The sequence below is a fragment of the Rathayibacter sp. AY1D5 genome (assembly GCF_002932515.1).
GTDB lineage: Bacteria > Actinomycetota > Actinomycetes > Actinomycetales > Microbacteriaceae > Rathayibacter.
This window is the reverse complement of record NZ_PSVU01000004.1, coordinates 56703-101464: the sequence shown is the minus strand read 5'-3', so window position 1 is coordinate 101464 and position 44762 is coordinate 56703. Positions and strand designations below refer to the sequence as shown.

Genomic DNA, 44762 nt, shown 5'->3' with positions numbered 1-44762 from the left:
GGCCACGGGGGCGAGGTCCTCCGCCGTCAGAGTCGCCCCGGCCGCCTCGGCGTCCGCGGCCCGACCGGCGAGGAGTGCGCCGAGCACGCCGCCGAGGACGTCGCCGCTGCCCGCGGTCGCCAGCCAGGGCGTGGATCCGGAGACCTCGAGCTCGACGCCGCCCGCGACGACGTGGGTGGTGCCGCCCTTGAGGAGCACGCAGACTCCGAGGCGGTCCGCCGCCCGGCGCGCCCACTCCCCCGGGGCCTCGGCGATCGTCGCGGCGTCCGCGTCCAGACCCGCTCGGCCGAGCACTCCGGCGAGCTCGCGGTAGTGCGGCGTGATGACGACCGGGCCTGCGGCCTCGTCGATCAGGTCGAGCGCGCCCGCGTCGAGCACCACCGGGACTTCCGAGTGCAGCTGCTCGATCAGGGTGCGCCGCTCCTCGTCGCTGCGGTCCTCGGCGCTGGTGCCGGAGCCGACGAGCCAGGCCTGCACGCGTCCCACCGCGGTTACGACCTCCGGCCGCCGGGCGAGCACCAGTCCCGCGGGCCGCTCCGGTCCGAGGTAGCGGACCATGCCGACTCCCGTCCGCACCGCCGCCTCGACGCCGAGCACCGCCGCTCCCGGGTACCGCTCCGACCCGGTCGCGATCCCCAGCACCCCGCGCGTGTACTTGTCGTCGTCCTCCCGCGGCACCCTGATGCTCCGCGCCGCCTCCGCCGTCCCGACCCGCTCACCCATCCCGCCACCCTACGTCGCCCTGCGACCGAGCCGCCCGGTGCCGGCGCAGCCGCACTGATGCCGGCGCGGCGCACTGGTGCCGGCGCAGCCGCACCCCTCTCCCCTTTCTCCAGGGGGGCGCGTGTGCTGGAGGGGGCAGTCGCAAGGCGAAGGAGGAAGCGGTACCGGCGGTACCGCGCCCGACGACAACGCCGCGAACGCCCCCTCCAGCACCCGCGGGCGCGGGCCGAGGAGGGGTCGGATGCAAGGCGGAGGAGGAAGCGATACCGGCGGTATCGCGCCCGACGACAACGCCGCAGACGGCCCCTCCGCGGCCCGCGCCTAGCGGCGGGTGGCGTCGTCGACTTCGCCGACGAGCTCCTCGATGATGTCCTCGAGGAACAGCACTCCGGTGGCGCGGCCCTGCTCGTCGAACGCCCGGGCGAGGTGGGCGCCGGTGCGCCGCATGATCGCGAGGGCGTCCTCGAGGTCGGTGGCCTCGAAGATCGAGGCGAGCTGGCGGATGCGCTTGGCGGGGACGGGGAGGCGGAACTTGGCGCCCTCCGTGTCGCCGTCGAGGTCGAGGACGTCCTTGAGGTGGATGTAGCCCTCGGGGGTGCCGTCCTCCCCGAGGATCACGTAGCGCGAGAAGCCGTGCTTGGCGACGGCGCGCTCGACGTCGGCGGGGGTCGCTCCGCTGGGGAGGCTGACGATCCCGTCGAGGGGCAGGGCGACGTCGTGGACCTTCTTCTCGGTGAACTCGAACGCGGCGAGGAGGGTCCCGGTCGAGTCGCGGAGCGTGCCCTCGCGGGTGGACTGGTCGACGATCGTCTGCACCTCCTCGAGCGTGAAGGTGCTGTTCGCCTCGTCCTTGGGCTCCACCTTGAAGAGGCGGAGCACTCCGTTCGAGACCGCGTTGAGGGCGACGATGATCGGGCGGAGGACCCGGGCGATGGCGACGAGCGGCGGCGCCAGGAGGAGCACGGCGCGGTCGGGCATCGAGAACGAGATGTTCTTGGGGACCATCTCGCCGAGCACCACGTGCAGGAACGACACGATCAGCAGCGTGATGACGAAGGCGACGGTGCCGGAGAGCTCGTCGGGGATGCCGACGGCGTGCAGCGGCACCTCGAGCAGGTGGTGGATCGCCGGCTCACTCACGTTGAGGATCAGCAGCGAGCAGACGGTGATGCCCAGCTGCGTGGTCGCGAGCATCAGTGTGGCGTGCTCCATCGCGGCGAGCGCGGTGATCGCGCTGCGGCGTCCGCTCTCCGCGAGGGGCTCGATCTGGGAGCGGCGCGCGGAGATGACCGCGAACTCCGCTCCGACGAAGAAGGCGTTCGCGGCGAGGAGCACCACGAGCCAGGCGATTCCGGCCCAGTCACTCATCGTCGGACTCCTTCCGTCCGCGGTGTCCGCGGGCGACGTCGGCGAGCGGGTCGGGGATCCCGTCGGGATCCGCGTCGGGGTCGGGCGTGAAGCGGAGGCGGTCGATGCGGCGGCCGTCCAGGCGCTCGACGCGCAGCGAGCCGCCCTCGACGTCGACCCGGTCGCCGACGGCGGGGAGGCGGCCGAGCTCGCTCATCACGAATCCGGCGACCGTCTCGTAGGGCCCCTCCTCGGGGATGTGCACGCCGGCGCGGTCGAGGACCTCGTCGGGGCGGAGCATGCCGGGGAAGGTGGTGGAGCCGGGGAGCTTGACCACGTCGGCCCGGGAGCGGTCGTGCTCGTCGGCGACCTCGCCGACCAGCTCCTCGACCAGGTCCTCGAGCGTGGCGACGCCCGCCGTCCCGCCGTACTCGTCGACGACGACCGCGAGCTGGAAGCCGCGTCCGCGCAGCTCCGTGAGCAGCACATCGAGCTTCATGGTCTCGGGGACGCGGAGCGGCTCGGAGCGCAGCGCCGTGACCGGCACGTCGGACCTCTTGCCGCGGGGCACGGCGACGGCCTGCTTGACGTGCACGACTCCGACGATGTCGTCGATGTCGTCGTCCGTGATCGGGAAGCGCGAGAACCCGGTGGTGCGGGCGAGGTCGAGCACGTCCTGCGCGGTGCTCGCGCGCTCGACCGTCGACAGGCGCAGGCGCGGCGTCATCACGTCGCCCGCGGTGAGGGCGGAGAAGCGGAGGGTGCGCCCGAGCAGGTCGGCCGTGTCCTCCTCGAGCAGTCCGGCGCTGGCGGAGTGGCGCACGAGGCTCGAGAGCTCCTCGGCGCTGCGGGCGCCCGAGAGCTCCTCCTTCGGCTCGATGCCGACCAGGCGCAGCAGGGCGTTCGCGCTGCCGTTCAGCAGGGCGACGGCCGGGCGGAACACCGTCGTGAACGCGGTCTGCAGCGGCACGACGAGCTTCGCGGTCGCCCGCGGCAGAGCGAGGGCGAAGTTCTTGGGGACCAGCTCGCCGAGGATCATCGACAGCAGGGTCGCGATGACGATGGCGACCACCGTCATGACCGGCGCGAGCGCCTCCTCCGGGATGCCGAGTCCGCTGAACGGCTCCTGGAGCAGCGTCGAGAGGGCGGGCTCCATCGTGTAGCCGGTGAGCAGCGTCGTGAGAGTGATGCCCAGCTGCGCGCTCGAGAGGTGCGTGGAGGTGACGCGCAGGGCCGCGATGGTCATGCCCAGGCGCGTCTCGCCGCGGTCGCGACGGGCCTCGAGGTCGGCCCGGTCGAGGTTCACCAGCGCGAACTCGCTGGCGACGAAGACGCCGGTGCCCAGGGTCAGGAGCAGGCCGACGCCGAGGAGGAGCCACTCAGTTCCCACGGTGGTCGCCCCCGGTCACGAGAGGGAGGTGCGAGGAGGGCCGGACGGTGCGGGCCGGCGGAGCGGCGGCACCGGAGCGTCGAGCGGGAGTCCGAGGAGCACGGCAGTGAGCGGAACAGGCCGGATGCGCAGAGGGAGGGTCGTCCATTGTGGCGCCGAGTCTACCCGCCGCGGAGCGCCGCCGGGCGTGCTCCGACGCGGCGGCTCAGAGCCACTTCTTCCGCTTGAACACCGCGTAGAGCGCGAAGCCGAACAGCACCATCAGGCCCAGCGCCCAGGGGTAGCCGAGCCGCCAGTGCAGCTCCGGCATGTCGTCGAAGTTCATCCCGTAGATGCCGGCCACGAGCGTCGGGGCGAAGAGGATCGCCGCCCACGAGGAGATCTTGCGGACCACGTCGTTCTGGGCGAGCCCGGTCTCGGTCTGCCGGCGCGAGACGAGCGTCGAGTGCACCGTGAGCGCCTTGTCGAGGATCGCGCGCAGGGAGTCGACCGCCTCCGTCACGCGGATGGTGTGGTCGAGCACGTCGCGGAGGGAGCGGCGCAGCTCGATCCGCTCCGGCGAGGGCGAGGGCTCCCCCTCCACGGGCGTCGACTCCTGCAGCAGCTCGTGCAGCAGGGCGGTCAGCGGCTGCACCGAGCGCTGGAAGTGGATGACCTCGCGCGAGAGCCGGTAGATGCGCTCCGAGAGCCCGTCGTCCGAGCCGTCGCCGAAGAGCTGGTCCTCGATCTCGTCCACGTCGCCCTGGACGCCGAACACCACCGGCGCGTACTCGTCGACGACCTGGTCGAGGATCGCGTAGAGCACCGCTTCGGGCCCGCGGGCGAGGAGGGCCGGATCCTCCTCCAGGCGGCGGCGCACGCGGGCGAGGTCCGGGGAGTCGGCGTGCCGGATGGTGACCACGAAGTCGGGGCCGACGAAGACGTGCAGCTCGCCGAAGACGACCGTCTCGGCGGCGTCCGCGTAGCGCGCCGGCCGCAGCACGACGAAGAGCCCGTCGTCGTAGCGCTCGAGCTTGGCCCGCTGGTGCCCGCTGAGCGCGTCCTCGACAGCGAGCGGATGCAGCCCGAACTCCTCGGCGACCGCCTCGACCTCCTCGCGCGTCGGGCGGTAGAGGCCGATCCAGGCCATGCCGTGCTCGTCGCGCATCAGCTCGAAGGTGTCCTCGAGCGAGTCGGGGTTCCGGATGCGGCGGCCGTCGACGTACACGGCGTTGTCGACGATGGTCATGGGCTCGGTTCTAGCACGCGGCGCCCGCTCACCAGCTGACCGGCAGCGCCTTGCCCTCCTCGTAGCCCGCGGCCGACTGCAGGCCCACGTGCGCCCGCTCGTGGAAGTCGGCCACGCTCCGGGCGCCGGCGTAGGTGAAGGACGAGCGGACCCCCGAGGTGATCATGTCGAGCAGGTCCTCGACCGAGGGCCGCAACGGGTCGAGGTAGATGGTGGAGGAGGAGATGCCCTCGGCGAAGAGGCGCTTGCGGGCGAGCTCGTAGGCGTCGAGGCGGTCGAAGCGCTCCTGCACCGCCTTGGCCGAGGCCATGCCCCAGCTCTCCTTGTAGACCCGGCCGACCGCGTCGCTGCGCAGCTCCCCCGGCGCCTCGATCGTGCCGGCGAACCAGGAGCCGATCATCACGGAGGCGGCGCCCGCGGCCAGCGCGAGGGCGACGTCGCGCGGGTAGCGCACCCCGCCGTCCGCCCAGACGTGGGCGCCCAGCTCGTGCGCGCGCTCGGCCGTCTCGAGGACGGCCGAGAACTGCGGTCGGCCGACCGCGGTCATCATCCGCGTGGTGCACATCGCGCCGGGGCCGACGCCGACCTTGAGGATGTCCGCTCCCGCGTCGACGAGGTCGTGCACCGCGTCGGCCGTGACGACGTTGCCCGCCGCGATCGGCACTCCGAGATCGAGCGCGGAGACCGTCCGGAGCGCCCGGAGCATCCCCTCCTGGTGGCCGTGCGCGGTGTCGAGGACGAGGACGTCGACGCCCGCGGAGACGAGCGCGCGCGCCTTCGCCTCGACGTCGCCGTTGATGCCGATCGCCGCCGCGACGCGCAGACGCCCGTCCGCGTCGAGCGCCGGGTCGTAGACGGTGGAGCGGAGGGCGCCGGTGCGCGACAGCGTGCCGACCAGGGCGCCGTGGTGCAGCACGGGGGCGAAGTCGAGGTCGGCGGCCACCATGAGGTCGAAGGCGGCCCGCGCGGTGGGCACGTCGTCGGCGTCGATCGAGGGGGTGGCGGAGTGCACCAGGTCGCCCAGGCGCGCGTCCGGCAGCGCGGTCGCCAGGCGCGCGGCCGGGACGCAGCCGAGGATCGCGCCGCCCTCCTCCTGCACCACGAAGCCGTGGCCGGCGACGGCCGGCAGGATGCGCAGCGCCTCCTCCACGGTCGTCGCCGGCGAGGCGGTGAGGGCGCCGGAGAAGGCGACCGGCTGGCGCTTCACCCAGCGGATCGCGGCGTCCAGCGCCTGCAGGGGCATGTCCTGCGGGAGGACGCCGAGCCCGCCCCGGCGCGCGAGCGTCGCTGCGAGGCGCTGACCGGTGACCGAGTTCATGTTGGAGGAGACGACGGGGATCGTCGCCCCGGTGCCGTCGCCCGGGGCGAGCGAGACGTCGAGGCGGCTCGTCACCGACGAGCGGCCGGGGACGAGGAAGACGTCCGAGTAGGTGAGGTCGCCTGAGGGTCTTCCGCCGGAGAAACGCATGGGGGAAACGCTACTCCGGCGCGGCCCCGGGTCGGCCGTGCAGGGAACGGGGCTAGGCTTGGCGACCGGGACGGGACCAGGCGACGGCACCGGTTCCCGCTGGTGCGAGGACGACCTCCTCCGCCGCGGTGGCAGGCGCCGAGGGATGCGACGGGCCCGTCCGGATGATCGAGGACGAATCAACGGAGAGAGTGGGCGATCGGCTGTGTCGAGCCAGTTGACCGGAGCAGGAACAGAGCAGGGCGCGGAGGACTTCGGAGCCAACGAGTGGCTCGTGGAGGAGCTGTACGAGCAGTACAGCGCCGACCGCGCCTCGGTGGACGAGTCCTGGTGGCCCATCCTGGAGCGCTACGGCGCCCAGCTCGCGAACTCCGGCAAGGACGCTCCGGCTCCGGCTCCCGCCGCGGCCCCCGCGCCCGCCGCCTCGAAGCCCGCCGCTGCCGCCGAACGCGTCTCGTCGAGCGGCGGAGGCGCCGTGACCCATCCCGCCGCGGCCTCCTCCTCCGAGTCGACCCCCGCCTCCCGCACCACGTCGAAGCAGCCGAAGGCGCAGCCGATCCCGGCCGACGCTCCGGTGAGCAAGCCCTCCGCCGAGGACTCGACGCCGGACGAGGACGTCGTCACCCCGCTCCGCGGCATGGCGAAGAGCCTCGCGACCAACATGGACGCCAGCCTCAGCATCCCCACCGCGACGAGCGTCCGCACGATCCCGGCGAAGCTGATGATCGACAACCGCATCGTCATCAACAACCACCTGCGCCGCACCCGCGGCGGCAAGGTCTCGTTCACGCACCTGATCGGCTGGGCGCTCATCCGCGCGCTCAAGGACTTCCCGAGCCAGAACGTGTTCTACGACGAGGTCGACGGCAAGCCCGCGGTCGTCGCCCCGGCGCACGTCAACCTCGGCATCGCGATCGACATGCCCAAGCCCGACGGCACGCGCGCCCTGCTCGTGCCGAGCATCAAGCGCGCCGACACGCTGAGCTTCACGGCCTACCTCTCGGCCTACGAGGACCTGGTCAAGCGCGCGCGCGGCAACAAGCTCGTCGCCGGCGACTTCGCGGGCACCACGCTCTCGCTGACGAACCCCGGCGGCATCGGCACGGTCCACTCCGTCCCCCGCCTGATGAAGGGCCAGGGCTGCATCATCGGAGCCGGCGCCCTCGAGTACCCGGCGGAGTTCCAGGGCGCGTCCGAGAAGACGCTGGTCGAGCTGGGCATCGGCAAGACCATCACCCTGACCTCGACCTACGACCACCGCGTCATCCAGGGCGCCGGCTCGGGCGAGTTCCTCAAGATCGTGCACGAGCTCCTGCTCGGCGGCCGCGGCTTCTACGAGGACATCTTCGCCGCGCTGCGCATCCCCTACGACCCGATCCACTGGTCCACGGACATCGCCGTCGACCTCGCCGAGCGCGTCTCCAAGACCGCCCGCGTGCAGGAGCTCATCAACTCGTTCCGCGTCCGCGGGCACCTGATGGCCGACGTCGACCCGCTGGAGTACGTGCAGCGCTCGCACCCCGACCTCGCCATCGAGAGCCACGGCCTCACCTTCTGGGACCTCGACCGCGAGTTCGTCACGGACGGCTTCGGCGGCAAGCGCCAGCTCAAGCTGCGCGACATCCTCGGGATCCTCCGCGACTCGTACTGCCGCACCGTCGGCGTCGAGTACATGCACATCCAGGACCCGGAGCAGCGCGCCTGGATGCAGCAGAAGCTCGAGCGCGGCTACGAGAAGCCGGGCCACGACGAGCAGCTGCGCATCCTGGGCAAGCTCAACGAGGCCGAGGCCTTCGAGACCTTCCTGCAGACCAAGTACGTGGGCCAGAAGCGCTTCTCGCTCGAGGGCGGGGAGTCGCTCATCGCGCTGCTCGACGCCGTCCTGCAGGGCGCGGCCGACGAGCACCTCGACGAGGTCGCGATCGGCATGGCCCACCGCGGCCGCCTGAACGTGCTGACCAACATCGCCGGCAAGACCTACGGCCAGATCTTCCGCGAGTTCGAGGGCACCCAGGATCCGCGCACGGTCCAGGGCTCCGGAGACGTGAAGTACCATCTCGGCACCGAGGGCACCTTCCGCGGCGCGGCGGGCGAGGAGATCCCGGTCTACCTGGCAGCGAACCCCTCGCACCTCGAGGCCGTGAACGGCGTGCTCGAGGGCATCGTCCGCGCCAAGCAGGACCGCAAGCCCATCGGCACCTTCACCACGCTGCCGATCCTCGTGCACGGCGACGCCGCGATGGCGGGCCAGGGCGTGGTGGTCGAGACCCTGCAGATGTCGCAGCTGCGCGCGTACCGCACCGGCGGCACGATCCACATCAACATCAACAACCAGGTCGGGTTCACGACTCCCCCTCACGAGGCCCGCACCTCGATCTACTCGACCGACGGCGCGAAGACGATCCAGGCGCCGATCTTCCACGTGAACGGCGACGACCCCGAGGCGGTCGTCCACGTCGGGCAGCTCGCGTTCGAGTACCGCCAGCGGTTCCACCGCGACGTGGTCATCGACCTGATCTGCTACCGCCGGCGCGGGCACAACGAGGGCGACGACCCCTCGATGACCCAGCCGCTGATGTACAGCCTGATCGAGGCCAAGCGCTCTGTCCGCAAGCTCTACACCGAGGCGCTCGTCGGCCGCGGCGACATCACCGAGGAGGAGTACGACCGCGCCCACCAGGACTTCCAGGACCGCCTGGAGCGTGCGTTCGCCGAGACCCACGCCGCGCAGACCGGCGCGATCCCCGTGATCACCGCCGACGGCGACTCCGTGGCCGACCTCGAGCTGCCCGACGCGCAGCAGGGCGAGGACTACCCGGGCGAGCCCGAGGTGACCGGCGTGAAGACCGAGGTCGTGACCCGCATCGGCGACGCGTTCACGACGCCGCCCGAGGGCTTCACCGTGCACCCCAAGCTCCAGCAGCTGCTGGCGAAGCGCCAGGAGATGAGCCGCTCCGGCTCCATCGACTGGGCCTTCGGCGAGCTGCTCGCGCTCGGCTCCCTGCTCCTCGAGGACACCCCGGTGCGCCTCGTCGGCCAGGACACGCGCCGCGGGACCTTCGTCCAGCGCCACGCGGTCCTCCACGACCGCGAGAACGGCCAGGAGTGGCTGCCGCTGATGAACCTGTCCGAGCAGCAGGCCCGGCTCTGGATCTACGACTCGCTGCTCTCGGAGTACGCGGCGATGGCGTTCGAGTACGGCTACTCGGTGGAGCGGCCCGACTCGCTCGTGCTGTGGGAGGCGCAGTTCGGTGACTTCGCGAACGGCGCCCAGATCGTGATCGACGAGTTCATCTCCTCCGCCGAGCAGAAGTGGGGCCAGCGCTCGTCGCTCGTGCTCCTGCTCCCGCACGGCTACGAGGGCCAGGGCCCCGACCACTCGTCGGCGCGGATCGAGCGCTACCTGCAGATGTGCGCGGAGCGGAACATGACCGTCGCGCGACCGTCGACGCCGGCGTCCTACTTCCACCTGCTGCGCCGCCAGGCCTACTCCCGGCCCCGCCGACCGCTGATCGTCTTCACCCCGAAGGCGATGCTGCGTCTACGCGGAGCCTCGAGCCCGGTCGAGGACTTCACCTCGGGCCGCTTCCAGCCGGTGATCGACGACGCGCGGATCCAGGACGCCTCGGCCGTGAAGCGCGTCCTGCTCCACGCCGGCAAGGTCCACTACGACCTCAAGGCGGAGCTCGAGAAGAAGCCCGACGACGGCATCGCGCTGGTCCGGGTCGAGCAGTACTACCCGGCGCCGATCGAGGAGCTGCGCGGCATCGCCGAGCGCTACCCGGACGCGGAGCTCGTCTGGGTGCAGGACGAGCCCGAGAACCAGGGCGCCTGGCCGTTCATGGCCCTCGAGGTCGCTCCGAAGCTGGGCCGGTCCATGCGCGTGGTCTCGCGGCCGTCCGCGGCCTCCCCCGCGGCCGGCTCGGCCAAGCGGCACGCCTCCGAGCAGGCCGACCTGCTGTCGCGGGCGCTCACCCGCTGATCCGCGGTCCGCACGACGCGGTCGGGCCCGTCGGAACCTCGTGTTCCGGCGGGCCCGTCGCGTTGCGGGCGGACCGTGCCTGACCGCAGGCCCACAGAGACCGGCAGAAGCGCTCGCGACGTGCGGGTGCCGCGGCGACCGGAGGCCGCCGGACACGACGGAGCCCCGGCCCCTCGAGGGCCCGCGGTGCGCGGGAGATCTCGAACGGCCGGGGCTCCCCGGGTCGTGCTGCGCCTAGAGGCGGGCGGGCGCCTGGGAGTGCGCGGCGTGCTCGTCGCGGAGCATGCCGAGCACCTGGGCGCGGAGGTCCTCCGGCGCCGTCTCCTTGCACGCCCGCTGCACGGCGACCGTCAGAACCACGCCGACCTTCGCCTCGTCGGCGCAGTCGCCGCATCCCGCCATGTGCTCGCGGATGTCGGCGGCGTCCTCCTTGCACAGCTCGTTGTGGAGGTACTCCTCGAGCTCGGCCTTCGCCTTCGTGCAGCCGCTGTCGGTCATTTCGTGCTCCCGGAAGTGAATGCGGCGCGGAATCCGCGCTCGCGTGCGTAGTCGGTGAGTCGTTCGCGCAGCATGCGCCGGCCGCGGTGCAGCCGGCTCATGACGGTCCCGACGGGGGTCTTCATGATGTCCGCGATCTCCTGGTAGGAGAAGCCTTCGACATCGGCGAAGTAGACGGCGAGCCGGAAGTCCTCCGGGATCGCCTGGAGCGCCTCCTTCACCGCGGTGTCGGGGAGGTGGTCGATCGCCTCCGCCTCGGCCGAGCGGCTGGAGGTGGCCGTGGTCGACTCGGCGCCGCCCAGCTGCCAGTCCTCGAGCTCGTCGATCGCGCTCTGATAGGGCTCGCGCTGCTTCTTGCGGTACGAGTTGATGAACGTGTTCGTCAGGATGCGGTAGAGCCAGGCCTTCAGGTTGGTGCCCTGCTCGAACTGGCGGAACGCGCCGAAGGCCTTGGCGAACGTCTCCTGCACGAGGTCCTGCGCGTCGGAGGGGTTCTTCGTCATCCGCAGACCGGCCGCGTAGAGCTGGTCGATGAAGGGCAGCGCCTGCTGCTCGAAGAGGGAGCGGAGATCGACGGGAGCCTCGACCGGGGCGTCGTCCAGCGACTCCTCGACGGTCTCCACGATCGTCTGCTCCGCGTCGGCGGGCTCGGGAGCCTCGTCGGCGGGGGTGGTGCGGGGTTCGTCGTCGCGAGTCATCACGAGCGATTCTAGAGCGGCGGCGCGGCGGACGACCGGGGTTGCGGCGCGAGGGCGCCTCCGGGCGACGGGCCTGCTGCTCCGGAGGACCGGGGGTGCTGCCGTCATGCTCCGCCTCCGTCACGCTCCTGACGACGCCCTGCGCGCCGACTATCCTGACAACCGATGGTCTTCTCGCGTTATTCCGCTCCCGAGTTCGATCCGTACGGCGACGCCCGTGCGCTCCCCGGCGACGACGCCTGGCCCGCACCCCTCGCGGCCGGCGCTCTCGACGCCGAGGTCGGCCTGCCCGGCTCCAAGTCGCTGACCAACCGGGAGCTGGTGCTCGCTGCGCTGGCCGACGGGCCCTCCACGCTGCGGGCGCCGTTGCACTCCCGCGACAGCGCCCTGATGATCGAGGCGCTGCGCTCGCTCGGCACCACGATCCGGGAGTCCGGCTCGACCGGCGGCTTCGGCGCCGACCTGGTCGTGGAGCCCGCGGAGGAGCTGCTCGGCTCGACGACGATCGACTGCGGGCTCGCGGGCACCGTGATGCGCTTCGTCCCGCCGCTGGCCGGCCTCGCGCTCGGCCCCACCACCTTCGACGGCGACGCGTACGCGGCGAAGCGGCCGATGGGGGCGACGATCGCCTCCCTCCGCGCGCTCGGCGTCGACGTCGCCGACGACGGCCGCGGCGCGCTCCCCTTCACCGTCCACGGCTCCGGGGCCGTCCGGGGCGGCGACGTCGTCGTCGACGCCTCGCGGTCGAGCCAGTTCGTCTCGGCGCTCCTGCTGGCCGGCGCACGCTTCGAGGAGGGACTGCACCTGCGCCACGAGGGCAGCGCCGTCCCCTCCCGGCCCCACATCGACATGACCGTCGCCGCACTGGCGGCACGGGGCGTCGAGGTCGGCACGCCCGCCGACGGCGAGTGGACCGTCGCGCCGCAGCCCATCGCCGGCGCCGACGTGCTGATCGAGCCCGACCTCTCGAACGCCGCGCCGTTCCTCGCTGCGGCCCTCGTCACGGGCGGCCGCGTCCGGCTGCGCCACTGGCCGACCGTCACCACGCAGGTCGGGGCGCACCTCGAGCGGATCCTGCCGCTGTTCGGCGCCCGGGTCGAGCGGGACGGCGAGGACCTCGTGGTCACCGGCGGCGACGAGATCCTGGGCGTGGACCTCGATCTGTCGGAGGGAGGCGAGCTCGCCCCCGCCCTCGCCGCCCTCGCCGCGCTGGCCTCCACTCCCAGCACCCTGACCGGGATCGGCCACATCCGCCACCACGAGACGGACCGCCTCGCCGCCCTCGCCGCCGAGATCACCGGCCTCGGCGGCCGGGTCACGGAGCTCGAGGACGGTCTGCGCATCGAGCCCGCCGAGCTCCACGGCGGCCGCTGGCGCACCTACTCCGACCACCGCATGGCCCACGCCGGCGCTCTGATCGGCCTCGTGGTCCCCGGCGTGGTGATCGAGGACGTCGCGACGACAGCGAAGACCCTCCCGCAGTTCCCGGAGCTGTGGACGACCCTCGCCGGATCGGTCTGACCCGTGTCGTGGTGGACGGACAGCGGCCTCGACGCCGACGGTGCTCTCGACGACTTCGACGGGTACGACGAGTCGGACGCGCGGGTGCGCCCGAACCCGAAGGGCACGAAGCCCCGGACCAAGAACCGGCCCGCCTACGAGGACGCCGAGATCGCGATGGTGCTCGGCGTCGACCGGGGTCGCTACACGGTGATGATCGGCGACGGGACGCCCGAGGAGCACGAGTTCACGGCGGCCCGGGCCCGCGAGCTGCGGCGCCAGGCGATCGTGGCCGGCGACCGCGTCGACGTGGTCGGGGACTCCAGCGGGGACGAGGGGACGCTCGCCCGCATCGTCCGCATCCGCGAGCGGTCGACCCTCCTCCGCCGCAGCGCCGACGACACCGACGCGATCGAGCGCGTGATCGTCGCCAACGCCGACCAGATGCTCTGCGTGGTGGCCGCCGCCGACCCCGAGCCCCGGACCCGGCTGGTCGACCGCTACCTGGTCGCCGCCTTCGACGCCGGGATCACTCCGATGCTCTGCATCACCAAGACCGACCTCGCGGACCCGGCCCCGTTCCTCCGCAACTTCGAGGGGCTCGACCTCCGCGTGTTCCTCTCGAGCCAGGACGAGCCGCCGGTCGACGAGATCGCCGACGCCCTCCTCGGCCACGAGACCGTGGTCGTCGGGCACTCCGGAGTCGGCAAGTCCACCCTCGTGAACAAGCTCGTCCCGGACGCGCACCGGGCCATCGGGCGCGTCAACACCGTGACGGGCCGCGGTCGGCACACCTCGTCCTCCACCGTCTCGCTCCGCGTGGAGCGCGGCGACCGGCACGGCTGGGTCATCGACACCCCCGGCGTCCGCTCGTTCGGACTCGGCCACGTGAACACCGACAACATCCTCGGCGCGTTCACGACACTCGCCGTGATCGCCCGGGACTGCCCGCGCGGCTGCACGCACCTGCCCGACTCCCCCGACTGCGCCATCATCGAGGCGGTCGAGGGCGGACTGCTGGGCGCCAGCGGACCGGAGCGCCTCGACTCGCTCCAGCGCCTCCTGACCACCTTCGCCACGACCGACGGAAGCAGACGATGACCGACCTCTCCCCCCTCCCCGCCGAGGCGCGCCTCGCCGCCGGCGACTCCGCTCCGGAGTTCACGCTGCCGAACCAGGACGGCGAGCCCGTCTCGCTCGCGGACTACCGCGGACGGCGCGTCATCCTGTTCTTCTACCCCGAGGCCGACACCCCCGGCTGCACCACGGAGGCCTGCGACTTCCGCGACAACGCGGCGTCCCTCCGCGACTCCGGCTACGAGGTCCTCGGGATCTCGCGGGACGCCCCGGAGGCGCTGCGCCGCTGGGCCGACGCCCAGGGCATCGCGTACCCGCTGCTGAGCGACCCCGACATGACCGTGCACCGCGCGTACGCGGTGTGGGGCGAGAAGAGCCTCTACGGCAAGACCGTCGTCGGCGTGCTGCGCTCGACGTTCGTCGTCGGAGCCGAGGGAGCGCTCGAGTTCGCGCAGTACGGCGTCCGGGCGACCGGGCACGTGCAGGCGCTCCGCAAGAAGCTGAAGCTCGTCTGACCCCGGGGCGCGCGGTGCAGGTCATCGTGCGCCACCGGCTCTCGGGGTTCCGCTCATCTGCGAGCATCTCTCATGTCGACGTGAGCGGCACCGCCCGGTGCCCCGTCGGGACGAGGGGTGGTCAGGGTGCGCTCGAATGCTCGCAGGACGACGGCCGCAGCGGCGATCGCGGTCGTGGCCGCTGTACTGGCGGGCTGCACGCCACCGGAGCCGGCGCTCACCGCCGCCAGGGTGCTGCAGGCGGTGTCCGTCGCCGTCTCGTTCGACGGGGGTGTCCGTGCGATCGAGGGGACGGCCCTCGCCGTCGGCGACGACCCGTCCGACACCTCGGCGACCACCACCGTCTACAATCCCCCCGAGGTCGCCGCCGACCTGCCGGTCCGTGTGCGGCCCTCGTGGCGTACCGCCGACGCCTCGGGCACCGATCCGGCCGGCCTCGCCGGGCGCTCGGGTCGGATCGAGATCTCGCTCGCGGTGGAGAACCTGACGGTCCGACCCGAGGAGGTCGCGTTCGACGCGGCCGGTCGGGCAGCCCGCCGCAGTGCACTCGTCGGCGCTCCGCTGACGATCGCAGCCTCCGCGGTCCTGCCGGGCGTCTCGCCGAGTCGCGTCGTCACCGAGAGCGAGTCGGGGGCCGTCACCAACGGCGTGCTCAGCCGTGACGAGCACGGAGACGCCGTCGTGCAGTGGGCCGCTCTCCTCGCTCCCCCGGGCGGTGGCGCGACGGCGACGCTGACCCTCGTCGCCGACGTCGCCGACTTCGCCGTCCCCGCCTTCGACCTGGCGGTCCAGCCCGGCCTGAGCACCGACCCGACCACCGAGGGGGCGCTGGGCGCCGCGTTCGACTCCTCCGACGCCTCGCCGCTCGCCCTCGAGCGCCGCACGATCGAGGTCGTCACCGCGGTGGACGACCTGCTGACCCAGGCCGGCACCACCGTCGCCGAGGTGCGGGCCTCGCTCGACGCGACCTCCGAGACTCTCGGTGTCCGCACGGCCGAGGAGCTGCGGGCCGGCGCCGCCTCGACGGCGGCCTCGATGCAGAGCCTCTCCGGGCAGCTCGGCGCGCTCCGGGCGCAGCTGTCGTCGACGGTCTCGGGCACCGAGTCCGGCCTGCTGGCGCAGCTGTCCGAGGCGATCGACGCGGTGGACGCCCTGCTGGGCGACACATCGGCCGCGGTGCCGCCGCCGACGGTCTCGGGCAGCGGATGCGGAGTCGCCGTCGACGGCGGCCGCTCCGGCTCGATCCACTCCGAGCTGCTGCGGCTCACGGCCGAGCTCGACGCGTACGGGACGGCGGCCGAGTCCTGCCGCGACGAGGTCGTCGCGGCTGTCCGTGCTGCCGCGGGGCCGGCACAGCCCTCCGCCGAGACCTGCACGGCACCCTCGACCACCTGCTCCCTCGCCGCCTCCGGAGCCGCCGTCGACACCGTGCTGCTCGGGATGCTCGATCGCGGGCAGGACCTCGTCGACTCTCTGCAGCCGGAGCTGATGGACGGCGTGCAGGCCGGGTTCGCCGCCCTCGCGAGCAAGGTGGACGCCGCGTCGGCCTCGGTGGACACCCTGGCCGACCCGGAGGGATCCGTCACCCGGGCACTCGCCGCCCTGTCGGCGACGCTGGACGAGCTCGACGCGGACACCGCGGGCCTGGAGACGACGGTCGCCTCGGTCGGCACCGCCGCCACGACCGCCCTGGACGAGCTCGGCACGCCGACCAGCACGGGGTCGCTGTCGGCGCAGAACCAGGAGCTGGCCGATCGGCTCTGCGAGCTGTCGCCGGCGACACAGTCCCCTGCTGCCGCACCCACGCCGACCGGGCGCCCGACGCGCGCACCCGTGGAGGTGACCCGGGGCTCCGTCGAGGAGCTCCGCGCCTACCTGACCGCGACGCCCTGCTCCGGCACGGGCCGCCTCGACGCTCCCGACGGCTATCCGGCCCCCCTGGCCGACCGGCTGAGCGACCAGGTCCACGCGTGGACCGCCGTCGCCTCCACCGTCGGCAGCACCGGCGCTAGTGCCGACCTCGCCGCCCTGCGCGCCGCGCTCGCCACGGTCCGCAGCGGCGTGGCCGAGGCCGGCGCGACGGCCGGCGCGGACGACGCGCGCCTCACCGGCCTACTCGCCTCCCTCCGCACCGGCGTCGACGCGCTGACCGCTCAGCGCGACGCCCTCGGCACCCGCATCGACGCTCTCGGCGCCCAGCAGGACGCTCTCGCACCGGCGATCCAGGAGGCGTTCGCCGAGGCGGACACGGCCGCCGCATCCGCGGTCACCGCACTCCTCGACGAGCAGGTGCGGCGGATCTCGACGCGCTCCGGCGCCGACGCCGACGCGGTCGTCGCGATGTTCGGCCGGTCGGTCTCGAGTCTGCGCACGGCCTCCTCCGGCATCCGCTCCGACGGTGCGGCGACGGTGGACGCCGGGCACCGGGATCTCCGCACCGCGGAGGCCCGGATCGGCGGGGCCGTCTCCGAGCGGACGCGCGCCTCCCTGGCCGGCATCGCGACGACGATCGACGCCTCGACCCGCGACACCGACGCGGCCGCCGCGCTCCTCGCAGCCGATCTGCACAAGGTGCTCCTGGACCTCGGCGACCGGACGGTCGGCGGCTCCGGCCTGCTCGGATCGATGACCACGAGTGCCGCGAAGGTCGGCACCGCCGACGTGCAGCTCGCCCTCGCCTCGCAGAGCGCACGGGGCTACGCCGCGGTGCGGTCCGAGGACGTCTCGGGCATCCTGCTGGCGCAGGCCCAGGAGCGGGCCTCCCTCCGAGCCGGGGATGCGCTTCCCGCGTTCCACCTCGACCTGCCCGAGGGCACGCGGACTCGGACGGTCTACTCCTTCCGGATCGGGGACGAGCGATGACCCGCCCGGGCAGGCGCGCGGCGCAGCACCCCCGCACCGCTCGACGGACCACGATGCTGGTCGGCGGCGCCGTCGCCCTCCTCGGCGTCAGCGGTGCCTTCGTCTCCCTTCTGCCGCCGCAGTCGGCTCCGATGACGGAGGTCGCCGCTCTGCCTGTCGGCTTCTCGTGCGCCCGGGTGCCCGAGCAGCTGACGCTCGGGGTGGTGGTCTCGCTCAGCTCGGCTCCGGGCGAGGGCGCGGAGTGGAAGGACGCGGCGAACGGTGCCGTCGTCGCAGCGCACCGGTCAGCGATGGGCGGCTGCGAGATCGGTCTCGTCGCCGTCGACGACCACGGGACGCCCGAGGGTGCCCGCGCCGCCGTCGAGGAGCTGACGGGGCAGGGCGTGTCCGGCCTCGTCCTCGCGACCCACGGCATCCACACCGCTGCGGCCGTGGACGCCGCTCGGGCAGCGGGGACAGCGGCCGTCCTCCCGTACGGAGGCGGCCCCGCTATGCCCGGCGACGGCGTCTGGTCCCTCGGACCCGACACCGCCTCGGCCGACGCGGCACTCGTGGAGGAGGCCGGCGGAGGCGCCCGGGTACTCCTCGTCGACACCGGTGGAGGCACCCCGACCGGTCTCTCGCCCGCCGCGACGGTGACCGCCGATCCGGGCGCCGCCGCGGACGTGATCATCACCGCCGCCCGCCCGCACCTCGAGGGCGAGCCGGCGGTCGAGCGCGTCGTCGTGTCCGGCCCCGCCGCGGCGCAGGCGACGGCGGTCGCCGCTCTGCAGGCGGCGGGGGCGTCCGTCCCGATCCTGCTCACGCCCGACGCGCTGAGCCCCGCCTTCGCTCCCGCCCTGGCCGCGGCCGGAGGCACCCTCTCGGGAGATCTGACGACGATCGGCACGGATTCCGGCGACGCGGTCGCTCTCCGCGGCGACGAGCGCGGGCGCGCGGCCTCTGCGTTCCTGGGGGCTGTGCGGATGACCGCCGACGATGCCGCGCGGACGACCCTCCTCGGCGACCGCGCGTTCCGCGATCTCGCCGCGGTCGCGGACGCCCCCAGCCACGACGCCGTCGTGGCGCTGGTGCGAGCCGCGGCCGTCGCAGGCAGCAGAGAACCCGCGGCGGTCGCCGCCGCACTCCGGGGATCCACGATCGGACCGGCGGACGGGCTCGCCGGTCCGCCGCTCGACTTCGGCGCCGCGCACGCTCTGGACGTCCCGGCACTCCCCCTCCACTCCTCGCCGCAGCGCCTCGGCCTGCGGCCCGCCGACCCGCCGCTGCTCTGGTTCGCCGGACAGCCCCGACCGTGAGCCCCCGGTGCGACTCCTCCTCGACCTCGACGGCACCCGCTCCGACATCGACCTCGGCCGCCACCGCGACTCCGCGACACTCGGCGAGCTGATCGCCACCGCCACCGGGCACCGCCTCCCGCCCGGGACGGCCCTCGCCGTCGACACCGCCCTGCATCCTGTGGAGACCCGGCTGGCCGATCTGCTGCTGCTCGAGGGAACGCGGATCGCCCGCTCCCCCCTGCCCCGACCTGCCGCGGCCCGCGGGTGGACGGCCGTGCTGTCGGGCGGTCTCGGCGCGGGAGCCGTGGTCGAGATCCCGCGGGCCCGCGCGCTGATCGTGGGCCGCTCCCCGCACGCCGACGTCGTCCTCGACACGGCGAGCGCCTCCTGGGAGCACTTCTCGGTGACCCACGAGGGCGACGGCCTGCGGGTGCACGACGCCGACAGCACCAACGGCACCCTGGTCGACGGCGTCTCCGCGACCGGGGACGGGGTCCTCGTCTCCGACGCCGCGGTCGTGATCGCCGGTGGGGCGGCCCTCCTGCTGCGCCCCGCGCCCCCCGAGCTCCTCGCGCCCGAGCCGGGGAGCGCGGACAACGTCTCCGCGACGGCGACCGTGCCCTTCAACCGGCCGCCGCGACCGGGACGTCCGGCGGCCGGCGAGGCGGTCGTCCCGCCGGCCCGCCTCGAGATCGCCTCCGCCACGACCTTCAGCGTGATCACCGTCGCCGCGCCGCTCGTCCTCGCCTTCGCGATGGTCCTCATCATGGGCGATGCGCGCTACGCCCTCTTCGCCGCGCTCAGCCCCGTGGCCGGAGTGGGCCTGTGGTTCGAGCAGCGGCACCGGCACGCCCGAGCGACCCGGTCCGAGGAGCAGCGCTACGGCGAGGCGCTGCAGACGCTCCGCGACGACATCGCCCGTTCCGCGCGTGTCGAACGGGCCCGCCTCGAGGAGGACGCGCCCGACCCGGCGACGACGATCCGCCGGGCGGCGCTGCCCGCCACGTCGCTGTGGCAGCGGCGCGCGACCTCCGCCGATGTGCTCCGCCTGCACATCGGGGTCGGCGACGTCCCGTGGTCACCCCCGCTCGATCAGCGCGGAGTGCCGCGGCTCGAGGAGGAGGTGCGGGCGATCCTCGCGGTGAGCGTCGTCCCGAGCGCGCCGGTGTCCATCGATCTCGCGGACTCGGGCGTCGTCGGGATCGTCGGCGACCGCGAGGGCGGCCTCGCTCTGGCGAGGAGCCTGCTCTGCCAGGCGGCGGTCCACTGCGGTCCGGCCGACCTGGCGATCGGGGTGTTCTGCGACCGGCGACGCGACTCCGACTGGAGCTGGGCCTCCTGGCTCCCCCACACGCGTCTGCCCGGGGGCGGACGCCGACTCTCCGACCGGCGCGACCGCAGCTCCGAGCTCCTCCGCGCCCTCCGCGAGGAGGACTCGCCGCGCGTGCTCCTGGTGCTCGACTCCGACGTGCTGACCGAGGGACGCGCCGCTCCGGCGCGCGAGCTCCTCGGACTCGGCCGCGGCGAGCGCGAGGCGGCGATCCGGATCTCCGGCCTCGTGCTCGCGGCGTCGGAGGAGCAGCTCCCAGCCTCCTGCACGGTCGTCGTCCGGGTCGGAGCGGACGCCTCAGCGGTCCTCTCCCGGCCCGACGAGCGGATCACCGTCGAGGACGTGGTGCTCGCCGGTCTCGCCTCCTCCACGGCCGAGCGCTGTGCGCGCGACCTGGCGCGCTTCGAGGACCCGGAGCTCGTCACCGCGGGGGCGGCTCTCCCCGCGCTCGTGCGGCTGCCGCCCCTGCTGGGCGCCGATCGTCCGACCGCCGCGGACGTCCGGGGGTGGTGGTCGAGCGCCCGGGGCGTGCGCGCGCCCGTCGGCTCGTCCGAGCACGGTCCGCTCGTGCTCGATCTCGTCGCCGACGGCCCGCACGGCCTCGTCGGCGGCACCACAGGCTCGGGCAAGAGCGAGTTCCTGCGCTCCTTCGTGGCCGGCCTCGCGGCCTGGAACGATCCGACGCGCCTCACCTTCGTGCTCATCGACTTCAAGGGGGGTGCAGCGTTCGCGTCCTGCGAGCGGCTCCCGCACACGATCGGCGCCATCAGCAACCTCGACGCCCAGCTCGCCGACCGCGCGCTGCGCTCGCTCGAGGCCGAGATGCGGCGTCGTCAGCGGCTCTTCGCCGCCGCCGGCGAGGGTGTCGACGACCTCGACGCGTACTGGGCCACCTCGCCGCCGGAGCCGATGCCGCGGCTCCTGCTCATCGTCGACGAGTTCGCCGTTCTCGCGAAGGAGCATCCCGACGTCCTGACGTCCCTCGTGAGCGTCGCCGCGGTCGGCCGGACGCTCGGCGTGCACATGATCCTCGCCACCCAGCGTCCGGCCGGAGTGGTGAACGACGACATCCTCGCCAACACCAACCTCCGCGTCGCCCTCCGGGTGCAGAGCCGGGACGACTCCGCCGACGTGATCGGAGTCGCGAGCGCGGCCGAGATCTCCCGCTCCCAGACCGGCCGGGCGTACGTGAAGCGTGGCCAGAACGACATCTCGCCCGTCCAGACGGCGCTGGTCACCGGTCGCGCGGAGGCGGCGGCCGTCGAGGCGATCGAGGTCCGCCCGGTCGGACACACAGGCGTCCCGGTCGAGGGCCCCTCCCCGGTCGCCGCCGACGAGACCGCCCCGACCGATCTCGACCTCCTGATCGACGCGGTGGTCGAGGCGGACGCCGCTTCGGGCTTCGGCCCTCCCCGCCCGATCTGGCCGGAGCCGCTCGAGGACACCGTGGCCCTCAGCGGTTTCGGCGCGGAGGAGTCCGACCTCGGTCGCGTCGTCGGCGACGTCCTGCACGTCGCACTCTCGGACGACCCCGACCGGCAGCGCCGGACGCCGACCGGCTGGGATCTGGGCGAGGGGAACCTGCTCCTCATCGGCATCCCCGGCAGCGGCACCAGCACGGCGGTCGCGTCGATCGCGCTGACGGCCGCCCGCCACTTCCCCCCGGACGAGCTCGACCTCTACGTCCTCGATGCCGGTTCCCGCGACTCCGCCCCGCTTGCGCGACTCCCGCACACCGTCTCATACGTCGGCGCAGGTGGCGGATCCCACGAGAAGCAGACCCGGTTCCTCCGTCACCTGCGCGACGAGGTGCGCCGGCGCCGAGCATCGCCCGGGGGCCACCGTCGTGCGCTGGTGCTCGTCGACGGTCTCGCGACTCTGAAGGACGAGTTCCAGGACTGGGAGGGCCTGGCTCTGATGGAGGCGTTCACCCGCGCCTACGCCGACGGACCGGAGCTCGGCCTGCACTTCGCGGTGACGAGCACCCGGGCGAGGGCGATCCACTCGGTGATGGAGGAGGTCACGACGCAGAAGTGGCTGTTCCGCCTCGCCGACCCGCAGGACTACGCCGCCGCCGGGGTGAAGCCGGTGCAGGCGCCGGCAGCGGTGCCGGGGCGCTGCGTTCTCACCTCGTCGCTCCTGCAGACGCAGGTCGCGACTCCGAGGGCCGGTCTCGACGACGCGATCGCCGAGCTCGCGGCCGCCTGGCCGGATGCGCGCGGCAGGACGAGCACGGTCGGCACGCTTCCCGACAGGGTCGCCGTGAGCGCACTCGGGATCGAGGCCCGCTTCGATCGCGAGCCGTGGCTGCTCCCGATCGGCCTCGGCGAGTCGGACCTCGCCCCGCTGGCGTTCCAGGTCTTCGAGGGCGAGCACGTCGTCATCGCCGGACCCGCCCGATCGGGCAAGTCGACCGTGCTGCTCGCCCTGGCCGAGGCGGCGCGGGCCGCCGGCTCGGTCGCCGTCTGGGGAGTGTGCGATCGACGCTCCCCGCTGAGGGGCGCCGACCTCGACCGACTCGCCGTGGGCGCGGAGGAGCTCCGCACCCTCCTCGCGTCGCTGTCGACGGAGGAGGGCCCGGTGCTGCTCCTCCTCGACGACGCCGAGCGCTGGGACGACACCGACCAGGCGCTGATGAGGCTGGTCTCGTCGGGTCGCCCGGGACTCTGCGTCGTGCTGGCCGGCCGGTCGAGCGAGCTCCGCAGCCATTTCGGGAACTGGACGAAGAAGGCGGCGGCCTCCCGCTCCGTGCTGCTGCTCCAGCCCGACGTCGACAACGACGGCACTCTCCTCGGCGCGCAGATCCCGCGGCGCTTCCCCGTCCCGCCCACGGTGGGCCGGGGCTTCGTCAGCCTCGACGGCGAGATCCACTTCGTTCAGTCGGTCTCGCCGACGCCGGCGGACGGCGGCTGATCAGCCCTCGGGCGGGTGATCGCGCCTCCGCCACCGAGTCGATCGGCGCATCCTCCTCGAGAGCGCTCCGACGACCCCGAGACGCACCGATGGAGGAGCGCGGAGGAAGGAGCGCGGAGACGACGAGCACGTCCCGCCCCCGCTCGCCGGAGCACGCAGGGGCGGGACGGCCGGTCAGCTCCCTCCGCCGGCGGCGAAGATGTTCTGCGAGATCGTCGCCAGCTGGCTGCGCAGCTCCTCGAGCTCCTGCTTGGCCTTCTCGAGGGCCGACTTCGTCTCCGGCCAGGTCGACGAGCGGAACTGCGAGGCCAGCGGACCGTCCCAGACGTTCGGATCGGACAGTGTCCGCCCCTGTGCGTCGAGCCGGCTGATCTGATCGGCGAGGCCGCCGTTGACGATCGACTGGATCTGCTGGATCGCGGACTTCGCCTCGTCGGTCGAGAGAACACGTGACATGGATCACACCTTTCTACCCCTGCGGACGGGACCGTCCCGACCGCTCCCCACTCCACCGTCGTTTAATGAGGATGTCTCGTCATGGTAGAAGGCAAGACAGCACAGACGGCTCGCGTGGCGTCGACGGCTCGACACTGGCGCGGGAGGTCGACTCACTCGCGAGTGGTGATCGCGAAGGGACTGCTCGAGAGGTCCGAGAACGCGCCCACTCGGGCGCGCAGCTCGCAGGACGGAGTCACCGTGAGGGCGGTCACCGTCAGCCCGTCGGACGACACGGCGACCGCGCCGCCGCAGCCGTCGCTGAACCGCACGCCCTCCACTCCGCCCGCGATCGCGTCGAGCATGCTGCTCGCCGGCGCGGACGACGGCGTCGCGAGCAGGGGGTTCACGGGGTCGGCCCCGCTCGGCCAGACCGGCACCAGCGTCACCGGCAGCGGGGTCCGGCCGACCGTCCGCGCGGGAGTCTCGATCCGCACATCCCGCAGCCGCTGCACGGGATACGCCGTCCCGGTGACCGCAGGGTCGGCCACGGCCTGTGCCGTCGCAGACGCTGCCGCCGCCAGCCACCCGTCCAGGGCGCTCTGCTCGGCCACCGCGATCGGCACGGTCGCCGTGACGTCGACGATCCCCTGCGCCGGGACGTGCAGGTCCGTCAGGCTCCAACCGCAGCCGACCCCGACTCCGGTGACGCTCGGCCGGTTGCGCACCGCCGTCACTCCGGACCAGCTGGCCGCGGGGCACGCCGCCGCGGCGTCCGGGCCCGGCAGCACCTCGAGGAAGGACCCCGAGAGGGGCGCGCTCTGGGCGGAGTAGGAGATCTCGACGACCACGGCCCGTCGCTCCGCGTCCCAGGTGGCCGATCGCGTCACTCCGAGGCCCGTCGGCAGCGGCCGGTCCTGCTGCCGGGCCGACAGGTCGGCATCCGGCGCCGAGGCCCGTGCTCCGCCGCCGCGCGGCTGGACGGCGAGGAGCACCGCCCCGATGAGCAGGACGCCGGCGCCGAGGGCGGCGAGGATCATCCGCAGACGTCCGCCGCGCCCCCGCCGAGCTGGAGCCTCGAACGGCCGTTCCACCAGGCGCAGCTCGCGGCGCGGCACCGGGCGGAGCACGGTCGCCTGCGACGACGGGCCGAGCTCGGGAGCGGGCCCCTCCTCCACCGGCTCCGACGACATCTCCACCGCCATCCCGCGGAGGACCGTGCCCGGGCGCTCGGCCTCCTCGAACTCCGCCGCGCCCGCCGCGCGCGGCAGCGCCGGCAGCCCGGCCAGCGCCGGGGAGAGGCGTCGCAGGATCCCCGCCGCCTCCGCAGCCGTCGGCCGCGACGCCGGATCCTTCGCGAGCATCCGGTCCAGGAGCGACGCGAGCCGCGGCGGCAGATCCAGCGGCGGCGGGAGCATCGCGACGTGCCGGTAGGCGACCGCGACGTCGGCGCCGGGGCCCGCGAACGGGGTCCGGCCGCACAGCAGCTCGTAGAGCAGGATCCCCGTCGAGTAGACGTCGCTCGGCGGGCCGGCCGCTCCGGTGGCGAGCATCTCGGGCGAGAGGTACTCCGGCGTCCCGATGACACCCGTCGTCGCGCGCGGCCCCTCGGCGACCACGTGAGCGATGCCGAAGTCGGAGACGCGGACGGCGGAGCCCGCATCCTCCGCACCCTCCGCGAGCAGGACGTTGTCGGGCTTCACGTCCCGGTGGACCGTGCCGATCGCATGCGCGGCGGCGAGAGCGTCGAGGATCGAGGCCGCCACGGGCAGCGCATCGACCGCCGGGAGGGTGCCCTCGTCCCGCAGCAGCTCCCGCAGCGATCCGCCGCCGACGAGCTCCATCACGATCCCGAGCGTCTCCCCCTCCACGACGAGGTCGAGCACCTCCACGACGTGCGGGTGCCGCAGACGGGTGAGCACCGACCTCTCACGGACGAACCGCTCGACCAGGCCCGCGTCGTGCACGTGCTCACCGCGGAGGAGCTTCGCCGCGCGGTCCGGCCCCTGCGCGTCGGCGACGCGCCACACCTCGCCCGCGGCACCCGAGCCGATCCGCTCGAGCAGGCGGTAGCGCGCCCCCAGCGGATCCCCAGCACTCCTCGCCATGCCGCCTCCCGATCCGAGCTTCCGTCATCTTCGAGAGGAAACATAGCGGAGACCGCTCGGGCGGATCAGCGGTGGCGCATCGGCCGGATCAGAACCCCTCGTTGGCGCGCGGTGCGTAGTCGGCGCCCAGCGCCTCCAGCTCGTCGGCGGTCAGCTCCACGTCCAGCGACGCGACCGCGTCGTCGAGGTGGTGGAGCTTCGTGGCTCCGACGATCGGAGCGGTGACCGCCTCCTGCTGCCGGACCCAGGCGAGCGCCACCTGCGCACGGGGCACGCCGCGCTGCTCGGCGATGCGTGCGACGGTCGCGACGGTCCGCCGGTCGGCCTCCTCCTGCTGGCGGTAGAGGGTGCCGCCGAAGACGTCGGTCTCGGTGCGCGCCGTGGTCTCGTCCCAGTCGCGGGTGAGCCGGCCCCGGGCGAGCGGCGACCACGGGATCACGCCGACTCCCTGGTCGACGCAGAAGGGGTGCAGCTCGCGCTCGTCCTCGCGCTGGATCAGGTTGTACTGGTCCTGCATCGAGACGAACCGCGTCCAGCCGCCCAGATCCGCGGTGTACTGCGCCTTCGCGAACTGCCACGCCCACATGCTCGAGGCGCCGATGTAGCGCGCCCTGCCCGAGCGGACGACGTCGTGGAGCGTCTCCATCGTCTCCTCGATCGGCGTCTCGGGGTCCCAGCGGTGGATCTGGTAGAGGTCGACGTAGTCCGTGCCGAGACGCCGGAGGCTGTCGTCGATCGCGCTGAGGATGTGCCGCCGCGAGAGGCCGCCGCCGTTGGGGCCGGAGCGCATCCGCCCGTGGACCTTCGTGGCGATCACGACCTCCTCGCGGACCGCGAAGTCCGCGAGCGCCCGGCCGACGAACTCCTCGCTCGTGCCGTCGGAGTAGACGTCCGCCGTGTCGAACGTGGTGATCCCCAGGTCCAGCGCCCGCCGGAGGAAGGTCCGCGACTCCTCCTCGCCCATGCTCCAGCCGTGGGCCCCGCGGTCGGGAGCGCCGAAGCTCATGCAGCCGAGGACGATCGAGGAGATCTGCAGGCCGCTGGAGCCGAGTCGGGTGGAGTCCATGCGCGTCGCTTCCGTGTCGAGGAGGGGGTCCCTCCAGCGTCGCACCCGCGAGCGGCGGCGCGCCAGCCGTCCGGCTACACGGCCGGATCGCGACGAGTGGCGGCGACCACGCTCGGGAGGAACAGCGCGACGACGGCCACCACGGCCGGCGCCAGCAGCGCCCAGCCGATGTCGGGCACGGCGTACTGGCCCTGGAAGGCGCCGAGCGCCACCGCCATCATCACCAGCTGGATCGTCAGCGCCGACGCGCGCATCCAGCCGCGCCGTCGCACGGCGCCGAGCGTCGTCGCGGCGGCCCAGCACACGGCGATCAGCGCGAGGACGACGATGGCGATCCCTCCGCCGACCGTGTCGGCCCGGGTCGTCAGCAGCTCGAGCACGAGCCACGCCGCGACCCCGGCGACGGCGAGCGTCTCGAGGGCCAGGACCGCGATCAGCACCACCAGACCGAGCGGCCGGGAGGCGGCCGGGCGGGGTCCGCGGGACCCGTTCGCGTCAGCGGTCACAGGCACATCCCATCCAGGACTCTTGATTCGGGCTCATCCCCGTGACAGGCTAGTCCAGTTCGTTTCACCGCTCACAGGGTCGTGGGTTTCCGCCGATGTGAACATCCGATCCCGCCGCGCCGTCAGGCACGGGGGCGAGCCGGATGACCAGCACTGGAGCCGGGTGGCCGACGCAGTGCTCGCGCATCGCGTCGAGTGCACCGGCAAGAACCGAGCGTTCTCCCGTCCACCACCCCGATCCACCCCGCGCTCCAGCACGGGGCCTCGTGGCGTGCGCCGGTGAGGGCGCGGAGGTCGAGTACTGGTCGGGATCGTCGGCGTGGATCGATCATCCCACCCGAACACTGCGTGGTTCCTCCACGCACGCCTTCACACAAGGAGCACCCGCATGGACTGGCGCGACAAGGCCGCTTGCCTCACCGCAGACCCCGAGCTTTTCTTCCCGGTCGGCAACACCGGCCCGGCCGTGGACCAGATCGAGAAGGCGAAGTCGGTGTGCGCACGCTGCACCGTCACCGAGGTCTGCCTCCAGTACGCCCTCGAGACCGGCCAGGACTCGGGCGTGTGGGGCGGCCTCAGCGAGGACGAGCGTCGCGCCCTGAAGCGCCGCGCCGCTCGCGCACGCCGCGCCTCCTAGGCGCACGAGCCGCTCGGCGGCACGAACGACCCCGACCCCCGTCGCCTCTCGGCAGCGGGGGTCGCGTCGTCTCCGGGCTCAGGAGCGGGCGCGCTCCAGCCACCGCAGCGGCACCTCGATGGTGACCTCGGTGCCGCGCCCGACCAGCGTGTGCCAGTCGATGGTGCCGCCGAGCTCGCCCTGGATGAGCGTGCGCACGATCTGCGTGCCCAGACCCGATCCGACCTTGCCCTCCGGCAGCCCGACGCCCGTGTCGCGCACCTTCACCGTGAGCTCGTCATCGCTGCGCGAGGCGACGATCTCCACGTCGCCCTCCCGTCCGGCCAGGCCGTGCTCGACGGCGTTGGTGACCAGCTCGGTCAGGGCGAGGGCGAGCGGAGTCGCGTACTCGCTGGGCAGGTTTCCGAAGCTCCCCGTCAGCTTCGGGTGCACCGTGGTGTTGTGGGTCGAGGCGACCTCGGCGATCAGCAGCAGCACCCGGTCGAAGACCGCGTCGAAGTCGACGTTCTGGTTCAGCCCCTCCGAGAGCGTGTCGTGCACGACCGCGATGGCGGCGACGCGGCGCATCGCCTGCGTGAGCGCCTCCCGGGCGAGGTCGGAGTGGGTGCGCCTGGCCTGGATCCGCAGCAGCGAGGCCACGGTCTGCAGGTTGTTCTTCACGCGGTGGTGGATCTCGCGGATCGTCGCGTCCTTGGTGATGAGCTCCCGCTCCTGGTGGCGCAGCTCCGTCACGTCGCGGCACAGGACGACGGCGCCGACCCGCTCGCCGCGGTCGCGGATCGGGATCGCGCGCAGCGACACCGTCACTCCGCGGGCCTCGATGTCGGTGCGCCACGGCGCCCGGCCGGTCACGACCAGCGGGAGCGACTCGTCGATGACGACCTTCCCCGCGATCAGCTTCGTGGTGACCTCGGCGAGCGACTCCCCCTCGAGCTCGTCGGCGAAGCCGATGCGGTTGAACGCCGAGAGGGCGTTGGGGCTCGCGAACGTGGTGACGCCGTCGACGTCCAGGCGGATCAGGCCGTCGGACGCGCGCGGCGCCCCGCGGCGAGGACCGGTCGGCGCGCCCAGATCGGGGAAGTCGCCCGAGGCGATCATCGAGAAGAGGTCGTTCGCGCAGTCGTTGAACGTCAGCTCCTGCCGGCTCGGCGTGCGCGTCTCGCTGAGGTTGGTGTGGCGCGTGACGACCGCGATGGGGCGGTCCGTCGTGCCGCCGTCGGAGGCCCCCAGGCGGCGCAGGACGGGCACCGCGCGCACGCGGGTGGGCGTCTCCTCGAACCAGTCCGGGGCGGAGGTGTCGACGATCCGCGCGGTCTCGAACGCCTCGACGACCTGGGCGCGCCACTCCGACTTGATCCTCTGCCCGACGAAGTCGCGGTAGAAGAGCGTCGCCGCGCTGCTGGGGCGCGCGTGGGCGACGGCGACGAAGCTGTCGTCGGCCGTGGGCACCCAGAGCACGATGTCGGCGAAGGCCAGGTCGGCGAGCAGCTGCAGGTCGCCGACGAGCAGGTGCAGCCATTCGACGTCCGCTTCGTCGGATCGGCCGTGGGAGAGGACGAGGTCACTGAGGGTCGACACCCGACAAGCCTAGGGCGCGGCCGGGCGGTGCACGCCGGGCTCGCTGTCCACAGCTCGGGACGGCCGACGATTATCCACAGTCTGCGCCTCTGCACTCCATGAGCATCCCTCGACTGCTTCGATGAGGTCGTCCTCGCGTGCCGACCCAGCGCGCCCCGCCCGTCGAGCAGAGAGGTGACCCGGACCCGTGAACAGCTCGTCCTGCCCCAGGAGATCGCCGCATGAGCCTTCCCCTCCACGCCTTCGACTACCGCACCCTCCCCCTCGACCCCGAGGCGGCCGTGGAGCGGCTCACCCTCGCGGAGTTCTTCGCCCCGCAGCCTGCGACCCGCGCGGAGCTGCCCGACCCGGAGCCCCTGCTCGCCCGGCTCACGCACCTCGTGATCGAGATCCTGGAGGGCTCGCGCGAGATCGACCAGATCGCGCGGTGGCTGAGCGACGAGGTCTACCACCACCTGCAGAAGCGGGTCGTGCTCGCGGCCCGCGCCCGCAGCCTGCGGAAGCGGACGGCGCAGCGCGTCCCGTTCACGGTCGGACGGGTGATCGTCACGGAGCCGCGGGACGGCGTCGTCGAGGGAGTGGTCCTGGTGCATCACCGCGCACGGAGCCGGGCCGTCGCGATCCGGCTCGAGGGTACGGACGCCCGCTGGCGTGCCACCGCGATCAACGTGCTGTGAGGAGCGGGTCAGCGCTCCCGGGCGGCCGCACCGGCCGGGAGCACGATCTCCACTCCCCTGTCGCGCAGGGCCTCCTCGAGCTCCGGGGGCGGCGGGGCGGCGGTGACGAGATAATCCGCGCGACCGAGCTCCGCGACCTCCTCGGGGACGGCTTCACCGCCGCGGACTACGACCGCGTCGGCGGACTCCCTCCCCAGCCCGGCTCACAAGCGGTGTGCGCAGCGGTGGAGTCGACGCTCGAGGCCTGCTGCGTCCCCGGGCTCGTCCTCGAGGCGGACCGGCCGACGACGATCGGCCTCGGCGACACCTTCGCCGGCGGCTTCGTCTCGGCCCTCGCGCGCCGCGAGTCCTGACGGCGGGCGAGGCGGGGTCCGAGCCTCCGCAGGAACGCCGACGGCCCCGGACACCCGCTGCTGCGGGACCGGGGCCGTCGGCGTCGTCCGGGGAGGACTCAGCGGCGCTTGGACTGCGCGCGTCGCTCCTCGCGGTTGGCGGGGGCGTCCGAGCCGCCCGGCTTCTGGCCGAAGGCGCCGGTCGTCGGAGTCTCCTCCGCCGCGCCCTCGGGGAGCGCCTTGCGGGCCTCCTCGGCGCGGGCCTTCGCGGTGGCCGCCTGCTGCACCTGTCCGCGCTGGTCGCGGACCTCGACGCCGCCGGTGTCGCTCGGAGCCGAGTAGCTGAGCTTCTCGGCCGGAGCGACCGGCTGAGCGAGGCCCTTGGCCGCGACTCCGGCGACCTCGCCCTGCTTCTGGGTCACCTCGACCTCGAGGTTGAAGAGGAAGCCGACGGTCTCCTCGCGGATCTGCCCCATCATCTGCTGGAACAGGGCGAAGCCCTCGCGCTGGTACTCGACCAGCGGATCGCGCTGGGCCATCGCGCGCAGGCCGATGCCGTCCTTGAGGTAGTCCATCTCGTAGAGGTGGTCGCGCCAGCGGCGGTCGATCACCGAGAGCACGACACGGCGCTCGAGCTCGCGCATGGCGGGAGAGCCCAGCTGCTCCTCGCGGCGCTGGTAGGCGAGCTGCGCGTCCGAGAGGATCTCGCGGCGCATGAACTCCTTGTTGATGCGACCGCGGCTGCCCGCCTCCTGCACCACCTCGTCGATGGTGAGGCTGATCGGGTACAGCGTCTTCAGCTCGGTCCAGAGGGCGTCGAAGTCCCAGTCGTCGCCGTTGCCGTCGCCGGTGTGCACCTCGAGGATCTCGTCGATCACGTCGACGAGGAACTTCTGGGTGCGCTCGTGCAGGTCGTCGCCCTCGAGGATGTGGCGGCGGTCCGAGTAGATCGCCTCGCGCTGGCGGTTGAGGACGTCGTCGTACTTGAGGACGTTCTTGCGGATCTCGGCGTTGCGGGCCTCGACCTGGGACTGGGCGCTGCGGATGGCGCGCGAGACGACCTTCGACTCGATGGCGATGTCGTCCGGGACGTTGCCCCGGCCCATGAGCGCCTCGGCGGCGCCGGAGTTGAACAGGCGCATGAGGTCGTCGGTGAGCGAGAGGTAGAAGCGGCTCTCCCCCGGGTCGCCCTGGCGGCCCGAGCGTCCGCGGAGCTGGTTGTCGATGCGGCGCGACTCGTGGCGCTCGGTGCCGAGCACGTAGAGGCCGCCGGCGGCCTGGACCTTCTCGGCCTCCTCGCCCACCTTCTCCTTGACGGCGGCGAAGACCTCGTCCCACGCGGCCTCGTACTCCTCCGGGGTCTCGGAGGGGTTCAGGCCCTTGGCCGTCATCTCGGAGACCGCGAGGAACTCGGCGTTGCCGCCGAGCATGATGTCGGTGCCTCGACCGGCCATGTTGGTCGCGACGGTGACGGCGCCGAGGCGGCCGGCCTGGGCGACGATGGCCGCCTCCCGCGCGTGGTTCTTGGCGTTCAGGACCTCGTGGCGCACGCCCTTCTTGGCGAGCAGGCGCGAGAGGTACTCGCTCTTCTCGACGCTGGTCGTGCCGACGAGGACCGGCTGCCCGGCCGCGTGGCGCTCCGCGATGTCCTCGACGACCTGGGCGAACTTGACCTGCTCGTTCTTGTAGACGAGGTCGGCGTTGTCGATCCGCTGCATCTTGCGGTTCGTCGGGATCGGGACGACGCCGAGCTTGTAGGTCGACATGAACTCGGCGGCCTCGGTCTCGGCCGTTCCGGTCATGCCGGAGAGCTTCGCGTAGAGGCGGAAGTAGTTCTGGAGCGTGACGGTGGCCAGGGTCTGGTTCTCGGCCTTGACCTGCACGCCCTCCTTCGCCTCGATGGCCTGGTGGATGCCCTCGTTGTAGCGGCGTCCGGCCAGGATGCGGCCGGTGTGCTCGTCGACGATCAGGACCTCGCCGTTCAGCACGACGTAGTCCTTGTCCTTCTTGAACAGCGCGCGCGCCTTGATGGCGTTGTTGAGGAACGAGATCAGCGGGGTGTTCGCCGACTCGTAGAGGTTGTCGATGCCGAGGTAGTCCTCGACCTTCTCGATGCCGGGCTCGAGGACGCCGACGGTGCGCTTCTTCTCGTCGACCTCGAAGTCCTCGCCCTCGTCGAGGCGCTTGGCGAGGTTGGCGAACTCCGCGAACCAGCGGTTCGCCTCGCCCGACGCCGGTCCGGAGATGATCAGCGGGGTGCGGGCCTCGTCGATGAGGATCGAGTCGACCTCGTCGACGATGGCGTAGAAGTGGCCGCGCTGGACCATGTCCTGCGCCTGCCACGCCATGTTGTCGCGGAGGTAGTCGAAGCCGAACTCGTTGTTCGTGCCGTAGGTGATGTCGGCCGAGTACTGCTCGCGGCGCTGCTCCGGGGTCTGGCCCGAGAGGATCACTCCGGTCGTCATGCCGAGGGCGCGGAACACGCGCCCCATCAGCTCGGACTGGTACGACGCGAGGAAGTCGTTGACCGTGACGATGTGCACGCCGCGGCTGGCGATCGCGTTGAGGTAGGCCGGGAGGGTCGCGACGAGCGTCTTGCCCTCTCCGGTCTTCATCTCGGCGATGTTGCCCAGGTGCAGGGCGGCGCCGCCCATGAGCTGCACGTCGAAGTGGCGGAGGCCGAGCGTCCGGCGCGAGGCCTCGCGGACGGCGGCGAACGCCTCCGGCAGCAGGTCGTCGAGGGACTCGCCGTTCGAGTAGCGCTCGCGCAGCTCGACGGTCTCGTTCTTCAGCTCCTCGTCGCTGAGGTGCGTGAAGTCCTCTTCGAGGGCGTTGACGGCCTTCGCGTAGTTCTCGAGGCGACGGATGACCCGCCCCTCCCCGACGCGAAGGACCTTTTCGAGGACAGAGGCCACGGGGTACTCCAAAAAAGTAGAAGACAGGAGTCGCGCGCCGGAGCGCGGACCGCGACCAGCCTAGCCGGGGCGGGCGGCGAGCGGTCGGGGCGACGCGTCCGCCCTGGGCGGACTCCCTGCCTGGGCACGGGGAGGGCCCCGGAGCGGATGCTCCGGGGCCCGGGGTCGGATCTCAGCCGGCGGCCTGCTCGGCGAGCTCGTCGGCCTCGTCGCCGAGGCCGATCACGCCGTAGTCCCAGCCCTTGCGGCGGTAGACCACACTCGGGCGGTTCGTGTCGGAGTCGATGAAGAGGTAGAAGTCGTGTCCCACCAGCTCCATGTAGTCGACGGCGTCGTCGACGGTCATCGAGACGGAGGCGAAGACCTTCTTGCGGATGACGACGGGGCAGTACGGCTCCTCGACCTCGTCCTCCACCGGCTCCGGCGCCTCCTGCACGGGGATGACGCCCGTGCTCAGCTGCTCCAGCACCGCCGCGTCGGCCGGCTGGATGGCGACGACGCTGAAGTCGTCGGCGGCCGCGTCGCGGAGCGAGGTCGGCCGATGCTGGCCCCGATGGACCTTCTTCCGGTCCTTGGCGCGTCTCACCCGTTCGAGCAGCCGGCCGATGGCGACGTCGAACGCCGCGTACTTGTCGGCTCCGCTCGCCTCGGCCCGGACCACGGGCCCCTTGCCGATCAGCGTCAGCTCCACGCGGTCGCCGCCGGCCGAGCCCTTGCCCTCGGCGTGCCTGCTCGCCTTGATCTCGAGTGCGAGAGCACGATCGGCGAGGTGCGCCACCTTGTCCGACTTCTCCGTCGCGTACGCGCGGAAGCGATCGGTGATGTCGATGTTGCGTCCTGTGATGTCGATGTCCATGACAACCTCCCAGTCGAGTACGGCGTGCCGCCTTTCTCCGGGGCGGACCGTTCACGCCGTGCCCCCACCGTAGACCCCGGCCACCGGATCGTCACCGGGAGTTCGCCCGGATTCTGCTGCTACGTTCCCTCCTCGTTGCGCGGTGCCGGCCAGGGCCGCCGCGGCCCGGACCGTCCCGCCGGCCGCACGCACGGCGCGCCGGAGCTCGAGCAGGGTCGCGCCGGAGGTGACCACGTCGTCGACGAGGACCACCGGCGGCCACGACGAGAGCGGACGGCGGGCGCGGAACGCCCCGTCGAGGTTGCCGCGCCGCTCGACGCGGCCGAGCCCGACCTGGTCGCGGACCATCCGCGACCGCCGGAGAGGACGCGCCGCCCGCCCTCCCGCCGCGGCGACCAGCTGCGCGACGGGATCGGCGCCCCGCCGCACGCGGCCGAGCCAGGAGCCGGGCGGGACGACCAGGATCGCGGGGCTGCCGGCGAGCGCCGCGCCGAGGGCCGGACGCAGCAGCGCGCCGAGCGGGGCGAGGCAGGCCGTGCGGCCCTCCTCCTTCAGCGCGACGACGAGGCGGCGCACCGTGCCCTCGTACGGGGCACCGGTGACGACGAGGAGCGGATCGTCCGGCGGCCCGACGACGCGGGTCAGCAGGCACGCCGAGGCGGCCGCGTCGGCCGAGCAGTCCGGACAGGGCGCCCGGCTCGTCGGCTCTCCGCAGGCGGGGCACTCCAGCGGGAGGAGGACGGCGAGGGCGTCGAGCAGGTGATCGGAGAGCATGCCTCCACGTTCGCCGTCCCGGCCGCGGCGCGTCGGGCAGATCCGTCGGATCGGGACGATCCGCCCGCCCGACGCGCCTGGGGAGGAGCATCCGGAGCGCGCCGCCGTCGGAAGGGCTCGTCGCCGCCGACAGGACCCGTCAGGACCCCATGCCTGTCTGCGCCGCGAGCAGCCGGATGTCCGTCGCGGTCGTCTGCCAGGCCGAGCCCCGCTGCTGCCGGAGCTCCCCGCCCTCGGCGAGGATGCGGATCTGGGTCGAGGTGTTGCCCGCGGCGATCTGGACCGTGCCCGTCGTCGTGCCGAGCGCCGTGGCGCCTCCGCCGAGCAGGTTCATCGTGACGGCGTCCTCTCCCGTCGAGCCGCGGACGACCGACACCACGTCGAGCTCGTCCGTCCAGGCCGCGGCGACCGCGGTCCCCAGAGTCGAGCGGAGGACGACCGGCTCGCCGACCGCCACCGGGTCGCCGTCCCGTGAGCGGGTGATGCCGGCCACCAGCACCGTCGCCTGCTGCCCGTCCTGGGCGAGCGCCAGCATCCGGGTGCCGTCGCGCGACACGGCGATCGAGGCGAGCGACTCGACCTCGCTCCAGGCCGTCGCGACCTGCATCGAGCGCGAGCCGTCCGCGGAGTACGCCACCAGCTGCCCGGGCGAGGCCGACGGCACCGACCAGACGTACCCGAGCGGATCGATGGACGGCGCGACGAGGCCCGACCGCGCGTCGAGGAGGACGTCGGCACCGTCGGGCTCCACGAGGCTCACGCCCGCGGCGGTGAGCACGGCGGCCGATGCGTCCGAGTCGGCCCCGCGCTGCTCGCCGAGGACCGCGGCCCGCGGCTGCAGCGCCTCGATCCGATCCGAGATCCCGAGGCCGGCCAGCCCGGAGGAGCCGAGGAATCCGAAAGCGTCGTCGGTCAGCACGAGCGGCCGGGTGTCGACGCGGGGCGAGGTCGGCAGGCCGGTGACCTCGGAGGGGACGTCGATCGGGTTCTGCTCGACCGAGAGCGCGACTCCGGTGACGTTCGAGACGTTCGCGAGGCTCCGGTTCAGCTGCAGGGCCATCAGCCGCCACTGCGCCGGATCGGCCTCGAGAGCGGCCGGGTTCAGGTCCACCACGGCGCGCTGCGACTCGACCGGGACGGTCTCGGCCGCCAGCGTCGTCCCGGTCGGGAAGGCCGACACGACGGCGGCGGAGTCCCGCAGCCACGGCGTGGGGCCGCGCAGCAGCTCCGTGACGATCGTGGTGCTGGTGGAGCTGTCGGCGCGCGAGGCGAACCAGCGCAGGTCCGGCACGAGGTACTGGTATCCGGGGTCGAAGAAGTAGAGCGCGTGCGTCGAGAAGACCTGCTCGAAGGTGGTGCGGTCGATCACCACGCCGCTCGGCGGCGCGCTGATGCGCCACTCGCCGTTCTCCTGGACGAAGCCGTAGTCGAGGGTCAGGCCGGCCGTGGTGGCGACGTCGGTGTAGACGCCGGTCGCGTCGACCTCGGCGACGGGCGTGATCGTCAGCGAGAGCGTGGATCCCGACTGCGGCGATGCGGAGCGCTGGCCCTCGTCGACCGTGACGTGCTCGCCCGGCGTCCAGTCGGCTCCGGTGGAGAGGAACTCGCGGGCGATCTTGTAGTTGTTCTGCGGGCTCGACGCGGCGTCGATGAAGCCGGTCAGGATGTCGCGCTGCGACGCACCGACGGCGGGTCCCGACGGGAGGAAGTCGTACTGGAGGTCCTGCGGCGCGGTGTCGGGCCGTCCGACTCCGACGTCGCCGTCCCGCGGGATGCCGGCGCACCCGGCCAGCCCGAGCGCGAGCAGCGCGGCGGCCGCGGCGGCGCGGAGGACGCCGCGCCTCACGGGAGCACCCCCGCGGCCCCGACCGGAGGAGCCTGCAGCGGCGGGAGGACGATCGGGCCGCTGTAGGCCTGCTCGCCCGCGTCGACCGGGGGCAGCGGGAGCGGCGAGGCCTCGATCCGCTCGCCGCGGTGCCGGGGCACGGTCAGGCGGAAGCAGGCGCCGCGATCGGGCACTGACCAGACCTGCAGCCAGCCGTGGTGCAGGGCGGTGTCCTCCTGCGCGATGGAGAGGCCGAGGCCGGTGCCGCCGAGCGTGCGGCGACGGGACGGATCGGCGCGCCAGAAGCGGTCGAAGACGCGCACCACCTCCTCGCTGCTCATGCCGTGCCCGTAGTCGCGCACCGCGAGGGCGACCGCGCTGGCGTTGCTGTCGACGGTGACGACGACCTCGCGGCCGTCGCCGTGCTCGATCGCGTTGCCCAGCAGGTTGCGGACGATCCGGCGGATGCGGCGCGGATCGAGGTCGGCGTCGAAGTAGCCGCCCGGGGCGGAGAGAGTGAGCCGGGAGCCGTTCGCCTCGGCGATCCCGCGCATCGCCTCGATCTCGTCGCCGGCCAGCTTCACCAGGTTGACCGGCTCGAGCTCGAGCTCGGCCGACCCCGCGTCGTGGCGGGAGATCTCGAGCAGGTCGGCGAGGAGGCTCTCGAAGCGGTCGATCTGGCTGTGCAGCAGCTCGACCGTGCGCTCAGCGACCGGGGCGAAGTCCTCGCGCTGGTCGTAGAGCACGTCCCCGGCCAGCTTCATCGTCGTCAGCGGCGTCCGGAGCTCGTGCGAGACGTCCGAGACGAACCGCTGCTGGACCTGGCTGAGCGTCGCGAGCTCGCTGATCCGGTCCTGCAGGCTGTCGGCCATGCCGTTGAAGGACCGGGCGAGGGTCGCGATCACATCCTGGCCCCGCTCCGGGATCCTCACGTCGAAGTCGCCGGCGGCGAGGCGCTGGCTCGTCTCGGCCGCGACCCGGACCGGGGCGACGACGATCCGCACGACGACCCAGCTGACCGCTCCGATCAGCAGGATGAGCAGGATCCCCGCCACGTTGAGCACCTGCTGCACGAACTGGAGCGTCCGCTCCGCGTCCGCGAGGGAGTAGCCGATGTACAGCTCGTAGCGCCCGGCCGAGCTCGGCAGCTCGAGGGTCGAGCCGACGAGGATGCCGGGCTGCTGCTGACCGGAGGCGTCGAGCGTCACCGACTGCCAGTACTGCCCGTCGGAGCCCGCCTGCACCCGCTCGCGCAGCGCGTCGCTGATCACGCCGTTCTGCAGCTCGCGGTTGTAGATGTCCTGGGGCGCCAGCGAGGACGCCTCCTGGTCGGGCGAGCGCACGACGGCGATCAGCGCGGAGGAGGAGGCGTCCCGGACGGCGGTGCGCACCGAGCTCATCACCTCCTCCATGTCCTGGCGGGTGGAGACGGTGGCGGCGTCGAGGTAGCCCTGCGCGGCCCGGGTCGCGCGCGACGTGTCGCCCGTGACCTGCGTCAGCCGCGACTGGAACAGGTTGTCGCTGATGCTGTACGAGAGGTAGACGCCGGTCGAGCCGATGGCGATGCCGCTGAGCAGAACCGTGATCGCGACCGCCCGGAACTGCAGCGACGTGCGCCACACCCCGAGCACGCGGCGGGGCCACCGGCGCACGTCGGGAGCGGCGAGGCGGGGCACGGTCAGCCCGGGAGGACGGCGCCGGCGCGGTAGCCGACGCCGCGCACGGTCATCACGATGCGGGGGTCGTCCGGGTCCTTCTCGACCTTGGCGCGCAGGCGCTGGACGTGCACGTTCACGAGGCGGGTGTCGGCCTTGTAGTGGTAGCCCCAGACCTGCTCGAGCAGCATCTCGCGGGTGAAGACCTGCTGGGGCTTGGAGGCGAGGGCGAGGAGGAGGTCGAACTCGAGCGGGGTCAGGCCGATGCGCGTCTCGCCGCGGCGGACCTCGTGGCCGGCGACGTCGAGGCTCAGGTCCCCGACCTGCAGCACCGCGTTCGCGGCGGCGGTGGCGGGACGTAGGCGCGTCCTGATCCGCGCGACGAGCTCCTTGGGGTCGAACGGCTTGACCATGTAGTCGTCGGCGCCGGACTCGAGGCCCTGCACGACGTCGGAGGTGTCGGACTTGGCCGTCAGCATGATGACGGGGACGCCGGACTCGGCGCGGATCGCGCGGCACACCTCGATCCCGTCGATCCCGGGCAGCATCAGGTCGAGCAGGACCAGGTCCGGCCGGGCCCGCCGGAAGGCCTCGAGGGCGCCGGAGCCGTCCGCGCAGAAGGAGACGTCGTACCCGTCGGCGCGCAGGACGATGCCGATCATCTCGGCCAGGGCGGCGTCGTCGTCGACCACCAGAATGCGCGCGCTCATCGGTCTGCTCTTCCTCGTCTCGGGTCGCGCCCGCCCACGGCGCGCACGGTGACCCGACCCAGGCTAACCGACGCACCTCCCCGCGGGCGGGGAGCGGGCTCGGCGGGCGAAGGGGTCCGCTCGGGGGAGGACCCCGCCCGCACGCCTGTGACAGCATGGAGGGGATGACCGACGCAGCTCAGTGGCCCCCGCCCGCAGGGCGTCCGGACGACGCGGCCGTCCCGGCGCAGGACGGCAACCGGCGCAGGCCGCTGCCCGCTCCCGTCGCCCCGGCCTGGTCGCCCGCGCCGACGAGTGCAGGTCCCCTACCACCCGCTCCCGCCGGGGGCTCCTGGTCGCACGCCTCCGGCGCCGGCCCCTGGTCGCCCGGACGCCCAGCGCCCGGCTGGACTCCCCCGCCCAAGCCCGGTCTCGTGCCGCTGCGCCCGCTCGGCTTCGGCACCCTGCTCGGCGCCCCGTTCCAGGTCCTCCGCCGCAGCCCCCGCACGACCCTGGGCGTCGCCCTGCTGGTGCAGGGCCTCGGGTCGGTGCTCGCCCTGGCGGTCTACGGCTTGATCGCGGTGCTCGCCGTCGGGCGCATCGCGCAGGCGGAGTCCGCCGACCGCGACGCCGTCGGCGCGGGCTCCCTCGCGGTCGTGGTCCTGGCCGCCCTCATCCCCCTCGCCGTCTCGCTCGCCAGCGGCGCCCTCGTGCAGGGCGTGGTCGTGCTCGAGGTCACCCGCGGCGTCCTCGGCGAGCGGGCTACCTTCCGACAGCTGCTCGCCCGGCTGCGGGGCCGCTTCTGGGCGCTGATCGGCTGGACGGTCCTGCAGGGCGTCGGCTACCTCCTCCTGGTGCTCCTCGCCGTGGCGCTCGCCGTGCCGCTGTTCGTCATCGGAGCGATGGACGGGACGTCGAGCGCGATCGTCGGCGGAATCCTGGTACTCGTCGGCTCCGGCCTGGTCGCCCTCGCGCTGGGGGTCTGGCTGTCGACGAAGCTCGCCCTGGTTCCGAGCCTGATCGTCGTCGAGCGGCTGCCGCTGCGCCGTGCGGTGGCGCGCTCCTGGCGGCTGGTGGCGGGCGGCTTCTGGCGCACCTTCGGCGCGCTCGCGCTGATGACCGTGATCATCCAGGTCGCCGGCCAGATCGTGGCCACGCCGTTCAGCCTGCTCATCCCGATCGCCGGCGCCCTGATCGCCCCGACCGACCCGGACGCGCAGCTCGTCACCTCGCTCGTGGTGACGATCGCCTCCGTCGCCGTGGGCTTCGTGATCGGCGCCGTCGGCACCGTGCTCCAGTCGGCCGTGACGGGCCTGGTCTACCTCGACCGACGGATGCGCCGCGAGGGCTTCGACCTGGTGCTGATGCGCCACGTCGAGGAGCGCGCGGCGGGCCGCCCCTCCCCCGATCCCTTCCCCGTGCCGGAGCGCCCGTGATCCTCGCCGCGGCCCCTCTCGAGCCCGACGCGGAGCAGGCGCGCCGACTCCTCCTCGAGGAGCTCGCCGACCCGCGCTACCGGGCGGCCGAGCCGACCCTGTTCGACCGGGTGGTGCAGGCGGTGCGCGACTGGTTCGCCTCCCTCACGCTGCAGGGCGACGGCCCGCCGGTGCCGATCGCCGCCGTGATCGGCGTGCTGGTGCTGGTGGCGCTCGTGGTGGCCGCGCTCGTCATCGCCGGACGGCCGCGCGCCGGTCGCCGCAGCACCGTCACGGGAGCGGTGCTCGCCGACGACGACACCCGCTCGGCCGCGACCCTCCGCTCGCTCGCCGAGGCCGCGGCCGCCCGCGGGGACTGGGACGAGGCGCTCGTCGAGCGCTTCCGCGCCCTGGTGCGCTCCCTCGACGAGCGGACCGTCCTGCGGGTCTCCCCCGGCACGACCGCGCTCGGCCTGGCGTCGCGCGCTTCCGCGGCCTTCCCCTCCTCCGCCGCCGCGCTGCGCCGCACGGCCGACGACTTCGACCGCGTGCGCTACCTCGGGCAGCCTTGCGGCCCGGCCGAGTACGAGCGCGTCGCGGCTCTGGACCGCGAGCTCGCCGCGGCCTCGCCGGTCCTGGACGCCCTGGCGGCGCCCCGGTGAGCGCCGACACGGTCTCCAGCCCGACCCTCGGCGGACTGCTGCGCCGCGGACGGGTGTGGGTGCTCCTCCTCGTGATCGTCGCGGTCGGCACTCTGCTGCTCACCGTCGCGACCGGGACCCGGGTGGCCGCCCCGGACCTCGACGTCGACAGCGCGACCCCGGACGGCGCCCGCGCGCTCGCCCAGGTGCTGCGCGATCAGGGCGTCGAGGTCGTCCGCGCCGACGACCTGGACTCCGCTCTCGCCGCCTCCTCCCCCGACGCGACACTGCTCGTCGACGACCCGGAGGTGGCCCTCGACGAGGCCCAGTACCGCCGGCTCGCCCGCGCCTCGGCCTCGCTCGTCCTGGTGACCCCGGGAGGAGCCGCGCTCGACGCCCTGCTGCCGGACGTCCGCTTCGCCGGCTCCCCGGCCGGCGACGGCCCCTTCCGCGCCGAGTGCCCGCTCCCCGCGGCCGAGCGCGCCGGGACGCTCCCCGCCGGAGGGAGCACGTACCGGATCCTCGACGACGGCGACGCCGTCGGCTGCTTCCCCTCGGGCGACGACGGCTTCCTGCTCGTGAGCACCGGGTTCCCGCAGGGCGCCGAGGTCACCGCGATCGGCGACGCCGACCTCCTCCGCAACGGCACCATCGGCCAGGACGGCCGCGCCGCTCTCGCGCTCGGACTGCTCGGCGGTGAGGAGCGGCTGGTCTGGTACCGCGCCGGAGCCGCCGACTCGGCGAGCACCACCCCTGCACCCGCCGACCTCGCGCCCGGCTGGGTGACCCCGGCTCTCCTGCTGCTGGTGGCCGTGTTCGTCGCCTCCGCCGTCTGGCGCGGCCGCCGGCTCGGCCCGCTCGCGATCGAGCCGCTGCCGGTCGTCGTGCATGCGAGCGAGACGGCCCGCGGTCGCGCGCGGCTCTACGCGCGCGGAGCCCTGCGGCCCCGCGCCCTCGACGCACTGCGCATCGGCACCCTCCGGCGGACGGCCGCGCTCCTGGGACTCGCTCCGGCGACCGGGGTCGACGAGATCGTCGCCGTCGCCGCCGAGCGCCTCGGCCGCGATCAGGCCGCGCTGCGCCGTCTGCTCGTCGACGACCTGCCGGGCGACGACGCCGCCCTCGTCGCCGCCTCCGACGACCTCCTCCGCTTCGAGAGCGCGCTCCGCGCCGCCCTCTCCCCGACGACCGCCCGACGACCGGAAGGCCCCTCCCGATGAGCGACACCACCCCCTCCGCCCGCGACGGAGCGCCGGTCTCCGACGACGACCTGCGCGCCGAGCTCGACCGGGTCCGCTCCGAGGTCGGCCGCGCGGTCGTCGGCCAGGACGGCGCCGTCTCCGGGCTCCTGATCGCCCTGCTCGCGGGCGGGCACGTCCTGCTCGAGGGCGTCCCCGGAGTCGCGAAGACGCTCCTCGTGCGCGCCCTGTCCGTCTCGCTCGGCCTCGACACCCGCCGGGTGCAGTTCACGCCGGACCTGATGCCCGGCGACATCACCGGCTCCCTCGTCTACGACGCCTCCACCTCCGGCTTCGCCTTCCGCGAGGGCCCGGTCTTCACGAACCTCCTGCTGGCGGACGAGATCAACCGCACGCCGCCGAAGACCCAGGCCGCGCTCCTCGAGGCGATGGAGGAGCGCCAGGTCAGCGTCGACGGGCGCACCCTGCCTCTGCCGGACCCGTTCCTCGTCGCCGCCACGCAGAACCCGGTGGAGTACGAGGGGACCTACGTGCTCCCGGAGGCCCAGCTGGACCGGTTCCTGCTCAAGCTCGTGCTCGACATCCCGCCGCGTGACGTCGAGGTGGAGGTGCTCTCGCGCCACGCCGCGGGCTTCGACCCGCGCGACCTCGACGCCGCGGGCGTGCGACCCGTGCTCGACGCCGCCCGTCTGCGCGCCGCCCAGGCCTCGGCCCGGCGCGTCGGAGCCGGTCCCGACGTCCTCGGCTACATCGTCGACCTCGCCCGCGCCACCCGCGAGAGCCCGAGCGTCAAGCTCGGCACCAGCCCCCGCGGCTCGACCGCCCTGCTCGCGGCGTCCCGCGCCTGGGCCTGGCTCAACGGCTACGGCTCGATCACCCCCGACCACGTGCAGGCGATGGTCCTGCCCGTGCTGCGCCACCGCATCCAGCTGGAGCCGGAGGCGGAGCTCGAGGGCGTCCGCACCGAGGCCGTCCTGGGCGGGATCCTGCAGCAGGTCCGCGTCCCGGTCTGAGCCGTGCACCTCACCGGACGCAGCGTCCTCGTCCTCCTCGTCGGCCTGGTGCCGGTCGTCCTCCTGGGCGGCCGCCCCGAGGTCGCCTTCGCCGTGCTCGGCCTCTGGCTCCTGGCCTGGGCGGTCCTCGTCGGGATCGACGTCGCGGTCGCGGGCTCGCCCCGGGCCGTGGTGCTCGAGCGGCGGGTGCCGGACCGGGTGCGGCTCGGCGAGCGGGCCGAGGCGACCCTCCTGGTCACGAGCACCGGCCGCAGGAGGATCACGGGGGTCCTCCGCGACGCCTGGGAGCCCTCGGCCGGCGCCCTCGAGACCCGGTCGCCCCTGCGTCTGCCGCCGGGCGAGCGCCGCGCGGTGACCACGGTCCTGGAGCCGCTGCGCCGCGGCGAGCGCCGGGCACTCCACGTCACCATCCGCTCCCGCGGGCCGCTCGGCCTGGCCGGCCGCCAGGCGACGCGGGCCGCGCCGGCCGTCGTGCGGGTGCTGCCCGCCTTCCGCTCCCGCCGCCACCTGCCCTCGCGCCTGGCGCGGCTGCGCGAGCTGGAGGGGCGGACCAGCGTGATGATCCGCGGCCAGGGGACCGAGTTCGACAGCCTGCGCGAGTACGTCCGCGGCGACGACGTCCGCTCGCTCGACTGGCGGGCGACCGCGCGGCGCCGGGAGCCGGTCGTCCGCACCTGGCGCCCGGAGCGCGACCGGCGCGTGATCGTCGTGCTCGACACGGGCCGCACGTCCGCCGCACGGATCGAGGACGAGCCGCGCCTGGACACGGCGATCGAGGCGTCACTCCTCCTGGCGGCCCTCGCGGCCTCGGCCGGCGACCGGGTCGACGTGCTCGCGTTCGACCGCACCCGGCGAGCCCGCGTGCACGGCGCCACCGGCACGGAGGTGCTGACCCGCGTCGTGGACGCCCTCGCCCCCGTGCAGCCCCAGCTCATCGAGACCGACTGGGCGGCGGTGCCCGCGCAGGTGCGCACCCTGGCCTCCCAGCGCTCGCTGGTGGTGCTCCTCACCGCGCTCGACTCGGTCGGCTCGGCGGAGGGGCTCCTCGCGGTGCTCCCGCAGCTCACCCGCGTGCACACGGTCGTGGTCGCCTGCGCGCTCGACCCAGAGCTGCAGCGGATGGCGGAGGACCGGAGCGACCGGGCCGCGGTCTACTCCGCCGCCGCCGCGGAGCGCTCGCTCGCGGACGTCGACCGGCTCTCGGCCGCCGTCCGCCGTCTCGGCGGGGACGTCGTGCTCGGCAGCCCCTCCGCGCTCCCGCCGGCGCTCGCGGACCGCTACCTCGCGCTCAAGGCGGCCGGACGGCTCTGACCTGCGAGAGGGGCCGTCGTCGGTCCCGGGAGCGCTGATCGACGGCCCGCTCCGACGGCCGCGCTCGTCCGGCTCGGCTCAGCCGGCCGCGATGCTCCGCGACCCGGCCTCGAACCGGTCGAGGTCGCCCGTCTCCCCCGCCCGCACCGCGCGCCCGCCGACGACGATCATGTAGAAGAGGAACGCGCCGAGGGCGAGCGCCCCGATCCCGATCTTGAGCCACCAGGGCCAGGGCGCCGGAGTGACGAACCCCTCGATCACGCCCGAGACGAGCAGCACGAAGACCAGGCCGATCGCCACCGTGAACAGGCTCCGCGCG

Annotated in this window: 34 protein-coding genes (1 of these 34 only partly in view); 15 read left to right on the top strand and 19 right to left on the bottom strand. The window is 73.5% G+C overall.

Translation table 11 applies throughout. The annotated features are described in order from the left end of the window. The 5 genes from C5C82_RS02350 to C5C82_RS02330 all read right to left on the bottom strand — a co-directional run. The coding region (locus tag C5C82_RS02350; protein ID WP_104354551.1) for an ADP/ATP-dependent (S)-NAD(P)H-hydrate dehydratase at positions 1-723 on the bottom strand (723 nt) is incomplete at its 3' end. Between the two features lie 321 nt (positions 724-1044). Then, positions 1045-2091: a hemolysin family protein gene (locus C5C82_RS02345; protein ID WP_104224111.1), complete on the bottom strand. Its 1047-nt coding sequence runs from the start codon at positions 2089-2091 to the stop codon at positions 1045-1047. Further along, complete coding sequence (locus tag C5C82_RS02340; protein ID WP_104225499.1) at positions 2084-3460, bottom strand: hemolysin family protein; 1377 nt, start codon at positions 3458-3460, stop codon at positions 2084-2086. Before C5C82_RS02340 ends, C5C82_RS02345 begins: the two co-directional genes overlap by 8 nt. A 205-nt stretch (positions 3461-3665) precedes the next feature. Continuing rightward, a complete protein-coding gene (gene corA, locus C5C82_RS02335; RefSeq protein WP_104291587.1) occupies positions 3666-4688 on the bottom strand; it encodes a magnesium/cobalt transporter CorA in 1023 nt (340 codons plus the stop codon). A gap of 28 nt (positions 4689-4716) precedes the next feature. Next, positions 4717-6156 carry a GuaB1 family IMP dehydrogenase-related protein gene (locus tag C5C82_RS02330; RefSeq protein ID WP_104291588.1) on the bottom strand — a complete coding sequence of 480 codons (1440 nt, stop codon included), beginning with the start codon at positions 6154-6156 and terminating at the stop codon, positions 4717-4719. Between the two features lie 205 nt (positions 6157-6361). On the opposite strand from C5C82_RS02330, the gene C5C82_RS02325 reads away from it, so the two are divergent. Beyond that, positions 6362-10138, top strand: a complete 3777-nt coding sequence (locus tag C5C82_RS02325) for a multifunctional oxoglutarate decarboxylase/oxoglutarate dehydrogenase thiamine pyrophosphate-binding subunit/dihydrolipoyllysine-residue succinyltransferase subunit (RefSeq protein WP_181068290.1) — start codon at positions 6362-6364, stop codon at positions 10136-10138. A gap of 234 nt (positions 10139-10372) precedes the next feature. Here C5C82_RS02325 and C5C82_RS02320 read toward each other — a convergent pair whose 3' ends face one another. Beyond that, positions 10373-10636, bottom strand: a complete 264-nt coding sequence (locus C5C82_RS02320; RefSeq protein ID WP_104325360.1) for a zf-HC2 domain-containing protein — start codon at positions 10634-10636, stop codon at positions 10373-10375. Further along, a complete protein-coding gene (locus C5C82_RS02315) occupies positions 10633-11334 on the bottom strand; it encodes a sigma-70 family RNA polymerase sigma factor (protein WP_104224117.1) in 702 nt (233 codons plus the stop codon). The genes C5C82_RS02320 and C5C82_RS02315 overlap by 4 nt, the downstream gene beginning before the upstream one ends. 165 nt (positions 11335-11499) lie before the next feature. Between C5C82_RS02315 and aroA the strand changes: the two genes are divergently transcribed. The 6 genes from aroA to C5C82_RS02285 all read left to right on the top strand — a co-directional run bounded on the left by aroA (position 11500) and on the right by C5C82_RS02285 (position 22811). Further along, entirely contained in the window at positions 11500-12855 is a 1356-nt protein-coding gene (gene aroA / locus C5C82_RS02310; protein ID WP_104283374.1) for a 3-phosphoshikimate 1-carboxyvinyltransferase, read from the top strand. A gap of 3 nt (positions 12856-12858) precedes the next feature. After that, a complete protein-coding gene (gene rsgA, locus C5C82_RS02305; protein ID WP_104224119.1) occupies positions 12859-13935 on the top strand; it encodes a ribosome small subunit-dependent GTPase A in 1077 nt (358 codons plus the stop codon). Further along, positions 13932-14426 carry a thioredoxin-dependent thiol peroxidase gene (bcp, locus tag C5C82_RS02300; RefSeq protein WP_104232788.1) on the top strand — a complete coding sequence of 165 codons (495 nt, stop codon included), beginning with the start codon at positions 13932-13934 and terminating at the stop codon, positions 14424-14426. Before rsgA ends, bcp begins: the two co-directional genes overlap by 4 nt. A gap of 126 nt (positions 14427-14552) precedes the next feature. Beyond that, positions 14553-17288 (top strand): hypothetical protein, encoded by a 2736-nt coding sequence (locus C5C82_RS02295; RefSeq protein WP_146085946.1) that lies wholly within the window; start codon positions 14553-14555, stop codon positions 17286-17288. Further along, positions 17285-18586, top strand: a complete 1302-nt coding sequence (locus C5C82_RS02290) for a hypothetical protein (RefSeq protein ID WP_146085945.1) — start codon at positions 17285-17287, stop codon at positions 18584-18586. The genes C5C82_RS02295 and C5C82_RS02290 overlap by 4 nt, the downstream gene beginning before the upstream one ends. A 7-nt stretch (positions 18587-18593) precedes the next feature. Further along, a complete protein-coding gene (locus C5C82_RS02285) occupies positions 18594-22811 on the top strand; it encodes an FtsK/SpoIIIE domain-containing protein (protein ID WP_104354544.1) in 4218 nt (1405 codons plus the stop codon). A gap of 174 nt (positions 22812-22985) precedes the next feature. Here the strand turns inward: C5C82_RS02285 and C5C82_RS02280 are convergent, their stop codons facing one another. From C5C82_RS02280 to C5C82_RS02265, 4 genes are all read right to left on the bottom strand, one after another. Next, positions 22986-23267, bottom strand: coding sequence for a pyrophosphorylase (locus C5C82_RS02280; protein ID WP_104224124.1), 282 nt, complete (start codon positions 23265-23267; stop codon positions 22986-22988). A gap of 152 nt (positions 23268-23419) precedes the next feature. Next, positions 23420-25354, bottom strand: a complete 1935-nt coding sequence (locus C5C82_RS02275; protein ID WP_104354543.1) for a serine/threonine-protein kinase — start codon at positions 25352-25354, stop codon at positions 23420-23422. Between the two features lie 88 nt (positions 25355-25442). Next, the gene (locus C5C82_RS02270; protein ID WP_104283369.1) at positions 25443-26420 is read right to left on the bottom strand and encodes an aldo/keto reductase; all 978 of its coding nucleotides are present in this window, start codon (positions 26418-26420) and stop codon (positions 25443-25445) included. Positions 26421-26494: 74 nt separating this feature from the next. Next, positions 26495-26926 carry a hypothetical protein gene (locus tag C5C82_RS02265; RefSeq protein WP_104354542.1) on the bottom strand — a complete coding sequence of 144 codons (432 nt, stop codon included), beginning with the start codon at positions 26924-26926 and terminating at the stop codon, positions 26495-26497. Positions 26927-27314: 388 nt separating this feature from the next. Here C5C82_RS02265 and C5C82_RS02260 point away from each other — a divergent pair, with 388 nt between their 5' ends. Beyond that, complete coding sequence (locus C5C82_RS02260) at positions 27315-27563, top strand: WhiB family transcriptional regulator (protein ID WP_055788231.1); 249 nt, start codon at positions 27315-27317, stop codon at positions 27561-27563. Positions 27564-27641: 78 nt separating this feature from the next. Here the strand turns inward: C5C82_RS02260 and C5C82_RS02255 are convergent, their stop codons facing one another. After that, a complete protein-coding gene (locus tag C5C82_RS02255) occupies positions 27642-29141 on the bottom strand; it encodes a sensor histidine kinase (protein ID WP_104224128.1) in 1500 nt (499 codons plus the stop codon). 221 nt (positions 29142-29362) lie between these two features. Between C5C82_RS02255 and C5C82_RS02250 the strand changes: the two genes are divergently transcribed. Further along, positions 29363-29818, top strand: coding sequence for an Rv3235 family protein (locus C5C82_RS02250; RefSeq protein ID WP_219812326.1), 456 nt, complete (start codon positions 29363-29365; stop codon positions 29816-29818). Next, positions 29815-30171, top strand: coding sequence for a hypothetical protein (locus tag C5C82_RS02245; RefSeq protein ID WP_104354541.1), 357 nt, complete (start codon positions 29815-29817; stop codon positions 30169-30171). Before C5C82_RS02250 ends, C5C82_RS02245 begins: the two co-directional genes overlap by 4 nt. A gap of 98 nt (positions 30172-30269) precedes the next feature. Here the strand turns inward: C5C82_RS02245 and secA are convergent, their stop codons facing one another. The 6 genes from secA to mtrA all read right to left on the bottom strand — a co-directional run bounded on the left by secA (position 30270) and on the right by mtrA (position 38885). Then, positions 30270-33065, bottom strand: a complete 2796-nt coding sequence (gene secA / locus C5C82_RS02240) for a preprotein translocase subunit SecA (RefSeq protein WP_104354540.1) — start codon at positions 33063-33065, stop codon at positions 30270-30272. Positions 33066-33237: 172 nt separating this feature from the next. Next, a complete protein-coding gene (gene hpf / locus C5C82_RS02235) occupies positions 33238-33921 on the bottom strand; it encodes a ribosome hibernation-promoting factor, HPF/YfiA family (RefSeq protein ID WP_104224131.1) in 684 nt (227 codons plus the stop codon). Between the two features lie 51 nt (positions 33922-33972). Next, the gene (locus C5C82_RS02230; protein ID WP_104339627.1) at positions 33973-34695 is read right to left on the bottom strand and encodes a ComF family protein; all 723 of its coding nucleotides are present in this window, start codon (positions 34693-34695) and stop codon (positions 33973-33975) included. A 139-nt stretch (positions 34696-34834) separates the two neighbouring features. Further along, positions 34835-36541 (bottom strand): LpqB family beta-propeller domain-containing protein, encoded by a 1707-nt coding sequence (locus C5C82_RS02225; RefSeq protein ID WP_104354539.1) that lies wholly within the window; start codon positions 36539-36541, stop codon positions 34835-34837. Further along, entirely contained in the window at positions 36538-38172 is a 1635-nt protein-coding gene (gene mtrB / locus C5C82_RS02220) for an MtrAB system histidine kinase MtrB (protein ID WP_244230606.1), read from the bottom strand. Before mtrB ends, C5C82_RS02225 begins: the two co-directional genes overlap by 4 nt. A 26-nt stretch (positions 38173-38198) precedes the next feature. Next, complete coding sequence (gene mtrA, locus C5C82_RS02215; RefSeq protein ID WP_104224133.1) at positions 38199-38885, bottom strand: MtrAB system response regulator MtrA; 687 nt, start codon at positions 38883-38885, stop codon at positions 38199-38201. A gap of 164 nt (positions 38886-39049) precedes the next feature. Between mtrA and C5C82_RS02210 the strand changes: the two genes are divergently transcribed. The 5 genes from C5C82_RS02210 to C5C82_RS02190 are packed head-to-tail and all read left to right on the top strand — an operon-like array spanning position 39050 to position 44443. Continuing rightward, a complete protein-coding gene (locus C5C82_RS02210; protein ID WP_146085944.1) occupies positions 39050-40300 on the top strand; it encodes a hypothetical protein in 1251 nt (416 codons plus the stop codon). Further along, a complete protein-coding gene (locus tag C5C82_RS02205; RefSeq protein WP_104255252.1) occupies positions 40297-40941 on the top strand; it encodes a DUF4129 domain-containing protein in 645 nt (214 codons plus the stop codon). Before C5C82_RS02210 ends, C5C82_RS02205 begins: the two co-directional genes overlap by 4 nt. After that, on the top strand, positions 40938-42140 hold the full coding sequence (locus C5C82_RS02200; protein ID WP_181134394.1) for a DUF4350 domain-containing protein: 1203 nt from the start codon (positions 40938-40940) through the stop codon (positions 42138-42140). The genes C5C82_RS02205 and C5C82_RS02200 overlap by 4 nt, the downstream gene beginning before the upstream one ends. Continuing rightward, positions 42137-43132 (top strand): MoxR family ATPase, encoded by a 996-nt coding sequence (locus tag C5C82_RS02195; RefSeq protein ID WP_104224137.1) that lies wholly within the window; start codon positions 42137-42139, stop codon positions 43130-43132. The genes C5C82_RS02200 and C5C82_RS02195 overlap by 4 nt, the downstream gene beginning before the upstream one ends. Before the next feature lie 3 nt (positions 43133-43135). Continuing rightward, positions 43136-44443, top strand: coding sequence for a DUF58 domain-containing protein (locus C5C82_RS02190; RefSeq protein WP_104294946.1), 1308 nt, complete (start codon positions 43136-43138; stop codon positions 44441-44443). A gap of 78 nt (positions 44444-44521) precedes the next feature. On the opposite strand, the gene C5C82_RS02185 is transcribed toward C5C82_RS02190, so the two are convergent. Next, positions 44522-44762, bottom strand: partial view of a stage II sporulation protein M gene (locus C5C82_RS02185; RefSeq protein WP_104232803.1) — the final stretch only. The gene runs 755 nt beyond the window's last position; only the last 241 of its 996 coding nucleotides appear in the window; its start codon lies beyond the right edge, outside the window — the gene reads right to left on this strand; it ends in the stop codon at positions 44522-44524.

What these genes read in the sequence shown, in the direction of transcription:
- C5C82_RS02345 (WP_104224111.1), bottom strand. Translation starts at nt 2,091, where the DNA reads ATGAGTGACTGGGCCGGAATCGCCTGGCTCGTGGTGCTCCTCGCCGCG.
- C5C82_RS02210 (WP_146085944.1), top strand. Translation starts at nt 39,050, where the DNA reads ATGACCGACGCAGCTCAGTGGCCCCCGCCCGCAGGGCGTCCGGACGAC.
- mtrA (WP_104224133.1), bottom strand. Translation starts at nt 38,885, where the DNA reads ATGAGCGCGCGCATTCTGGTGGTCGACGACGACGCCGCCCTGGCCGAG.
- C5C82_RS02330 (WP_104291588.1), bottom strand. Translation starts at nt 6,156, where the DNA reads ATGCGTTTCTCCGGCGGAAGACCCTCAGGCGACCTCACCTACTCGGAC.
- C5C82_RS02280 (WP_104224124.1), bottom strand. Translation starts at nt 23,267, where the DNA reads ATGTCACGTGTTCTCTCGACCGACGAGGCGAAGTCCGCGATCCAGCAG.
- hpf (WP_104224131.1), bottom strand. Translation starts at nt 33,921, where the DNA reads ATGGACATCGACATCACAGGACGCAACATCGACATCACCGATCGCTTC.
- C5C82_RS02230 (WP_104339627.1), bottom strand. Translation starts at nt 34,695, where the DNA reads ATGCTCTCCGATCACCTGCTCGACGCCCTCGCCGTCCTCCTCCCGCTG.
- C5C82_RS02290 (WP_146085945.1), top strand. Translation starts at nt 17,285, where the DNA reads ATGACCCGCCCGGGCAGGCGCGCGGCGCAGCACCCCCGCACCGCTCGA.
- C5C82_RS02270 (WP_104283369.1), bottom strand. Translation starts at nt 26,420, where the DNA reads ATGGACTCCACCCGACTCGGCTCCAGCGGCCTGCAGATCTCCTCGATC.
- C5C82_RS02250 (WP_219812326.1), top strand. Translation starts at nt 29,363, where the DNA reads ATGAGCCTTCCCCTCCACGCCTTCGACTACCGCACCCTCCCCCTCGAC.
- aroA (WP_104283374.1), top strand. Translation starts at nt 11,500, where the DNA reads ATGGTCTTCTCGCGTTATTCCGCTCCCGAGTTCGATCCGTACGGCGAC.
- corA (WP_104291587.1), bottom strand. Translation starts at nt 4,688, where the DNA reads ATGACCATCGTCGACAACGCCGTGTACGTCGACGGCCGCCGCATCCGG.
- C5C82_RS02320 (WP_104325360.1), bottom strand. Translation starts at nt 10,636, where the DNA reads ATGACCGACAGCGGCTGCACGAAGGCGAAGGCCGAGCTCGAGGAGTAC.
- C5C82_RS02260 (WP_055788231.1), top strand. Translation starts at nt 27,315, where the DNA reads ATGGACTGGCGCGACAAGGCCGCTTGCCTCACCGCAGACCCCGAGCTT.
- C5C82_RS02275 (WP_104354543.1), bottom strand. Translation starts at nt 25,354, where the DNA reads ATGGCGAGGAGTGCTGGGGATCCGCTGGGGGCGCGCTACCGCCTGCTC.
- C5C82_RS02315 (WP_104224117.1), bottom strand. Translation starts at nt 11,334, where the DNA reads ATGACTCGCGACGACGAACCCCGCACCACCCCCGCCGACGAGGCTCCC.
- C5C82_RS02195 (WP_104224137.1), top strand. Translation starts at nt 42,137, where the DNA reads ATGAGCGACACCACCCCCTCCGCCCGCGACGGAGCGCCGGTCTCCGAC.
- bcp (WP_104232788.1), top strand. Translation starts at nt 13,932, where the DNA reads ATGACCGACCTCTCCCCCCTCCCCGCCGAGGCGCGCCTCGCCGCCGGC.